This window comes from Acinetobacter sp. NIPH 1852 (genome assembly GCF_022549455.1).
Taxonomy (GTDB): Bacteria; Pseudomonadota; Gammaproteobacteria; order Pseudomonadales; family Moraxellaceae; genus Acinetobacter.
The window spans coordinates 1-47933 of record NZ_JAKZGG010000025.1 but is presented as its reverse complement, the minus strand read 5'-3'; the positions used below and the strand labels follow the sequence as shown (position 1 = coordinate 47933).

General features: G+C 40.1%; 42 protein-coding genes, 1 tRNA gene and 2 pseudogenes. 29 read left to right on the top strand and 16 right to left on the bottom strand.

Annotated elements, in window-relative coordinates; all coding sequences use genetic code 11:
- A pseudogene (locus MMO38_RS15440) lies at window positions 1-75 on the top strand (IS1595 family transposase); the annotation flags it as partial.
- A 27-nt stretch (window positions 76-102) separates the two neighbouring features.
- Here the strand turns inward: MMO38_RS15440 and MMO38_RS15435 are convergent.
- Window positions 103-897: a hypothetical protein gene (locus tag MMO38_RS15435; RefSeq protein WP_241324085.1), complete on the bottom strand. Its 795-nt coding sequence runs from the start codon at window positions 895-897 to the stop codon at window positions 103-105.
- 203 nt (window positions 898-1100) lie between these two features.
- Here MMO38_RS15435 and uvrB point away from each other — a divergent pair, with 203 nt between their 5' ends.
- The 8 genes from uvrB (at window position 1101) to proB (ending at window position 10651) form a co-directional block, all read left to right on the top strand.
- Window positions 1101-3125, top strand: coding sequence for an excinuclease ABC subunit UvrB (gene uvrB / locus MMO38_RS15430; RefSeq protein ID WP_121928424.1), 2025 nt, complete (start codon window positions 1101-1103; stop codon window positions 3123-3125).
- Between the two features lie 120 nt (window positions 3126-3245).
- Complete coding sequence (locus MMO38_RS15425; RefSeq protein WP_004668835.1) at window positions 3246-3830, top strand: lipocalin family protein; 585 nt, start codon at window positions 3246-3248, stop codon at window positions 3828-3830.
- Window positions 3831-3937: 107 nt separating this feature from the next.
- A complete protein-coding gene (gene rarD, locus MMO38_RS15420; RefSeq protein ID WP_241324084.1) occupies window positions 3938-4876 on the top strand; it encodes an EamA family transporter RarD in 939 nt (312 codons plus the stop codon).
- Window positions 4877-5099: 223 nt separating this feature from the next.
- Complete coding sequence (locus tag MMO38_RS15415; protein ID WP_004668833.1) at window positions 5100-6557, top strand: glyceraldehyde-3-phosphate dehydrogenase; 1458 nt, start codon at window positions 5100-5102, stop codon at window positions 6555-6557.
- A 133-nt stretch (window positions 6558-6690) separates the two neighbouring features.
- On the top strand, window positions 6691-7434 hold the full coding sequence (locus MMO38_RS15410) for an MFS transporter (RefSeq protein WP_121928422.1): 744 nt from the start codon (window positions 6691-6693) through the stop codon (window positions 7432-7434).
- Window positions 7434-8114 (top strand): hypothetical protein, encoded by a 681-nt coding sequence (locus tag MMO38_RS15405; protein ID WP_004668830.1) that lies wholly within the window; start codon window positions 7434-7436, stop codon window positions 8112-8114. Before MMO38_RS15410 ends, MMO38_RS15405 begins: the two co-directional genes overlap by 1 nt.
- A gap of 116 nt (window positions 8115-8230) precedes the next feature.
- Window positions 8231-9451 carry an Obg family GTPase CgtA gene (cgtA, locus tag MMO38_RS15400; protein WP_004668828.1) on the top strand — a complete coding sequence of 407 codons (1221 nt, stop codon included), beginning with the start codon at window positions 8231-8233 and terminating at the stop codon, window positions 9449-9451.
- Between the two features lie 66 nt (window positions 9452-9517).
- Window positions 9518-10651 (top strand): glutamate 5-kinase, encoded by a 1134-nt coding sequence (proB, locus tag MMO38_RS15395; protein ID WP_004668826.1) that lies wholly within the window; start codon window positions 9518-9520, stop codon window positions 10649-10651.
- Between the two features lie 74 nt (window positions 10652-10725).
- Here proB and MMO38_RS15390 read toward each other — a convergent pair whose 3' ends face one another.
- The 5 genes from MMO38_RS15390 to MMO38_RS15370 all read right to left on the bottom strand — a co-directional run bounded on the left by MMO38_RS15390 (window position 10726) and on the right by MMO38_RS15370 (window position 16533).
- Entirely contained in the window at window positions 10726-12360 is a 1635-nt protein-coding gene (locus MMO38_RS15390) for an iron ABC transporter permease (protein WP_241324083.1), read from the bottom strand.
- 93 nt (window positions 12361-12453) lie between these two features.
- Entirely contained in the window at window positions 12454-13470 is a 1017-nt protein-coding gene (locus MMO38_RS15385; RefSeq protein ID WP_005195889.1) for an extracellular solute-binding protein, read from the bottom strand.
- A gap of 25 nt (window positions 13471-13495) precedes the next feature.
- Window positions 13496-14617: an ABC transporter ATP-binding protein gene (locus tag MMO38_RS15380; protein ID WP_241324082.1), complete on the bottom strand. Its 1122-nt coding sequence runs from the start codon at window positions 14615-14617 to the stop codon at window positions 13496-13498.
- Window positions 14618-14668: 51 nt separating this feature from the next.
- Window positions 14669-15361 carry an HAD-IB family hydrolase gene (locus MMO38_RS15375; protein WP_241324081.1) on the bottom strand — a complete coding sequence of 231 codons (693 nt, stop codon included), beginning with the start codon at window positions 15359-15361 and terminating at the stop codon, window positions 14669-14671.
- Entirely contained in the window at window positions 15328-16533 is a 1206-nt protein-coding gene (locus tag MMO38_RS15370) for a DUF1615 family protein (protein ID WP_241324080.1), read from the bottom strand. The genes MMO38_RS15375 and MMO38_RS15370 overlap by 34 nt, the downstream gene beginning before the upstream one ends.
- 82 nt (window positions 16534-16615) lie before the next feature.
- On the opposite strand from MMO38_RS15370, the gene dusB reads away from it, so the two are divergent.
- Window positions 16616-17641 (top strand): tRNA dihydrouridine synthase DusB, encoded by a 1026-nt coding sequence (dusB, locus tag MMO38_RS15365; protein WP_241324079.1) that lies wholly within the window; start codon window positions 16616-16618, stop codon window positions 17639-17641.
- Between the two features lie 435 nt (window positions 17642-18076).
- Here dusB and oxyR read toward each other — a convergent pair whose 3' ends face one another.
- The 4 genes from oxyR to rubA all read right to left on the bottom strand — a co-directional run bounded on the left by oxyR (window position 18077) and on the right by rubA (window position 21440).
- Window positions 18077-18982 (bottom strand): LysR family transcriptional regulator OxyR, encoded by a 906-nt coding sequence (gene oxyR / locus MMO38_RS15360; RefSeq protein ID WP_004668812.1) that lies wholly within the window; start codon window positions 18980-18982, stop codon window positions 18077-18079.
- Between the two features lie 6 nt (window positions 18983-18988).
- Window positions 18989-19933 carry an alpha/beta hydrolase gene (locus MMO38_RS15355; RefSeq protein WP_004668810.1) on the bottom strand — a complete coding sequence of 315 codons (945 nt, stop codon included), beginning with the start codon at window positions 19931-19933 and terminating at the stop codon, window positions 18989-18991.
- Between the two features lie 83 nt (window positions 19934-20016).
- On the bottom strand, window positions 20017-21198 hold the full coding sequence (gene rubB, locus MMO38_RS15350; protein ID WP_004668808.1) for a rubredoxin reductase RubB: 1182 nt from the start codon (window positions 21196-21198) through the stop codon (window positions 20017-20019).
- Between the two features lie 77 nt (window positions 21199-21275).
- Window positions 21276-21440: a rubredoxin RubA gene (gene rubA / locus MMO38_RS15345; protein ID WP_004663059.1), complete on the bottom strand. Its 165-nt coding sequence runs from the start codon at window positions 21438-21440 to the stop codon at window positions 21276-21278.
- A gap of 347 nt (window positions 21441-21787) precedes the next feature.
- On the opposite strand from rubA, the gene MMO38_RS15340 reads away from it, so the two are divergent.
- Both MMO38_RS15340 and lysS read left to right on the top strand, forming a co-directional pair.
- Window positions 21788-22225, top strand: coding sequence for an SRPBCC domain-containing protein (locus MMO38_RS15340; RefSeq protein ID WP_004668806.1), 438 nt, complete (start codon window positions 21788-21790; stop codon window positions 22223-22225).
- A 162-nt stretch (window positions 22226-22387) separates the two neighbouring features.
- Window positions 22388-23914, top strand: coding sequence for a lysine--tRNA ligase (gene lysS, locus MMO38_RS15335; RefSeq protein ID WP_004668804.1), 1527 nt, complete (start codon window positions 22388-22390; stop codon window positions 23912-23914).
- Between the two features lie 65 nt (window positions 23915-23979).
- On the opposite strand, the gene MMO38_RS15330 is transcribed toward lysS, so the two are convergent.
- Window positions 23980-24477: a DUF2059 domain-containing protein gene (locus MMO38_RS15330; RefSeq protein WP_241324078.1), complete on the bottom strand. Its 498-nt coding sequence runs from the start codon at window positions 24475-24477 to the stop codon at window positions 23980-23982.
- 167 nt (window positions 24478-24644) lie between these two features.
- Between MMO38_RS15330 and MMO38_RS15325 the strand changes: the two genes are divergently transcribed.
- The 5 genes from MMO38_RS15325 (at window position 24645) to MMO38_RS15305 (ending at window position 30035) form a co-directional block, all read left to right on the top strand.
- On the top strand, window positions 24645-26096 hold the full coding sequence (locus MMO38_RS15325; protein ID WP_241324077.1) for a capsule assembly Wzi family protein: 1452 nt from the start codon (window positions 24645-24647) through the stop codon (window positions 26094-26096).
- A 347-nt stretch (window positions 26097-26443) separates the two neighbouring features.
- Window positions 26444-27352: a sulfate adenylyltransferase subunit CysD gene (cysD, locus tag MMO38_RS15320; RefSeq protein ID WP_004668796.1), complete on the top strand. Its 909-nt coding sequence runs from the start codon at window positions 26444-26446 to the stop codon at window positions 27350-27352.
- Between the two features lie 83 nt (window positions 27353-27435).
- Entirely contained in the window at window positions 27436-29049 is a 1614-nt protein-coding gene (gene cysN / locus MMO38_RS15315) for a sulfate adenylyltransferase subunit CysN (protein ID WP_241324076.1), read from the top strand.
- Window positions 29050-29191: 142 nt separating this feature from the next.
- Complete coding sequence (locus MMO38_RS15310; RefSeq protein ID WP_004668792.1) at window positions 29192-29707, top strand: hypothetical protein; 516 nt, start codon at window positions 29192-29194, stop codon at window positions 29705-29707.
- Window positions 29708-29771: 64 nt separating this feature from the next.
- Window positions 29772-30035: a ribosomal protein L7/L12 gene (locus MMO38_RS15305; RefSeq protein ID WP_241324075.1), complete on the top strand. Its 264-nt coding sequence runs from the start codon at window positions 29772-29774 to the stop codon at window positions 30033-30035.
- Between the two features lie 39 nt (window positions 30036-30074).
- Here the strand turns inward: MMO38_RS15305 and MMO38_RS15300 are convergent, their stop codons facing one another.
- Complete coding sequence (locus MMO38_RS15300) at window positions 30075-31403, bottom strand: hemolysin family protein (RefSeq protein ID WP_004668788.1); 1329 nt, start codon at window positions 31401-31403, stop codon at window positions 30075-30077.
- Window positions 31404-31535: 132 nt separating this feature from the next.
- Window positions 31536-32525, bottom strand: coding sequence for a LysR family transcriptional regulator (locus MMO38_RS15295; RefSeq protein ID WP_004668785.1), 990 nt, complete (start codon window positions 32523-32525; stop codon window positions 31536-31538).
- A gap of 533 nt (window positions 32526-33058) precedes the next feature.
- Here MMO38_RS15295 and MMO38_RS15290 point away from each other — a divergent pair.
- Window positions 33059-34660 carry an isocitrate lyase gene (locus MMO38_RS15290; protein WP_004668784.1) on the top strand — a complete coding sequence of 534 codons (1602 nt, stop codon included), beginning with the start codon at window positions 33059-33061 and terminating at the stop codon, window positions 34658-34660.
- 113 nt (window positions 34661-34773) lie between these two features.
- Here MMO38_RS15290 and MMO38_RS15285 read toward each other — a convergent pair whose 3' ends face one another.
- The 3 genes from MMO38_RS15285 to cysS form a co-directional block, all read right to left on the bottom strand.
- Window positions 34774-35250, bottom strand: coding sequence for a copper resistance protein NlpE (locus MMO38_RS15285; protein ID WP_241324074.1), 477 nt, complete (start codon window positions 35248-35250; stop codon window positions 34774-34776).
- A 183-nt stretch (window positions 35251-35433) separates the two neighbouring features.
- Window positions 35434-35509, bottom strand: a tRNA-Gly gene (locus tag MMO38_RS15280).
- 75 nt (window positions 35510-35584) lie between these two features.
- Complete coding sequence (gene cysS, locus MMO38_RS15275) at window positions 35585-37006, bottom strand: cysteine--tRNA ligase (protein ID WP_241324073.1); 1422 nt, start codon at window positions 37004-37006, stop codon at window positions 35585-35587.
- 266 nt (window positions 37007-37272) lie between these two features.
- On the opposite strand from cysS, the gene MMO38_RS15270 reads away from it, so the two are divergent.
- The 11 genes and pseudogenes from MMO38_RS15270 to MMO38_RS15220 all read left to right on the top strand — a co-directional run.
- On the top strand, window positions 37273-38250 hold the full coding sequence (locus MMO38_RS15270) for a KpsF/GutQ family sugar-phosphate isomerase (protein WP_004668778.1): 978 nt from the start codon (window positions 37273-37275) through the stop codon (window positions 38248-38250).
- A gap of 3 nt (window positions 38251-38253) precedes the next feature.
- Window positions 38254-38793 carry an HAD-IIIA family hydrolase gene (locus tag MMO38_RS15265; RefSeq protein WP_004668776.1) on the top strand — a complete coding sequence of 180 codons (540 nt, stop codon included), beginning with the start codon at window positions 38254-38256 and terminating at the stop codon, window positions 38791-38793.
- A gap of 46 nt (window positions 38794-38839) precedes the next feature.
- Complete coding sequence (gene lptC, locus MMO38_RS15260) at window positions 38840-39388, top strand: LPS export ABC transporter periplasmic protein LptC (RefSeq protein ID WP_005196062.1); 549 nt, start codon at window positions 38840-38842, stop codon at window positions 39386-39388.
- On the top strand, window positions 39372-39920 hold the full coding sequence (gene lptA, locus MMO38_RS15255; protein WP_004668773.1) for a lipopolysaccharide transport periplasmic protein LptA: 549 nt from the start codon (window positions 39372-39374) through the stop codon (window positions 39918-39920). The genes lptC and lptA overlap by 17 nt, the downstream gene beginning before the upstream one ends.
- The gene (lptB, locus tag MMO38_RS15250) at window positions 39920-40666 is read left to right on the top strand and encodes an LPS export ABC transporter ATP-binding protein (RefSeq protein ID WP_004668771.1); all 747 of its coding nucleotides are present in this window, start codon (window positions 39920-39922) and stop codon (window positions 40664-40666) included. Before lptA ends, lptB begins: the two co-directional genes overlap by 1 nt.
- Before the next feature lie 305 nt (window positions 40667-40971).
- Complete coding sequence (locus tag MMO38_RS15245; protein WP_241324072.1) at window positions 40972-42507, top strand: TolC family protein; 1536 nt, start codon at window positions 40972-40974, stop codon at window positions 42505-42507.
- Window positions 42504-44627 (top strand): type I secretion system permease/ATPase, encoded by a 2124-nt coding sequence (locus tag MMO38_RS15240; RefSeq protein WP_005196067.1) that lies wholly within the window; start codon window positions 42504-42506, stop codon window positions 44625-44627. Before MMO38_RS15245 ends, MMO38_RS15240 begins: the two co-directional genes overlap by 4 nt.
- A gap of 20 nt (window positions 44628-44647) precedes the next feature.
- A complete protein-coding gene (locus tag MMO38_RS15235) occupies window positions 44648-45838 on the top strand; it encodes an HlyD family efflux transporter periplasmic adaptor subunit (RefSeq protein WP_005196074.1) in 1191 nt (396 codons plus the stop codon).
- A 154-nt stretch (window positions 45839-45992) separates the two neighbouring features.
- Complete coding sequence (locus MMO38_RS15230) at window positions 45993-46577, top strand: YigZ family protein (protein WP_241324071.1); 585 nt, start codon at window positions 45993-45995, stop codon at window positions 46575-46577.
- 91 nt (window positions 46578-46668) lie between these two features.
- On the top strand, window positions 46669-47283 hold the full coding sequence (locus MMO38_RS15225) for an acyltransferase (protein WP_241324070.1): 615 nt from the start codon (window positions 46669-46671) through the stop codon (window positions 47281-47283).
- A 116-nt stretch (window positions 47284-47399) separates the two neighbouring features.
- Window positions 47400-47840, top strand: a pseudogene (locus MMO38_RS15220) (universal stress protein); the annotation flags it as partial.
- Window positions 47841-47933 lie beyond the last annotated feature (93 nt).

Sequence of the window (47933 nt, the reverse complement as noted above, 5' to 3'; positions counted from 1 at the left end):
GAATGTGAGTTTAGATTTAACTATGGTAGTCCTCGACAACAACTAAAAACTTTGAGGTTTTGGACTAAAATTTAAACCTTATCTAGTACAGCCCCTTTTATTTTAAGTACGATTAATTGGGTGCTGAATCTCAAGTTCGCCACGCCAAAGTTTGATGAAGTCTTGTTCATCTATGTCATAAAGTTCCATCAGCGCAATAATCACACTGACAAAGATCATCGCGCCTTCGGTGTTATTTTGAAAATGGAAAATTTTTCCATTTAATTTACCTAAAATATCCTTGATTTCATGTTCACGTCCTCGTCCATAACGATCACGTGGGTATAGTTCTTCATTCAGAACAATTAAGGCAATAGCTTTTTCAGCAGGGGATAATTGGGTTTTATCTAAAGCTTCAGTAAAGGATTCATAGCCGTGATTGAAATAGAAGATGACGTCATCGGTGATAAAGGCATGGACCATATCTGCCGTTAAGTTTGGAAATTGTGAAACGGCATCTTCTTCAATGTAGGGACGGAATGATTCTGGGAAAATAACATTGGAATGAATCCCTTTAAATAAAGGTGCAATTTCTGACACTTTATAGCCCGCAATTCCACAACCGAGAGCAGTCAAAAAGTATTTTGTTTTGGGATGATTTTCGGCATAGATTTTAAAATCATTCACATAATGCTCAATTTGTGAAAGTGGCATTTGCTGAATATGTTCATTCAGCGTTGGAATGGCAAAACTTTGACCTGCCCAACCACGTCCAACACCTTTGACTGCTGCAAAATGTTGTGCGGCAACCCGAGCTGCGCCACTGTCATGTTGACCTGCTAGATTACTGCCAAAAACAAAGACAGTATCTTCTGGGAGTTCGGTGACTATACTTTCATCGTGGTATTGGTAAGACATATTTTTATCATTAAAATTGTGTATAAGTTTCATGTTGCAACTGATTGCGTAGTTGGTCAAGTAGAAAAATGAATACGTGAGGGTATTCTATGATTATGATCATTTTGTGCGGTTGCTACATAATAGTGAATATTTCAGCATTGAGTAATCCTCAATCATCCCCATAAAATGAATGAACTAAAATTTAGTATGACAGTATCTTTATGAGCGAAAACCAACCATTCGAATTAGTCACCAATTATCAACCTGCAGGCGATCAACCACAGGCGATTGAAAAATTGGTCAGTGGCATTGAACAAGGTTTTCGTAATCAACTGCTACTGGGTGTTACAGGTTCAGGTAAAACCTACACCATGGCAAATGTGATTGCCCAAACCCAACGTCCAACCATTGTCATGGCACATAATAAAACCCTTGCAGCTCAGCTTTATGGGGAGTTCAAATCTTTTTTCCCCAACAACGCGGTTGAGTATTTCGTTAGTTATTATGATTACTATCAACCCGAAGCCTATGTGCCGTCATCAGATACTTTTATTGAAAAAGATTCAGCCATTAATGATCACATTGATCAAATGCGTCTCTCGGCAACACGTGCGTTATTAGAGCGTCGAGATGCGATTATTGTGGCATCGGTTTCTGCGATTTATGGTTTGGGTGATCCGAATGCGTATATGCAGATGTTGCTACATATTGTGCAAGGTGATCGAATCGGTCGTGATGACATTATCCGTCGTCTGGTTGAGATGCAATATACCCGTAATGAACTAGAGTTTTTGCGTGGTACATACCGTATCCGCGGTGAGATCATTGATATTTTCCCTGCGGAATCCGATCAGGATGCAATTCGTGTTGAGTTGTTTGATGATGAAGTTGATTCGATCCGTTGGTTTGATCCTTTAACTGGAAAATTGGTACGGAAAGTTCCGCGAGTTACCATCTATCCAAAAAGCCATTACGTTACGCCAAAAGATCATTTAACCCGTGCGATTGATACCATCAGAGATGAGTTGCAAGATCAACTTAAGTTTTTCCGTGAACACGACAAACTGCTTGAAGCTCAACGTATCGAGCAACGTACGCGCTATGACTTGGAAATGATGCAGCAATTGGGCTATACCAATGGCATTGAAAACTATTCACGTCATCTTTCAGGACGTCCATCGGGTGAAGCACCGCCGACACTCTTTGATTATATTCCTGAAGATGCTTTGCTGATTATTGATGAATCACATGTCACAGTTCCTCAAATCGGCGCGATGTATAAAGGCGATCGCTCACGTAAAGAAAACTTGGTGAATTATGGTTTCCGTTTGCCGAGCGCACTGGATAATCGTCCGATGAAGTTTGAAGAGTGGGAGCGAATTGTACCGACGACTGTTTACGTCAGTGCAACCCCTGCACGCTATGAAATGGAAAAATCTGAACAGATCGTAGAGCAAGTGGTGCGTCCCACGGGTTTGATTGATCCTGAAATTGAAGTGCGTCCTGTACTAACTCAAGTTGATGATGTTTTATCTGAAATTAATCTGCGTAAGCATTTGAATGAACGCGTGCTGGTGACGACATTGACCAAACGGATGGCCGAAGATTTAACGTCATATTTGAAAGAGTACGGCGTCAAAGTCGCATATTTACATTCGGACATCGATACGGTTGAACGCGTTAAAATTATCCATGATCTAAGAACAGGGGTACACGATGTTCTGATCGGGATCAATTTATTGCGTGAAGGTTTGGATATGCCAGAAGTTTCTTTGGTGGCGATTTTGGACGCAGATAAAGAGGGTTTCTTACGCTCAGAACGATCATTGATTCAGACCATTGGGCGTGCGGCACGTAACGTCAAAGGCAAAGCAATTTTATACGCGGATCGTATTACTGATTCGATGCGCAAAGCCATAGATGAAACAGATCGACGCCGTGCGAAACAAGTTGAATTTAATCTATTGCATGGTATTACCCCACGCAGTACCGTGCGCCAAACAACCAAAGAAATTGATTCAGGTGAAGTGTTAACTGATGATGAAATCGATGACAAAGTGTTGGATCAAGCTCAAGCAATGAGTGCTGATGAACAACACCTTTTATCTGATCCAAAATTGTTTGCGAAGCAGATTGGTAAACTTGAGAAGGAGATGCTCAAAGCCTCTAAAGAGTTACAGTTTGAACAGGCAGCAAGGTTACGTGATGAAATCGTGCGCTTAAAAGCATATATGCTGCAATCGTAATATAGGAGAGAAATTCTCAAGAGTGATACATTTCTCAACAGTTTTTGTTTATAAAATAGGCTAGCTTAATAAGCTAACTATATGACTATTTATAACAAATTTCTGTTTTGAGGATTTATCATGCCATTGATTACAAATTTCCCAAAATCGAGTTGGCGTTTAGCAAAAATTGCAATTGGTGGCGTAGTCCTGACTGGGTTGGCTATCGGGACATACGCTTATGCTCAATCAAAGCCTTTGCCTACCGTTGAAAAAGTAGAATTAGATAAGTATTTGGGTATTTGGTATGAGGTTGCACGTAAACCGATGTTTTTTGAGCGTAAGTGCGCTTATAACATCTCTGCCACATATACAGTGAACGAAAATGGCAATATCGTGGTAGATAACAAATGCTACGATATCGATGGAAATTTACAGCAAAGTTTAGGCGAAGCCTTTGTCGCAAACGCGCCATTTAACAGCAAATTGCGGGTTAGTTTTTTACCTGAAGGTGTACGTTGGATTCCAGTTGGGCGTGGCGATTATTGGATTCTAAAACTGGATGAAGAGTATCAAACTGTATTGGTCGGTGAACCACGCCGCAAATATTTATGGGTACTTTCGCGGACTCCAACACCGAATAAAGAAATTATTCATGAATATCTGAATTATGCCAAAACGGTTGGTTATGATATTGGTGATGTGATTTATCCTGAATACCGTTAAATACGCTATATTCTCTAAAAACCATGCTTGCATGGTTTTTTTATTTGCATATAGTGGATAAATCATGCATTCGCTAGCGATTTTTTCTAGCCTAGATAGAGGTCAAAATGCTCAAAGGTATTATTTACTCAGTTTTGGCCTCTGTAACTTTTGGTGTTTTATTTTTTTACACCAAAGTATTAGGCGCATTTGATAGCGAGCAAACTTTTGGTTGGCGTATCATTGCGACTTTGCCATTTTTAACCTTGTTCATGTGGTTAAGTGGTGACTTGATTCATATCAAAACTATATTTAAACGAATTCTGGCAAAGCCAAGTTTGTTATTGTTTCTAATGACGACCTCATTACTCACTTCAGTGCAATTGTGGTTATTCCTATGGGGACCAATGCATGGTCGTGGTTTGCAAGTTTCATTGGGCTATTTCTTATTGCCGCTGATCTTGGTTTTGGTCGGAAGTGTGCTGTATGGCGAGAAGCTGTCAAAGTTTCAATGTGTCGCAGTTGCTTTGGCGATGTTTGGAGTAGGACATGAGTTTTGGCGCTTAGGCAGCATTGCATGGGAAACTGCGCTCGTCGCGATTGGTTATACCGCGTATTTCGTGATTCGTAAAAAAATTCAAACGGATAATTTAGGTGGTTTTTGGTGGGATTTATTGCTGATTCTTCCTATCGCAATTTTCCTTACTCAAACAGGGGATACGCCGTATCTCAAGTTTTTTGATGCGCCAGTTCTCATTGCGATCATCATCGGGCTTGGATGCTTAAGTGCAATTGGTTTGGGAAGCTTTATTTTAGCAAGTCGTTATCTGCCACTGATTATTTTTGGTTTATTGGGGTATTTAGAACCGGTGCTTTTAGCGCTTGTTTCCTTGTTGCTCGGAGAGAAGATCGGCGCAGAGGAGTGGTTCACTTATATTCCAATTTGGTTGGCTGTACTGGTTTTAGTGATCGAAGGTGCTGTACATTTATTGCAACAGAGAAAACGAAAGCAACATTTGGAACTTAATTTAAAACAGTACCCAAAACGCTTAGATGACGACCAATGAACAATGATTGCTTTAAAATGGATCACGGCTATTGCGATGATTGAAAAAGATTTTTACCTAAAATCACAAAAATAATTATAGGTATTTTATGAATTTATGGCTGATTGCGACAAAATCTCAACAACTTGAGCAGCTTTTGATTCAATCTTGATGATAATTCTATTACAATTAGGCGTTTTTAAAATTCACGCCCAGTATAGATATTAAATTAGAGGACGTAACTGTGAGCAAAGACACTATCGTTGCCCTACACGCAGAACATCAAGGCCGTTGGAAAAACCGTGAAGAAATCGCGGAACACATGATTGCGTTGATTGGTCAATTATACCGTGAGAAGAATATTGTTGTTTCTGTTTACGGTCGTTCTTTAATAAACCGTTCAGTAATCCAGATCTTAAAATCACATCGTCGTACGCGTATGCTTGATGTTGAGCTTTCAGTTGTCAATACCTTCCCAATCTTGGAAGCGTTAATGAAAGTTCAAAACATTGGTTCTGCTGAAGTTGATATCGGTAAACTTGCTGTTGAATATAAAAATGAAGGTGGTGATGTAGACGCTTTTGTTGCAAAAGCAGTGTCATCAATCGAAGGTAAGGCAACTTCTGAACAACCTAAAGATGTGGTGCTATACGGTTTCGGTCGTATTGGTCGTATCTTGGCTCGTTTAATCATCAGCCAATCAGGTTTAGGTCGTGGTTTGAGCCTTAAAGCAATCGTTGTACGTAAATCATCTGATGGTGACTTGGCAAAACGTGCTTCATTGTTACGTCGTGATTCTATCCACGGTACTTTTGCTGGAACGATCTCTGTCGATGAAGAAAATGAAGCAATCATTGCCAATGGTAACTTCATTAAAGTGATTTATGCATCAAGCCCAAGCGAAGTAGACTACACCGCTTATGGCATCAATAATGCACTTTTAATCGACAATACAGGTAAATGGCGTGATGCTGAAGGCCTGAGCCAACACTTGAAATGTGCAGGCGTTGCACGTGTTGTATTGACTGCGCCAAGTAAAGGCGAAATGAAAAACGTGGTCTTTGGTGTAAACAACACTGATATTTTAGATGAAGACAAAATCATCTCTGCTGCAAGCTGTACCACTAACGCAATTACTCCTGTATTAAAAGTTTTAGATGACAAGTACAAAGTATTAAATGGTCATGTTGAAACAGTTCACTCATTCACAAATGACCAGAACTTGATTGATAACTACCATAAAGCTGATCGTCGTGGTCGTGCTGCAACTTTGAACATGGTCATCACTGAAACAGGTGCTGCGAAAGCCGTTGCTAAAGCTCTACCTGCATTGAAAGGTAAGTTAACAGGTAACTCTGTTCGTGTTCCTACACCAAACGTTTCTCTTGCGATCTTGAACTTGAACTTAGAGAAAGAAGTTGATCGTGAAGAAGTGAACGAATATATTCGTCAAATCTCGATTAACTCTAGTTTACAAGGTCAAATTGGCTATACCAACTCAAGTGAAGTGGTATCAAGTGACTTTATTGGTTCACGTACTGCGGGTGTGTTTGATGCGCAAGCAACAATTACCTCTGGTACTCGTTTAACTGCTTATGTTTGGTACGATAACGAAGTTGGCTACAGCTGCCAAGTGTTACGTATCGCAGAACAAATGTGTGGCGTAAACTATACAAAAATTCCTGCTGAAACAAATGCATAATTTGTTTTTAGGTTAAAAATTAAAACCCAGTTTCGACTGGGTTTTTTATTGACTGTACAGAATACAAGCAGATTAAAACACAAAAATCGTTGAGAATAATGAGAAAGGGAATTGATTAGTTAGGAATACTTCATTGTTGCAGTTTAAGCGTTTGTTTGCAGTTTTTGCTTTGATTATTATTGCCAACTTGTGTGGTGTCTATATCGCGATGTGGGTGTTTAAACACTTTAATATCAATATTCCATTGAAAGATCAAAAAGTCGCGATTGATTTACAAGAACCTTTACAAGTTCGGGTTAAAGTGAAAGATGCTTTAGATGTCGAAGTGAATGGACGTGTCGATGCGCAAATTCCAATTAATGAACAGTTGAATGTTGCTTTAACTCAGACACTCACGCCACGTGTTTATTTCGATAGTTCAGTTCCGATTAGCACCATGATTCCAGTTCAAGAAGTGATTAAGGTCAATCAAAACTTACCGATAGATACAAAAGTACAGGTCAAAATTCTGGGTAAAGATGTGACTTTACCTTTAAAAGGAACGATTCCTTTGCAACTGGATGTGCCGATCAATATCCAAGTGCCGTTACAGCAAAATGTACATTTAAAGTTTGATGCGCCCGTAAAAACAGTTTTAAAAGAGAATTTAAATATTCCATTAAAAACACAACTCAATGCCAATATTCCAATTCAAGGAAAATTGAATGTACCGATTACTTCAGAACTCAATGCCTCAGTTGATGTAAAAAATACGTTGCCTGTCAAAATTGCACAGGGTGAACTCAAGATTCCGTTATCGAGTATGTATTTGGATCGCGTGCAATCTCAGTCTGTTGATGCGAGTCTAAATAAAAAAGATGCGAAAGCAGGTGAGTGATGCTGATGCTTAAATCATTTAAAAGTGTGTTGATCAGTTTTGTCATCTTAACCACCTTGGTTGCGATCTTGTTTTGGTTCTATCTCAATATTCAGGCATCAGTCATGGTGTCCGCGCAGCAAGCAGATATTCGGTTGCCTGAGTCACTTTCGACCAAGATTCAGGTCGGTGATCACCTACGAGTCAGGTCTGAGGGGGAGTTAAAGAGCACCTTAGTGATGGATCGTACTTTACAGTTACCTTTGCAGGGAAAATACTTAGCAGATCTGCGTTTTGAAGTGGAAACGCCGATTACAGTGAATATTGATTATGAAACCACACTCAAAGTCGATCAGGTGATGCCAATCGAGACGACAACTGATCTAATTTACCAAAAGAAGCTTCTGCCCAAATTTCCTTTAAAACTAGATATCCCCGTAAAGTTGGATATTCCATTTCAGTTGAAGCGTGCTTATACCATTCCTGTGAAAATTGTATTTGACGGACCTGTTTATTTTGCTTTTGATGAATCAATCAATTTACCGATTAAACATCAATTCAACCCAAGTTTTTATATCAACGATACCATCGATATGAATTCGATTTCATCGTTCAATGCAACCATGTTTAACGCTGTCCAAGAGACGAAGGCAAATTTAGAGATGCAAATGGACGTGCCATTGAAGAATGTAAGACCATAAAAGAACGAAATCACGCTTTTTTGCAGCCTATAAGGGCATTTGCTGATTTTAATATTCGAGTAATTTACGAAAATGTGGCAAAATATCCCGTTTTATAGAATTTAGAGGATTGGCGCATGCGCTTTGTTGATGAAGCAGTCATAATCGTAGAGGCTGGCGACGGTGGCAATGGCGTAGCTAGTTTTCGCCGTGAAAAATTTGTCCCTTTTGGTGGTCCAGATGGTGGAGATGGGGGACGTGGTGGAAGTATTTATATCCAAGCCGATGATGATACCAGCACACTTGTAGACTTCCGTTATACACGTCGCTATCGTGCAGAACGTGGCAAAAATGGTTCGGGTGCGAACTGTTCAGGGCGTGGCGGTGAAGACGTTATATTAAAAGTTCCAGTCGGTACCACGATTGTTGATACAGAATCAGGTGACATTATTGGTGACTTAGTGGCTGATGGTCAGCGCGTTAAAGTTGCTCATGGTGGTGATGGCGGTCTAGGTAATACGCACTTTAAATCATCAACCAACCGTGCACCACGTAAATGTACGACAGGTATTAAAGGCGAATATCGCGAAGTTCGCTTAGAGTTAAAAGTACTTGCGGACGTTGGCTTACTGGGTATGCCGAATGCAGGTAAATCAACCTTTATTCGTGCGGTCAGTGCTGCAAAACCAAAAGTTGCAGATTATCCATTTACCACGATGGTACCTAACTTAGGTGTGGTCGATGCTGATCGTCATCGCTCATTTGTAATGGCTGATATTCCAGGATTGATCGAAGGTGCGGCAGAAGGCGCTGGCTTAGGGATTCGCTTCCTTAAACACTTAGCGCGTACTCGTATTCTCTTACATATCGTTGATGTAGAGCCGATTGATGGTTCTGATCCAGCATATAATGCCAAAGCGATTTCGGCTGAGTTAGTGAAGTTCTCACCAACCTTGGCTAAGCTTCCAGTTGTTCTTGTATTGAACAAGCTTGATCAAATTGCAGAAGATTCAAGAGAAGAGTGGTGTCAACACATCTTAGATGAATTGCAATGGACAGGACCAGTGTTCAAAACATCTGGCTTACTTGCCGAAGGGACCAAAGAAGTCGTTTATTACCTCATGGATCAAATCGAACAACAACGTGAACGCGAAGTTGAAGATCCTGAGTATGCAGCAGAAGTTAAAGCCTTCCGTGAGCAGCTTGAAGTTGAGACGCGTGAACAAACCATCGCAGCAAAAGAAGCTTATCGTGAGATGCGTAGAGCACAGCGTTTAGCAGGTCTTGAGAGCGATGATGAAGACTTTGATGACGATGAAGACGACAGTGATGTAGAAAGTGTCTACATTCGTGACTAGGCTTTTTTAGTTCCTCTTTTTGCGATGCTTTCGTCGCAATTCGGGGGGAAACAAATTGAGGGAAAAATGATAGAAGTGGTCGATATGCAACGTCAGCTCAATACGTGTAAACGAATCGTTGTTAAAATCGGATCATCTTTACTCACTGCAAATGGGCAAGGTTTAGATTTAAATGCAATTTCGCATTGGGCGAAACAAATTGCAGATCTACACAATGCAGGGCATGAAATTATACTCGTGTCGTCAGGTGCAGTCGCAGAGGGGATGGTACGCATGAAATTTGCGAATCGACCCACTGATCTCCCTAGTTTGCAAGCATGTGCTGCCATTGGTCAAATGGGCTTGATTCATACATGGTCAAACGTATTGGATCAGCATGGAATCAAAACGGCGCAAGTTTTACTCACGCATGATGATCTTGCAGACCGTCGCCGTTATCTCAATTCTTGTGATGCATTGCAAAACTTGATTGATTGGCGTGTGATCCCTGTAATTAATGAAAACGATACGGTATCTACAGACGAAATTCGTTTTGGTGATAATGATACCTTGGCTGCAATGGTAGCAGGTCAGGTTCAGGCTGAATTGTTGATTATTTTGACTGATCAACAAGGTATGTTTGATTCCGATCCTCGTAGTAACCCCAATGCGAAGCTCTTTTCTGCTGTGCGTGCACTGGATGACAGTTTGTTTGAAATGGCAGGCGGTGGTGGTGTTTTTGGTCGTGGTGGTATGGTGACCAAAGTTCGTGCTGCCCGTTTGGCTGCACGTTCAGGTTGTCCAACATTGATTGCCAGTGGCGAAAGTGAACACGTACTTGCGCGTTTGATGGCTGGTGAAATGTTAGGTACTTTGTTCACCACTGATAATGATCGTGTCACTGCAAACAAAAAGTGGTTAGCTGCACATTTGCAAACCGCAGGGCGTTTGGTGATTGATGCTGGTGCGGTTGAAGCAATCAAACTCAAGCATCGCAGTTTATTGCCTGTTGGTGTAAAAGCGATTGAGGGACATTTTGATCGTGGTGACGTGGTTGAGTGTGTTGATCAAAAAGGACAGCGCATCGCGGTTGGGCGTGTTAATTTCAGCTCTCGTTCAGCAGATATGGTTAAAGGGCTGAGTTCTGATAAAGTGCATCAACTCTTAGGTGAGGCACGTTCATTGGAAATGATCCATCGTAACCATATGGCGATTTACTAATCCAGATATTGCTTTACTAGCATAAAAAAAGACCTCTCAATCAGAAGTCTTTTTTTATGCCTAAAGTTTTTGGACTATTTATGTTGTTGAATATTTTTACCCATACGTGCCAGTAAAATCACTGGAATCAGTCCCACCAACACAATCAATAGCGCAGCGATAGCACCATCTTCATAAGTGCCTCTTGAGGCTTCAGCATAGAGTTGGGTGGCGAGCGTTTCCATATTGAGTGGTCTAAGCAATAACGTAGCAGGTAACTCTTTCATACAGTCCACAAAGATCAATAATGCTGCTGAGATGATCGCTGGGCGTAACAGGGGCAGATGAACTCGCCACAAGATACCAAACTTATTTTGTCCTAAGTTCTGTGCGGCATCATCAAAGACACCATGAATACGATTATAGCCAGATTCGATTCCACCAATTGCGATCGCAAGGAAACGAACACAGTAGGCATAGATGAGGGTGAACGTGGTACCTAAAAATAATAAACCTGTGTTAATCCCAAGTTTAAATTCAAGAAAGTCCGCGACCGCATGGTCGATTTGTCCTAAAGATAACATTAATCCAATCGCAAGCACCGTCCCCGGAATCGCATAACCCAAGCTAGAGATCCGACTAAACCATGTGTTTTGGCTAAAGCGAGCAGCACTGACGATCAAGAAACCAATAAAAATCGTGATCAAAGTTGCAAGGCTTGCCAAGCTAAGGGTATTGATTGATGCTTGTAATAAATAATCTGAAAAACCTGCATATTGAAGGCGCTTATAAGATTCGACCAACAAATGACTGATTGGAATCAGAAAGCCGATACAAATCGGAATCAAACCCAGCCCGAAGAATAACAGCGCTTTGCTTCCTGTGACAGCTTGAGCAGGCATCAGTCGGCTACGTTGGGCTGAATTCATATAACGTTGTTTACGTCGTCCCAGTCGTTCTACGACCACCAATAAAGTAATGATCATTAACATGAAGATCGCAATTTGAGCAGCACTGGCCAAATCAGATTGGTTGGTCCATGTTGAATAGATCGATAGGGTCAGTGTTTTTACACCTAAAAACTCAGTCGCGCCGATATCATTAATGGTTTCCATTAAGGCCAAACTCGCACCGACTGCGATCGCGGGGCGTGCAAGGGGAATGGCGACACGTAAAAAAACTTGATTTGGTTTTAATCCTAGACTACGCGCAACTTCAACCAGACTGGCTGATTGCATGAGAAACATGGCACGTGTACTTAAATAGACATAGGGATACAACACAAAACTTAATAAAAAAATACAGCCCCAAACCGAGCGAATATTGGGAAACCATGCAGGTTGTGCTTCCCAGCCAAACCAGCCACCAAGTACGCTTTGTAATGGCCCAATGGGATGCAAGATATCAATATAGCTATAGGCAATAATATACGTGGGTACTGCGAGGGGCAACAATAGTGCCCAGTCTAAAAAGGCTCGCCCCCGAAATTGATAAGCCGTAACTAACCATGCACTGCCTGTTCCGATCAAAATCGTGAGTATACCTACGCCAAGAAGTAATAACGTCGTATCGATTAGTGTCGGTGGGAGGACATAACGAATCAGATGTTCCCAAATATCACTATTGCCTTGTAATGCCGTTACGATCAACGCCAATACAGGTAAACAAGCGAGCAGCGTCAATAGCCCACTGAGTGAAAATAATAAATTAAAGGTATATTTTTTTTTCATCGTCGAGGGTTTGAGTATACGGAAAGGGAGGAAAGTTCAACTGGGTAGCTAAACAGGCGACAAGTCACTTGCCACCTGTTAGTCGGACAAGATTTAGTGATTAAATTGAACTTTATCAACTAAAAGATTGGCTGTTTTACGATGACGTGCAATATCACTGAGTCGAATTTTGTCGACTTCAAGTTTACCGAAGCTGGCAATAATCGGATCAATTTTAACGCCAGCTTTTACTGGGTATTCAAAACCACTTTGCGCATAGATCGCTTGGGCGTGATCAGATGCTAAAAATTCAAGCAGTTGAACCGCTTCTTTGCGGTTCGGCGCATGTTTTGCGACTACTGCACCTGAAACGTTGATATGCGTACCACCATTTTTAAAACGTGGTAATACTACATTAATGGCATTGCCCCAACGTTGTTGTTCGGCATCACCCGTGCGCATCGTACCGACATAATAGGTGTTAGCTACACCGATATCACAAATCTTGCCAAGGATGTCTCGTGCAACATCACGGTCACCACCACTTGCTGGACGCGCCAAATTCGCCTTTACGCCACGCAGCCATTGTTCAGTCGCTTTTTCACCATGGTGGGTGATGTAGGCCGCAATTAAGCTGGTGTTATATGAATGGCTACCTGAACGAATACAAATTTTACCTTTCCACTTTGGATCGGCTAAATCTTCATAGTTGATTGCGGTGAGCGGGGTACGATCTTTAGAGGCATATACGGCACGTGCTCGCATAGATAAAGCATACCAGTGTCCATTTGCAGCACGTAAATTCCCTGGAATAGCACGATCGAGAACTTTTGAGTTGACACGTTGAGTTAAACCACTTTCAACGATATCGACTAAATTACCAAAATCAACTGTAAGCATGACATCGGCAGGAGAGCGACGACCTTCTGCTTTAACACGTTCGAGCAAACCATCTTTGATGAAAACAGTATTCACCTTAACACCCGTTTTCTCGCTAAATTCTTGTAAGAGCGGTTGAATCAAAACAGGTTCTCTTGTGGTATACAGGTTGACTTGAGCAGCATTTACCCAACTACTCGTAAGTGCAACGAGTCCTGTTAAAACAATATGACGCTTAGACAGTTGTTCCATTTTTTCTAATTCCTAATCACAAGGTTTAAACTTGAAGTGTTTGTTCAGTACTAAGGTGATCTGTGTTGAAACTGTCATCCGATGCATAGAAAAAACATGTTGTTAAATCTACAGAAAGATAAACCTGTTCAGTTTCAGCAAAATTTTGTCGATGGTCAACGTGAGCCAGTAATATAATATCTTGCAAATCAAGCTGTAAACGCAGTAATTGAGTATGTCCCATAAAGCTCGATGAAATCACTTTGGCAGCTAAAGCCCCCTCAGTAGGTACACGGAATACATTGAGTTGATGAGGGCGGAAACAACACTGAATCGGCTGCTGAGTTGTAGTTAAGTGCTGAGGTACAGCGATCTTTCCAAAAATACTGGTAATTTGATGATCCGATCGTTGCGTTGGTATTTCATTTAAAGCAGAAAAATAGCGTGCAGCAAATAAGGTTTTCGGTTGTAAATAAAGTTGTTTTGGGGTGCCGATTTGAATGATCTTACCTTGATGCATCAGAATAATCTGATCTGAAATTTGCAGCGCTTCTTCAGGATCATGGGTTACGATAATTGTTGTCGTGGCTGTTTTTTTTAAAATTTCGATAGTGCTTTGTCTGATTTGATCTCGTAAACGGTGATCAAGATTAGAAAAAGGTTCATCCATGAGTAAGACATGAGGTTTTGGTGCAAGGGCACGTGCTAAAGCCACACGCTGTTGCTCACCACCAGATAAGGTATAAGGATAACTGTGTAGATGATGATGCATCGAAACATGCTTTAATGCTTGTTCTGCTATCGTTTGTCGTTGTGGTTTTGGGAATTTTTTTAATCCAAACATGACATTTTCCAACACACTCAAGTGTGGGAAAAGTGCATAGTCTTGAAACACTAAGCCAATATTGCGGTCTTCGGCGGCAACCTGCTGTTGGGCATCCCATAAGGTATTTTGTTCGAGTTGAATTGAACCGCTACTTGGCGTTTCTAAGCCTGCAATCAAACGCAGCATTGTGGTTTTGCCACAACCTGAATGTCCAAGTAAACAGACGATTTGCCCACTGGTCGCAGACCACGTCGCCTGATTTACAGCAAAGCGTGAGCCATATTGTTTGCTCAATTGCTGGATAGTTAAGACATTGGCCTGAGGTGCAGTATGAGCATTCATGGTCAATTCACAAGACGATTTATTTGAACAAATGATAACTAATAATTCTTCTCATGTAGAGTCTTTTTCTAATTTCTTTTGCCTATACATCGCTTCAATCGGATGTGCATCGACTAGCTCAGGTAGCGTATCATCACGACCAACCATAAAGTGTTGATCGGTGAGACTGAACATTTCAAGATCTTCATGGCTATTGCCATAGGCATAGACTTGTTGGTAGTGGTCCAGATTATACTTTTCCAATACTCTGAGCTTCTTTTGTTCGCAGCTACAATCTTTAGAGTTGTAGTTACCAGATAAAATGCCATTGTTAATTTCTGTTTGCGTACAAATCAGTTCAATATTTAGAAATTCGCAAATTGGTGCTAAATATAAGTCAACTGAGGCTGAGACAAGCACCACATGATCACCACGTTGCTGGTGTAAATAAAGCTGTTGAAGTAGATTTTGGTCTAATTCTTTAATGATTTTTTGCGCATAGCGTGGTGCTAAACTTTGAGGTAAGTCTGCTGAAACTCCTCTAAACATGCTTTGAAATAAGCGAGGACGCATTGCATGAGCAGGATATAAGCCTAAATAATAAGCCATAACCCAAGGCAAGATTTTCAAGCCTCGGGTTACAATATGGTGTTTTGGAAAAGTGAAAAAAATAAATCCAGTAAAACTATCTTTCGGATAAAGTGTTCCATCAAAATCAAATAACGCAAGGTTTAAAGTTTTATCTGTTTTGCTCTTTGCATGCATGTCTCATATCGTCCATTTACACGGCTCGCAAACCAATTGGTATTATAATCACGACTCAGCTTAGGACCTGAAATCACAACTTGGGGCATGATCGCATATTTTGCGTCTTTACCTGTTTTGCTTTGATATAAATTTTGTAGCGCAAGATAAGTTTGGGTGTTTTCTAGTTTTTTCGATTTTTCTTTTTTGAGATCGCTACGTACTTGACGCGGTGTAACCAAAACATTATTTGCAGCAAAAACCGAAATCAAGGCTTTTTCAGTTTGACTTTGCGTGGTGCGGATATTGCCTTCTTTATTATAAATAAGCAGATCGCCGTCTAAACCGATTTCAATGTCGGTTAATGCATCCAACATGCTTTGGAATGCAGCATTGCGGCTAGAATACATTCCTGAATTATAATCAGCGAAACGATAAATTGCTTTATCATAATCGGCGGGGTAAACCATTAAACGATGGATGCCATAATATAGACCACCATATTGTGTGTATAGATCATCGCGTAGTTCGGCTGTACTCATCCCGATACGTTTATGTTCTTTGGCATAATTAATATGGACTTGCATCGAACCGAGTGTCGTAATTGGATTCATCTTTTCACTGATGTCCTGACCCACCAACTTGGCTGCACCTGTTAAAGCACTGATATGATAGTGCTTTGCCATATAAGCAAAAATTTCACGATAAAGTAAATCAAGTTCTCGTTCAGTTTTAACGCGTCGCATTTGACGCATATAGTTATCTTCAGGTGAGGGTTGGGTTTTTAAAACCTCTTCAAAGTAACCTGCAATGGTTCCTCCGATATTTTCACCTAATTTGGCTTCAAATTTTTCTTTTAAACGCGTGTTAATTTCTTGGACTGCTTTCTCACCTAAGCCAGCCACTTGTGGATCTGCAATAAAATTTGATTCCTGATCCACCACAGCGACAATACTACAAACATTTTGTTTGGTTTGAGGAATATTTAATTCCTGCATAATGTCATGAATATCTTGCGCCCACGATTGACGGTCATTCACACGTGATGGAATGACTTTTTTAATGTGCTCAGCTTGCATTTCAGGTTCTTTACTATTTGACCACCATGCTTTATCACAAGCGGTTAAACCAACACATGTTGCAAGGATGCTCATCGCTTTTAATAAAGGATGAGTCGGAGAGGTTTTGTTCATAATCAAGACAACACCGCATAAAAAGATGAGCTGAATGGGCGAATGAAGTATACTATGTTGATCAAAAATTGTAAGAAAATATATGTATATTGGTTCCTATCAACTGTCAAATAATCTGATTGTTGCTCCGATGGCGGGTGTAACTGACCGACCGTTTAGAACGCTGTGCAAATACTTTGGTGCAGGGCACGCCGTTAGTGAAATGATGACGGCCGATAAAACCTTACGTATGACCAAAAAAAGCTTATATCGAGCAAATTTCGATGGTGAGCTTGCCCCGATTTCTGCACAGATTGCGGGTTCTGATCCAGAGCAACTCGCTGAAGCCGCGCGTTATCAGGTTGCCAATGGTGCACAAATTGTTGATATCAATATGGGATGTCCAGCAAAAAAAGTCTGCAACAAACTCGCAGGCTCAGCGTTGTTGCAAGATGAAGACCTCGTTGCTCGTATTTTGGATACCGTAGTGGCCGCAGTTGATGTTCCTGTGACTTTAAAAACTCGACTTGGCTTTTTAAATGGCGAAGAAAATATTTTACGTGTTGCTAAACGTGCAGAACAAGCGGGGATTGCTGCTTTAGCTTTGCATGGACGTACGCGCGAAGATATGTATTTAAATAACGCACGTTATGAACTGATCAAACGAGTAAAAGAAATTCTGAGTATTCCTGTGATCGCCAATGGTGATATCGATAGCTCTGAAAAAGCCAAATATGTTTTGGACTATACAGGGGCAGATGCCATTATGATTGGGCGTGCTGCGCAGGGACGTCCTTGGATATTTAGAGAAATTGGTCATTATCTGCAAACAGGTGAACATCTTGCTGCACCAGATATTGCTGAAGTCAAAATGGTTTTATTGGGGCATTTGGCTGAGCTTTACCAGTTTTATGGTGAGTACTCTGGTTGTCGTATTGCACGTAAACATATTGCTTGGTATACCAAAGGTTTACGTTCAAGTAACGAGTTTCGTCAAAATATGTACAAGGTTGAAAGTACGGCCGATCAAGCAAAAGTGGTGGAGTCTTACTTTGATCAACTGCTTGACCAAGGTCAGCGGATGAGTGATGTGCAGATTGAGCAGGTTAATTTGTTAGAAATAAAATAGCCTAAGTAGATTTGATCATTATTCAAATTTTGGTTTTCTAACATGATCGAAATCTTATTTCTCATACGTTGGTTCTGTGTGATGTCATTTATTTTGGCTTTTATATTTTATCTCTATTCATGGTATCGATATTGTACGAAAAATAAACTTGTTATAGATATTTGGAACTTTTTTGCTCAAATTAACCAACTTAACTCTGTGTTAAATGAAGTGATTTTTAAGGGAAAAAATAGTCATCAATATGAAGCAAAAAGAGTAAAAATTATGTTTTGGCTTATGCCGATATTGTTATGTTTAACGATTTGGAGTATCGCTTATTTAGGTACTTTATTAGCTTAATTTATTGAAATATAATTATTTTAAAAATGACGTGAGTGGTAAAATTTTCTGATAGGTAGAGAATTTTACCTGACTCACGATTCATTTCATTTGAGCTTATTCTAAATGTGACGTGATTTTTTTAAGGATGTCTAAGATCACATCAAACTCACTTTGTAGTGGGGTACTTTTACGGGTAATCAATGCCAGTGTGCGGCTTGGTGCATCCTGAATTGATTTAATCGCAATCGCATCATTGCCACTCAGCATACTATTTTTAATTGCAATTTCAGGTAGTAGCGTAAAGCCAAGGTCGGAAGATACCATCTCGACTAAGGTCGGTAAGGAACTTGCTTTTAAGCGGTGATCATTTTTACGCTCACCGACAGGGCAGGCACTTAAAGCATGATCACGTAAACAATGACCTTCTTCGAGTAACATTAAACGCGTCAGATCAAGATCATCTAAACTGTTTGCATGAATCGCATTACTATCGTTTTTGTTGTAAACAAGTGACAAATGCTCTTTCGCAATTTCAGAGACTTTTAGACCACGAGTATCAAAAGGTAGTGCCAGCACAATCATGTCAAGATTGCCATGTTCGAGCTTTTCTACAATTTTTTCACTTTGCGCTTCATGGAGATGCAGTTGGATTTTGGGTAAGTGTTGATGAACTTCATCAAGTAACTGAGTCAAAATAAACGGCGCAATGGTTGGAATGATACCCAGATGCAAATCACCAGTTAGTGGTTCACTCATTTCTCGACTTAAGCGCATGAGGTCCTGTGCATCAGCCAATAACACACGTGCGCGCGCTACAACTTGTTCACCTAAAGGGGTTAAGCGAACGTTTTGACGATCACGTTCAACTAAGACGCCACCTAACAGACGCTCTAATTCCATAATCCCCCCAGACAATGTGGACTGGGTAACAAATGAACGGCGTGCTGCTTCAGTAAAATGTAATGTTTCTGACAACGTAACTAAATATGATAGCTGTCTTAATGAGGGTAATGCAGCCATAGTGTCCTAGTGTGATGATCTAAAATGATGAACAAACAAACCGCTAAGTTGAGGAATGAAATGTGCTGGAATATCATGCCCCATTCCTTGAATTAATTCAAACTTAGCACCAGAAATTGCTTTTGCAACTGCTTTCCCATGACTTGGTGGTAACAAACGATCTTTTGAACCATGTACAACCAAGGTTGGTTGAGTAATATTCTTGTTTAAAGGTAACAAAGAACCCGTACATAATATTGCTAAAAATTGTTGAAGTACACCCGCTGGATAAAAACTACGGCGATATAATTTACGAATGGTTTGAATTGTTTCGAGTTGGTTCACATAACCTGGCGAGCCAATAATTTGAAATACTTTTAAACTGTGATTAACAATTGCTTCTTCGTCATGCGCTTCAGGTCTACCGAGTAAACTAAAAAGTTGCTTTGGATGCGGTAATTTTAGAAAGGGCTGATTATTACTGGTAAATAATAAGCCAACCTTTTCGACTTTCTCAGGATATTTTGCTGCAACGATTTGGGAAATCATGCCACCCATTGATGCACCTAAAATATAGGTTTTCCCGAGACCTAATTGGTCAATCAACATCGCCACATCATCAGCCATATCATACAGCGTATAAGGTGCACCTTCATTGCCTAAGCCCAACATAAAGCGACTCATCAATTTCATGGTATTTAGACGTTGTTTTTTATTACGAATTTTTGAAGATAAACCGATATCACGATTATCAAAACGAATAACCCGAAAACCTTGGTCGATCAGTGACTTGCAGAAGAAATCTGGCCAAAACAGCATCTGAGCACCCAATCCCATGATCAGCAAAATCGTTGGGTGTTCAGGGTTGCCTCCAATTTCAACATGTAACTCAATTCCATTGCCCAAAGTGACTTTGGTTTCTTGCATAAATGAAGTATAAGGCGACGCATTGAATTGAAAGGCACTGTTCATGGGATTTGTTCCGAGTTGAATTCTTTTTATCAATCGTGAGTTTGTTGGTCTTGATTTCACAACAAACTCATTATAGTTAGATTTTAAACTTGTGCAGGAATTAAATCTGGAACAAGTTTGGTTAAAGTTAAACGTTGTTTACTTGCTGTTGCACCGAGCAGGACAAAACCTCTTAATGTACCTTCAGCATCATTGGCTTTTGCAAGCATACCATCATCAAATTCTTCAGTTTCCCAGTTTACTTCGACACCGATTGGTGCAGGTAAAACGGTCAATGGCGCAGCTGGCGTTTTTACAGCAACTGGCATCGCAGGATAATGTACCGCAGTATTTTGACCGCTCAGTGTTTTAGCCAAAGCGCGCGCTTGTTGCATGATTGGCATCACAAATGGAAGCAGTGTGCCATTTACTTCTGCACAGTCACCAACCGCATAGATATCGGCTTGATTCGTTTCCAATAATGTATTGGTAATGATTCCACGGCTGGTTTGAATTCCTGCTGCTTTGGCTAAAGCTGTATTTGGTTGTAAGCCAATTGCGGAAAGTACAATATCAGCGACTAAGGTTTTACCGTTGGCGAGAGTAACTTCGTAGTCTTCACCATTATTAATTTTAGTGACTTTTTCTACCGTAGTAGAAAGGGCGAATTTGATCCCTGCTTGTTCTAGGTTGGTTTTAAATGCATCAGCAACATGATTAGGCAACAAACGACCAAGGGGTTGTGGCGCGAGATCAATCACCGTGATGTCATAGTCACTATGCAGTAAGTCGTTGGCAAATTCACAACCAATTAATCCCGCACCTAGAATAACCACACGCTTGTCTTTACGTTTCGCTAAGTTCTCACGGAATGTGCGATAGTCGATCAGTGAGTTTACAACATGAATATCATCACTACCGTCACCAGAAATGGCTAAACGGATTGGATTTGCACCGACCGCAAGCACCAGTTTTGAATAGGGTTGGGTAATGCTTTCACCATTTTTTTCTAATATGATTTCATGATTTTCGGCATTGATTTCTTTGACCCAAGTTTCTGCTTCAATACGCATGTTCAGTTGGGTTGCCATTTTTGCGGCATCACCCAAAGCGATTTGTTCAGGTGCTTTTTTGCCAGCAAATGCATTGGATAGTGTTGGTTTTGCATAATTTACCGCATCATCTGCACAGATCATAACGAGTTCTTGTTCTGGGCTCAGTTTGCGAAACTCACGAGCAACGGTATAACCTGCCATACCTGATCCGATGATGATGATAGGATGCATTATATTCTCCAACATTTTTTCATTTAAAAATAAATTATAGAAAAAAAGACCATGTGATCATGGCCTTTTTGACAATCTTAGATTTCAATCATTTCAAAATCAGCTTTTGAAACGCCGCAATCTGGGCAAGTCCAATCATCTGGGATGTCTTCCCATTTAGTTCCTGCTGCAATGCCGTCTTGTGGCCAACCATCTGCTTCGTCGTAAATCCACCCACAAACGATACATTGATATTTTTTCATGTGACTCTCCAAACTGATAGGTATGCTCAAATTGCCTTTCAGTAAACTATTCCATAATGTCGCTACGATCGCTGCAATACAACAAACTTGTGTTGATTGGGAGTTAGATTTTTACGCAGATCGACTTTTAAGTAAAGTAAATGCAAGAGTTTAATCATTTATAGAAAAAGTAATATGGCAATTCTAGCTGAAAGTCTTGTTATTTGTGCAATTACTCTAATTTTTGTAGTCGTAAATATGACGATGTAATTTAAAAAGGTGTAAATGTATAAATATGGTTTGATTGAAAAATGAACACTTGGACTTAAGATATCATAATTATCACCACCAAGATGGAGCAACAATACATGGAAACCTTAACTTATACGATAAAAATAAATGCACCTAAACAGAAAGTTTGGGAGGTGTTATGGGCAACCGAAACCTATCAAACATGGACAAAGTTTTTTTCGTGCAGTTCAACGATGCAAACCGACTGGAAAGTCGGTGGCAAAACCTATTTTTGTGATGGGGAAGGAAATGGCATGGTGTCTACCATTGAACATTTAGATGAGTTGAATACGGTTGTCTTTAAACATCTGGGTATAATTATGGATGGGAAAGAAGACTTAGAAAGTAATGATGCAAACTCGTGGGCTGGTGCATTAGAAAAGTATCTGTTGACTGATGTTGAGGAGGGTACCCAGCTTCATGTAGAAGTGGATATTCAGCCAGAATATACCGAAATGATGAATAAAGGCTTTGATCAAGGATTGGCAATGGTGAAATACTTAGCTGAAAAATAAGTTAAACTTTATTGGATATTTATATTGTAATTACCCGATCGAAAAGACTGAAAATCGATAAAGATTCGCTTTTTTCGAGATTATAAAGCTGAAATGATACGAAAATGGGTTGTGATCTGCTATTCTATTCGCCTTTATTTTTTTACTTAAATCGAGGCAGAAATGACGCAACAAAACGCTCAATCGACTTCTGAACAAATACTTTCCGAAAACGATTTAATCGCACAGCGTCATGCCAAATTAAAGCAAATCCAAGAGACTGCAAAACAGACAGGCAAAAGCCCTTGGCCGAATACCTTCAAACGTGAGCATTATACGGCTGACTTGCAACAACAATTCAAAGATCAAGACAAAGCACAAATCGAAGGTGCTGAAAAAGTTTATGTAAAACTCGCTGGTCGAGTCATGCTCAATCGTGGATCATTTATTGTGATTCAGGATATGACAGGTCGTATCCAGTTATATGTTGACCGTAAAGGTTTAGCAGCAGACGTTTTAGAAACGATTAAAAGCTTAGACTTGGGCGATATTATTGCGGCTGAAGGCTACATTGGTCGTTCGGGTAAGGGTGACCTATATGTCCACCTTGAAGCATTTGAATTGCTCACCAAATCTTTGCGTCCACTTCCAGACAAATTCCACGGTTTAACTGACACCGAAGCAAAATATCGTAAGCGTTACTTAGACTTGATCGTAAATGAAGAAACGCGCAGAACTTTCGAGATTCGTGCTCAAGTGATCGCGGGTATGCGTAACTATCTAATCAATGAACGTTTCATGGAAGTAGAAACGCCAATGATGCATGTAATTCCGGGTGGCGCTTCTGCGAAGCCGTTTGTTACGCATCACAATGCTTTAGATATGGAGCTCTATTTGCGTGTTGCGCCAGAGTTATATTTAAAGCGTCTGGTTGTTGGTGGCTTTGAGCGTGTGTTTGAAATTAACCGTAACTTCCGTAACGAAGGTGTTTCAACCCGTCACAACCCAGAATTCACCATGATTGAGTTTTATCAAGCTTATGCTGATTATAAAGACTTGATGACACTGACTGAAAACATGCTTGAAAAGTTGGCCGTTGATATTTTGGGTTCTACTGATGTGCCTTATGGTGAAGAAGTGTATAGCTTCAAAGGTCCATTCAAGAAAATCTCAATGTTTGATGCGATTCTTGAGCATAATCCAGATTTCACACCTGAAAATGTTAATGATCGTGAATTCTTGGCGAAATTTACCAAAGACGTTTTAAAAGAACAGGTTAAACCGGGTTTTGGTTTAGGTAAATTACAAACCATCGTGTTTGAAGAAACAGTAGAGACTAAACTCCGTCAGCCGACGTTCATTACTGAATATCCAGCGGAAACATCACCGCTTGCACGCCGCAATGATGATAATCCACATATCACAGATCGTTTTGAGTTCTTTATTGGTGGTCGTGAATTGGCAAATGGTTTCTCGGAGTTAAATGATCCGATCGATCAAGCTGAACGTTTCCAAGCACAAGTTGCAGAGAAAGATGCTGGTGATGATGAAGCGATGCATTATGATGCAGATTTCATTGAAGCATTGGAATACGGTTTGCCGCCAACCGCAGGTCAAGGGATTGGTATCGATCGTTTGGTGATGTTATTTGCAAATGCAGCGAGTATTCGAGACGTTCTATTGTTCCCGCACATGCGTCGTAAAGACTAATTTGAAGTCAAATAAAAATAGCCACATCTGATTTGTGGCTATTTTTTTATGTGTGCTTTTATTTATTATTTTTCCTGCATCTCTTTTTCTAGTTTTTCACCTGCTTGTATGATTTTCGGCATTAATTCATTCATTTGCTGGTATCCAACTTGCATACTTTTTTTCATGACAATCGGTAATTTATCAATCGTAGATTGACCAACAGGCGTTTTGTAAAACTCAAGCATGCCGTTGATTTCTTGTTGGGTAAATTCCTCAACATAAATTTTAATCATTTCGGGTTCTAATTTTGCCCATGTAAAATCCTGTTTTAGGATGTTTGCAATATTTTGACTATAATTTTCAATGGCTTTCTTTTGTTTGGTATTGATTTCCTGCCCCTGAGTTATTTGTTCAATGCTTGAGGCTGTAAATTTATGGATATATTCGTTGGATTGATCGATGAGTTGTTCTGATTTAGTGATTTTTAATAACTCTTTTACCGACTCTGTTGATGCTTGTTGAGCAAAAGCTGGCATACAAATCGCTGCGCTCAGGATAAGCGTTGGAATAAGTTTTTTCATTATCTGATTTCAATAGTATTAAAGAAAAACAAAGGGTACTCAGTGATATCCTGACCTGTCAATTTTTTATCGCATGTTAAGAAATGTAATTGTTTGGTTTGGTGATTGAAAAGAATCTATAAAAAACCGATGATGTGCTCATAAATAAATTTGAGAACAGCTTAGATATGTTTTTAAAAAAATCGCTTTATGTTGCATTATTTGCTTCTCTTTCTTCTACATCATTTGCACAAGGTATTGTGTTGAATGATGAAAACTTACGCACCGACTTGAATTGGTTGAATCAACAAGGTGTTATTCAAATCAGTACCTCAACATGGCCAATGAGTGGTGATGAGATTAAACGTGCATTATCACAGGCTCAAGTGAACAATAAAGCACAACAGAAAGTTGTGGACTCAGTTGTTCATGCATTAGCTGCTGACAATGCAACGGCTAAAGTTGGCTTGCATGCGGGAACTGATCTCAAAACTGTGCCACAAGCCTTTGGTGATAGCCAAAAATCTCAATACCAAGCAGCTTTAGAGTTTAATGCTGGTGGTGAAAATTGGGATGCAAAAATCAGAGTCAATGGTGAGAAAGACCCGTTGATTGATCATGGACATGATGTCAATGTTGAAGGCTCTTATATTGCTGGAAAGCTTTGGAATCAATGGGTTATCGCAGGTCAAATTCCAACGTATTGGGGGCCAGGTCATGATGGCAGTTTAATTCGTGGTGATGCCAGTCGACCTGTGTATGGTGTAACGGCACAACGCGCGGTACAAAATGCTTTCGAAACAAAATGGTTGTCTTGGATAGGTCCTTGGCAATATCAAGCTTTTGCTGGACAGCTCGATGATTATGAAGCGGTGCCAGATGCTAAATTAATCGGTTTACGCGTAACGGCTCAACCTTTGCCATATTTGGAGTTAGGTGCTTCACGTATGTTGCAGTGGGGCGGTGATGGTCGTCCTGAAAGCTTCAGCTCACTATGGGATGCAATGCTGGGAACAAAAGACAATGGTGGAACAGGTAAAGCAGATCCATCCAATCAAATTGCAGGCTTTGATTTTCGTTTAAACTTACAGCCCTTATTAGATACCCCAGTGGGTGTCTATGGACAATATGTGGGTGAAGATGAAGCGGGTGGTCTACCAGCGAAAAAAATGTATCTAGCTGGTACGGATTTCTCATCAAGTTATAACAACATGCCTTACCAACTTTATGCTGAGTGGGCAGATACACGTACCAATGGTAGTGCAAAAGGTATCTCGTATAGTCACACAGTATATAAAGATGGTTACTATCAACACGGCTTCCCACTCGGTCATGCGATGGGTGGTGATGGGCAAATGTATTCGGTAGGCGGTGATATTCGCTTTGATACCATGAACCGTTTAAGTGGTCGCGTAATGTATGCAAAAGTTAGCCAGACTCAGCGAGTTGAGGATAACAATGCAGCATTTCCTAAAGCTGACACACTTAAAGGTTTGGACCTGACGTGGACACATTATGTGAAACCAACGATTCCATTAAAAATTAATGGTTGGGTTAGTGACTCTGATGTGAATGGAAATGATGGTGGTGTTTCAGTCGGTGTGGAAATTCCGTTAGAGCGAAATATGTTCCGTTTTTAAACGTTATTTGTAGAAAAAGAGGCCTATCTAGGCTTCTTTTTTTTGCATGAATAAAATCATGTGAATCCTAAAATATTTAGCGTACGTTATTCGGGTTTGTTGATACTTCATTGATGTTTGCATATCACAATTTTGCATATTGATATGAAAAAACAAGCTAAAGAAGTCGATCTAAATTATTATAATGAATAAACTTTACTGGCTGGTGAATAAGCCACTAGTAAGCATATTGATATCACGAAAAATTGGAGTTGTTATGGCACTCGTTCCTCCACACGGTCTTCCAAGTGGTGGTGTAATACCACTTATAGATTTTATGGGTAACATGGATAAGGAGGTAAGTGTACATGACTGAAAATAGATTAACGCACCTCAAACAACTTGAGGCTGAAAGTATTCATATCATTCGTGAAGTTGCTGCCGAATTTGAAAACCCTGTCATGCTTTACTCGATTGGTAAAGACTCAGCGGTGATGTTGCATCTGGCTTTAAAAGCATTCTATCCAGCAAAACTTCCATTCCCACTTCTACATGTAGATACGGGTTGGAAATTTAAAGACATGATCACATTTCGTGACAACATGGCAAAAACACATGGCTTTGATTTGATCGTGCATCAAAACAAAGAAGGTCGTGACGCTGGAATTAACCCATTTGATCATGGTAGCTCGAAATATACTGACATCATGAAAACGCAGGGTTTAAAGCAAGCTTTGGATAAATACCAATTTGATGCAGCTTTTGGTGGCGCACGTCGTGATGAAGAAAAATCACGTGCCAAAGAACGTGTTTATTCGTTCCGTGATACCAAACATCGTTGGGATCCTAAAAACCAACGTCCAGAACTTTGGAATCTCTATAACGGTAAAGTCAACAAAGGCGAAAGCATCCGTGTTTTCCCATTGTCGAACTGGACTGAGTTAGATATTTGGCAATACATCTATTTAGAAAATATCCAATTGGTTCCGCTTTATTTCTCTGCTGTTCGCCCAGTGGTTGAACGCAGTGGTACGTTGATCATGGTGGATGATGAGCGTATGCGTTTAAAAGAAGGTGAAGTTCCACAAATGAAATCGGTACGTTTCCGTACACTTGGTTGTTACCCACTGACAGGTGCAGTTGAATCTGAAGCGGATAACTTGCCTGAAATTATCCAAGAAATGCTTTTAGCAACCAGTTCAGAGCGTCAAGGTCGTATGATTGACCATGATGAAGCCGGCTCGATGGAAAAGAAAAAGCAGGAAGGTTATTTCTAATTTCCTTAAGTAAGCCCCTCTTTTAAAAGAGGGATTTAGGGAGATTACAAAATCCGATTTCAAATTTTGTGGAGTTTTGAGCAATGTCTCATCAATCAGATCTTATTAGCCAAGATATCTTGGGTTATTTAAAACAGCATGAACAAAAAGACTTATTGCGCTTCTTAACATGCGGTAATGTCGATGATGGTAAAAGTACCTTAATTGGTCGTTTGCTTTACGATTCAAAATTGATTTATGAAGATCAATTGCAAGCGGTCACGCGTGACAGTAAGAAAGTCGGTACAACGGGTGATGCGCCTGACCTTGCTTTACTTGTGGATGGTTTACAAGCGGAACGTGAACAGGGTATTACCATTGATGTCGCATATCGTTATTTCTCAACGGAAAAGCGTAAGTTCATCATCGCGGATACACCAGGACATGAGCAATATACTCGTAATATGGCGACAGGTGCGTCTACTGCGGATCTTGCGATTATTCTGATTGACGCGCGTTATGGTGTGCAAACACAAACGCGTCGTCATACCTTTATTGCAAGTTTACTCGGTATCAAAAATATCGTGGTTGCAATTAACAAGATGGACTTGGTTGAATTCTCAGCAGTACGTTTCAATGAAATCCAAGTGGAATATGATGCTTTTGTTAGCCAGCTCGGCGATCGTTGTCCTGAGAATATTGTCTTTGTACCGATCTCTGCGTTGAATGGTGATAACGTCGTCAATCCATCTGAAAGTACGCCGTGGTACAAGGGTCAAACCTTGATGAATATTCTTGAGTCAGTGGAAATTAAACGTGAATCAAATAAGCGAGAATTCCGTTTCCCTGTTCAATATGTCAATCGTCCTAATCTCGATTTCCGTGGCTTTGCCGGTACGATCGCATTGGGTAGCATTAATGTTGGTGATGAAATCTTAGCTTTACCATCAGGTAAAAAATCAACGGTTAAAGAGATTGTCACCTATGATGGCAATCTTGAACGTGCCTTTGCAGGCCAAGCCGTAACCTTAACGTTAAATGATGAGATTGATATTTCTCGTGGTAATGTTTTAGTACGTGCGGGCGAACAACCACTGATTTCACGTAGTGTACGTGCATCTGTGGTGTGGATGACAGAACATCCTTTGGTTAAAGGTAAGTTGTATAACCTGAAAGTGGGTACGCAAACTGTTCCTGCGAAAGTAACTACAATTAATTACCGTGTTAATGTAAACACGCTTGAGCATACTCAAGTTGAAGAGCTTGAGTTAAATGCCATTGCAGATGTTGTGGTTGAGTTTGATGCACCAGTGGTATTTGACCAATATCAAGACAGTCGTTATACAGGTTCATTCATTTTCATTGATCGTTTAAGCAATGTAACGGTTGGTGCAGGTATGGTTGAGGCTGCAGTGGAATGGACTGCACATAGCAATCCTGTGACAGCGGAAGATCGTGCTGCTCGTTTAGGTCAAAAACCTGCGGTGATTGGTGTGTCTGCACAGTTGATCGAAAAAGCGCATGCTTTAGAGAGCTTGTTGATTCAACAAGGTGTGGTTGCAATTGCTAAAGCAGATTTAACAGTTGAGCAAATCAAATTGTTGCGTGCAACAGGTGTGGTTGTCATTACAACAACGGTTGATACTACTGATACTGAGGTAGCAGCTGAATCAGTTGAAGATGCAGCTGAAAAGATTGTGACATTAGTCCGTCTATAATTGCTTGGATTGATTGAAAAGAAGCTCGCGCAAGCGGGCTTCTTTTTTTGTGGTTGGTGTCTAAAATCGTATTTAATTTTATCCTACTTTGAGATCGCTTTTATGCGACAATAGCCCTTTATATTTTTGTCCAAGGACTCCCATGACTGAGCACTCTCCTGAATCTTTAAGCGATATCGAAATTTTAGACATTTTACAGTCTATGAGAAAAGATGAGCTTGATGTTGAAGCCAAAGAGATGATCGTGAATGGTGGTAAAGCAGGTCGCCAAGAAGCACATAAACAAGCATTGGTGGCATTGCATACAAGTTTTGAAGATAAATTTGTTGAAGCTGTTACACTGGCATTGGGTTTGAATGCAGGGCAAGCAAAAAAAATCCGTTATAAAAAAGATCGTATTCGTATTTTAAAAGTACGTGGTATTGATTATCTTGCGATTGATGGTGCTGAAACTGCACAAGTACTCTCGCAAGTGGCTCAAGCAATTAGTCGTGAAGATGCAATTGTCACTGAAGGTCTGCACAATATTTTCCCGTTCTGGAAGGAAGGTTGGCCGATGGTTCAGTTTGATAACGCCTACAAGATTTTAGCTGAAGATATTTCGATTCATTATCAAGCAACACTCGATGAGTTAATTTCACTTTATGGTGGCAATTAAAACCTCATAAACGCGATGTCGTGCTTGAATCCTCTCATTGAAAATAACAAGGATTGTTGATTTTATGCGTTTAGCTACGAAGATTCCGCCAGAGGCTTTACAAGTATTACGAGAAGGTAAATTAATTGATGCCATCAAGATTACCCGTGAAAAAACGGGTTTAGGCTTAAAAGAATCGAAAGATTTAGTGGATCAATATTTACAAGATCATCCGCAAGAACAGGCGCGTATCCAAGAACAGTTGGCCCAGCGTAGTCGAGGGGGAATCAAACTTTTTGCTTTGATCTTCTTTATTTTGGCCATCTTAATTTGGTTTGCTACGAAATAAAAAAAGCCCAGTCAATGGGCTTTTTAATTCAGTGTGATTTTAATCTTCTGGAATTGAGAAGGATTCACTTTCTTGGCTAGATAGGATTTGAGTCACCAGCAGCTGATCAATCTTATAGTGATCAATATCGACCACCTCAAATTTGAAACCCGCATATTCTACAGCATCAGCGGGGCGGGGAATCTTGCGTAAACGATACATGATAAAGCCTGCGATCGTCTCGTAGTTTTCGTTTTCAGGGAATTCTTCAATTTCCAAGACATGCTTTACATCTTCTATCGGGGTACTGCCATCAATTAACCATGAATGATTATCACGTTTAATAATTTGTAGATCTTCTTCCAGCGGTGTAACCCAATCGCCCATCACCGTAATCATAATATCGCTCAAGGTAATGACACCAACCACGAATGCATATTCATTGATAACGACTGCAAATTTTTCTTTGGTTGAACGAAACCGATCCAATACCTCTGATAAGGTTAGGGTGTCTGGAAGCATGAGAACCGTACGAATCGTGGACTCATTCAGCTGTAGCAAAGATTGATTATTTAAAATACGGACCAAAATGTCTTTTGTATCGACATAGCCAATAACTTGGTCAATATGTTCATTGCAGACTAAAAACTTTGAGTAAGGGTATTCAGCTAATTTTTGGCGAATACTACTTTCATTTTCTTTCAGGGTAAAATAAACCACATTTTCTCGCGTGGTCATACTTGATGGAACAGTACGTTCTTCTAGTTCAAATACATTTTCAATGAAATGATGTTCTTGTTTTTGTAAAACACCTGCTTGAGCGCCAGCATCCATGACTGCGGAAATATCATCAAAGGTAATATTGTCATCACGCACAGTATTCACTTTAAACAGACGGAATAACAAGTTTGCGATCGCATTGATGCCCCAAGCCAAGGGTTTGCAGACCTTAATAAAGATTTGGATCGGATCGATGACACTGATCGCAATTTTTTCTGGTGCGATCATTGCCAGACGTTTTGGCATCAAATCGGCAAATAGAATAAATAGTGATGTCACAAAAGTAAAGGAAACGGCGAACCCAATGTTTTCTAACCATGGTCCTGTATAAAAGCGACTAATCAGCTCAATAAAATGAGGTCGAAACGCTGCTTCACCTAAAATACCACCTAAAATAGCAACAGCATTTAGCCCGATTTGTGAAGCGGCAAAGAAATCAGCAGACTGTTCTTGTAGGTCGAGCACTTTTTGAGCGCGATGCTCTCCAGATTCCGCGAGAATCTTAAGTTTAACTTTGCGAGCACCTGCTAGCGCGATTTCAGTAAGTGATAAAAAGCCTGCTGCAACAATCAGCATGGCAATGATAATGATATTTTGTACGAGACTCACACGTCACCTAGATTTTCATCATTATTAATTATCATAATGTTTTAACATAAAAAAGACGCTGAGTTAATCTTTAGATCAACTCAGCACTACTCATATTTTAAAGTGAAAAGACTTTAAGGTAATGAGCTAATTTTAGTATTGTGAAAACTGTGAGTTATTTAATAAAAACTCACGGTTTTCTTCTTCAATCATTTGTCGCGCGACAAATAGAATCAGTTGTCTTAACCAACGGTGCGCTGGATGATGATGAAGTAAAGGACACCAAGCCATTTTAAGTTCAAATTCTGGAATATAAAAAGGAGGATCTTTGATGACCAGTCTTTGATTTTGTGTTTGTAGTTGTGCCATCCGTGTTGGGAGCGTTGCGATTAAATCAACATTTTGAGCTAAAAGGGCAGGCATTTGATAGTGCCGGGTAAAGACTGAAATCTTACGACGTTGACCGATACGTTCTAATGCTTGATCAATCCAACCTAAACCCGCTTGTTTGTCTGGATTTACACCGAAGCCAACGCCCATCCCTGTTTTTGATACCCAAATATGTTGAGCATCTAAATAACTTTTGAGGTTGAGGTGGGTAACGGCAGGGTGCTTATCATTCAAAATACAACTAAAGCTATCACGCCAAACTAAGACTTGGTGAAAGCTTTGCGGAATTTCATTGAAACGGTTAATGGCTAAATCGACTTTGCCTTGTTCCATGTCTCGATATGAGACATCGCTTGGGGTCAAAAAGTCGAGTACGACATTGGGTGCTTCTGAGCGTAATGCTTTGACTAAGCGAGGAACTAAAGTTGCCTCAGCATAGTCAGATGTCATAATGCGAAACACGCGAGTACTGGTATATGGTCTGAACTCGGTACGCGGTTCCAGAATCATCGAAAGGTCTGATAGTGCATCACGAATACGAGGTTGTAATTCTAATGCACGTTCAGTCGGGGTCATGCCTTCTGATGAACGGATCAATAAAGGATCATTAAATAAATTACGTAAACGACGTAAAATATTACTCATCGCTGGTTGGGTAACACCGAGCTGTTCCGCGGCGCGTGTGACATTTTTTTCACGAAGAAGTACATCAAGATATATTAATAAATTGAGATCGACCCGTTCCAGATTCATAAAAAAAATACCGAAAATAAAATCTTTAAATTGTGCTGGATTATGACATATTTAAAGCAGTTTGCGTAACTTAATACGATATAAAAACAATTGCACAGTAATGAATGGCGTAAGCTATTGAAAGCATAATTCTGTCTTGTTCAGCAGTCAATTTACGCTGTTTTTTGGGAGGAAAGAATATGGGTATAATAAAAAAGATCAGAATGAAGCGCTATTGAATCAGTTTTTTAGACGCTTTTGCTGATTTAAAGAAAGCAGATATTGCGTGTTACAACAACATCGAGACAGTGTTGATGAACTTTTAATGTAAAAAATATAATTTAAAACAATATCTTAAAATGGTTATATGTTATTGTGAATAGGTCTTTATCCATGTATTTTTTAAAAAAATACTGAAGATTAACCTAGAATATTGGATAAATTCGTTTGCAAAGACTAAGCTGTGAAACATGTTGATGAAGTGCTTGAAATCTAGACTGCGAAAAGCATGATTTTTAGCAATCATTCGATGCCAATCCTCAAAGGAATATATCATGACTACATATCAAACAGCGATTGATGCAATCCGCGAACTAAAAGCAAAATTCGGCGACACTTGGCGCGATATTAGCCCAGAAGATGCTGCGCGTATGCAATTGCAAAACCAATTCAAAACAGGTCTAGATATTGCTAAATATACCGCTGCAATTATGCGTCGTGATATGGCTGAATATGATGCTGACTCTAGCAAATACACTCAATCATTAGGTTGCTGGCACGGTTTTATCGCGCAACAAAAAATGATTGCGAACAAAAAATACTTTGGTACAACTGAACGTCGTTATATCTACCTTTCTGGTTGGATGGTTGCTGCACTTCGTTCAGAATTTGGTCCACTTCCTGACCAATCTATGCATGAAAAAACTTCAGTTGCTGCGTTAATTGGTGAAATCTACACCTTCTTACGTCAAGCTGATGCGAAAGAATTAAACGATTTATTCCGCGCGCTTAAAAAAGCAAAAGAAGCGGGTGATACAGCTAAAGCTGCTGAAATCACTGCTCAAATCGATGGTTTCCAAACTCATGTTGTGCCAATTATTGCTGACATCGATGCTGGTTTCGGTAACGAAGAAGCAACTTACTTACTTGCTAAGAAAATGATCGAAGCAGGTGCTTGTGCACTTCAAATCGAAAACCAAGTATCTGACGCGAAACAATGTGGTCACCAAGCTGGTAAAGTAACAGTTCCACATGAAGACTTCATCGCTAAGATCCATGCATTACGTTATGCATTCTTAGAAATGGGTCTTGATGACGGTATCATCGTTGCACGTACTGACTCTGAAGGCGCTGACTTAACTCAAAAAATCCCAGTGGTTAAAGAGCCAGGTGACATCGCTTCTCAGTACATTAGCTACTTAGAAACTTCTGAAATTGATATTGCTGATGCTCAAGAAGACGAAATCTTGATCAAACGTAATGGTAAATTACACCGTCCTAAGCGTTTAGCTTCTGGTTTATATCAGTTCCGTGCTGACACTCAAATTGACCGTGTTGTACTTGACTGTGTATCTAGCCTTCAAAATGGTGCTGACCTTCTTTGGATCGAAACTGCGACTCCAAACGTTGACGAAATCGCTCACATGGTTAACCGTGTACGTGAAACTGTTCCAAATGCGAAGCTTGTTTATAACAACAGCCCATCATTCAACTGGACTTTAAACTTCCGTCAACAAGCTTACGATCGTTGGGTTGCTGAAGGTAAAGACGTTTCTGCTTACGACCGTGCTAAATTAATGAGCGCTGAGTACGATGAGACTGAATTGGCTGCTGATGCTGATGCTAAAATCCGTACTTTCCAAGCAGATGCTTCTCGTGAAGCGGGTGTGTTCCATCACTTGATCACACTTCCGACTTACCATACTGCTGCGCTTTCTACTCATGAGCTTGCACAAGGTTACTTCGGTTCTGAAGGTATGTTGGCTTATGTTGCTGGCGTACAACGTAAAGAAATCCGCGGTGGTATCGCATGTGTTAAACACCAAGCAATGGCTGGTTCTGACATCGGTGATGACCATAAAGAAATCTTCGCTGGCGACAATGCATTGAAAGCAGGTGATGACTCTAAAAACACAATGAACCAATTCGGTGGCTAAGCCCTGATTTGATTCAAAAAAAACCCTGCTGATAAAGCAGGGTTTTTTTATACTTGGATTGATATTTACCGATAAAGAATGCTCACACATTGTGAGCATTCATCGCAGAAAAATTATTCCGCTTCTTTGTTGAGTTGGTATTTATCTGCGAGTGCACCTGTGATTTCATTACCTTCTAAATCAAGTGCTTTTAAATAGCCTTCGGCAACAAAGTACTTGCGGCTATCACCAGCTTTGTCTAGTTCAATAATTGACGTGTTGTTGCGATCAAACTGGAAGCTACCTTTACTTTCAAAAGATTTCCCATCACCTTTACCGAGATAAATTTCTTCTAATTCAAAAGTTTTATCCGAATTAAGCTCTAGTTTTGTTTCGATACCTTCACAATCGGCGCAAGGTAATACACCTTTATAGCTACCATTCCAATCTAAAGAGTTTTCTGCGGTATGTTCACGATCGATCATCGGTTCAGATGCAGCCTCTGTTGTTACTGCAGGAGGGGTTGAGTGGTCATCTTTTGGTGTTTCTGACTTATTACAAGCCACTAGAAATACAGATGCAAGCGAAACTGCGATTATTGATTTTTTCATCTTAGATACAACCCTGTGAAAATATTGATACCCAAGTTATGAGATTTTAAAAGAAAATAATAGTAGGGGAGTGTAAGTGTTATTTAATTTTTGGTAAAACAGGACGGTTAAGATGAAACTGAGATGTATCAAATATATAAGAAGAAAGGCACCTATCTTTCGATAGGTGCCTTTCTTTGAATCTGGAGCGGGAAAGGAGACTCGAACTCCCGACCCCAACCTTGGCAAGGTTATGCTCTACCAACTGAGCTATTCCCGCAATATGGACGCATTATAGAGTGTTTAATAAAACTGTCAACTCTCCACGTTGTTGATTGGTTGTTTTTTGACTAAATTAGTCAGCGCGACGCCAAATCGTGCCTTGACGGCTATCTTCAAGTACCACACCTTGATCGAGTAAGGATTGACGAATTGCATCTGCCTTCGCAAAGTCTTTGGCTTTTTTTGCATCTACACGTTGTTGTATGAAATCTTCAATTTCTGTATCAGACAGAGAAAGGGCTTCTTGACCAATATCAGACTTTAAAAAATCATCTACATCGTGTTGAACTAAAGCTAAAACATTGGTTAGGTTTCGTAGCGTAGAGTATAGAGCGGTCGCTTGTTCAGCCTGTTCGTCTTTTACAGCACGATTCAATTCTTTATTTAGTTCAAATAATACCGCCATCGCTTCAGCAGTATTAAAGTCATCTCGCATGGCATTGTTAAAACGTTCAACGAAACTGGCTTCTAATGTTTCAACTGTTTTTTGTCCATAAACTTGTTGATAGGCTTTAAAAGAATGATAAAAACGGCTAAGTGCTGTTTTGGCTTCTTTTAATGCAACATCGGAAAAGTTGACTGGACTACGATAATGCGACGACACGATGAAATAGCGAATGACTTCGGGATGGAATTTTTCCATCACATCACGAATGGTAAAGAAGTTGCCTAAAGATTTAGACATTTTCTCGCCATCTACATTGATGAAACCAACGTGCATCCAATAATTTACATATTGTTCGCCAGTAGAAGCTTCACTTTGCGCGATTTCATTCTCATGGTGTGGGAACATCAGATCCGAGCCGCCACCATGAATGTCAAAGTGATTGCCTAAGCAGCAGGTCGACATGGCAGAACATTCAATATGCCAACCGGGACGACCATTGCCCCAAGGAGAAGCCCAAGCAGGTTCATTGGCTTTGGCATGCTTCCAAAGTACAAAATCAAAAGGGTGTTTTTTATCAACTTCGACATCAACACGTTCTGATGCACCTGCTTGCATATCATCTAGTTTGCGACCTGATAAGCGGCCATATTTATTGAATTTAGTCACTTCAAAATAGACATCACCATTTGCAGCAGGATAAGCCGCACCTTTATCTACTAAAGTGCTGATCATGCTTTGCATCTGATCAATATAATCTGTGGCTTTCGGTGCTTCATCAGGTGCAATACAACCTAAGTTTGTCGCATCTTCATTCATTGCCTCAATAAATCGAGCAGTGAGTTGTTGAATGCTTTCACCATTTTCATTGGCACGTGCAATGATTTTGTCGTCTATGTCAGTAATGTTGCGAATGTAGCGAACTTTCCAGCCTTGACTACGCAAGAAGCGGGTAATGAAGTCGAATGCAACCATAACGCGAGCATGTCCAATATGACAGTAATCGTATACGGTCATACCACAGACATAGATATCGATTTGTCCTTCGTTACGTGGGACAAATTCAACTTTTTTACGTTGCTCTGAGTTATATAAAACAAAAGGTTGCATAAGGGTTTTCAAACACTCTACAAAAATCGTGATTCATCATAACGTATGCACCATATTTCATAAAGTTGTCTGGAGAAAAAAGATCAGAGGGAACAAGTATTTTTATTATGGTTGATTTTAGCTTGTTTTATATCTCTTCATCTTCCTTGAAAACTTATACATTTAGAAACGTGTATAATTCACAGTTATGCTAGAATCTGCCGTATTCTTTTGATTAAAATCATCTACTATCAAGTGGATTGAGCATTACTTTGAGTCAAACTCACATGTCACAAGTCATAAATTTCCAAAAAAGCGCATTGGAAACCTTGCGTATTGAACAACAAGCCATAGAAGTGCTTGCCACACAAATTGATGAGCGCTTTGATCGTGCATGTGAAATCTTATTGCAGTGCAAAGGGCGCGTCGTGATCACGGGTATGGGCAAATCAGGTCATATCGGTCGCAAAATGGCAGCGACTTTTGCTTCAACAGGTACGCCATCATTCTTTATGCATCCCGGTGAAGCAGGACATGGTGACTTAGGCATGTTGGTGCGTGGAGATGTTTTGATTGCGATTTCTAACTCTGGAAAGAGTGATGAAATTATGATGTTGATGCCTTTAATCAAGCATCTAGAAGTGCCTTTGATTACCATTAGTCGTGATGATAAAGGTCCAATGCCACAAAATGCGGATATTGCTTTGACGCTGGGTTTAGCAGATGAAGCCTGTCCTTTAGGTTTAGCACCGACATCGAGTACCACTGCAACACTTGTGTTAGGTGATACTTTGGCAGTTGCGTTATTGGAAGCGCGTGGATTTACCGCTGATGATTTTGCGCGTTCACATCCTGCGGGCGCACTTGGTAAACGTCTACTTTTACATGTAAAACACTTGATGCATACCGGTGCAGAGTTGCCAAAAGTTCATCCTGATACACCGATGAATAAGGTGCTGTACGAGATTTCTGATAAACGGTTGGGCCTGACCACTGTTGTGGATGAGCAAGATACCTTATTGGGGATTTTTACTGATGGTGATTTGCGTCGAATGATCGATCGGCAACAGGGTTTTGATGTGAATGCTGCTGTATCCGCTGTGATGACGGAAAATCCGATGACGATTTCTCAAGAAGCTCGAGCAGTAGAAGCATTGGAAAAAATGCATGAGAAAAAAATTAACCAATTCGTTGTTGTTGATGATGCTAAAAAAGTAATTGGTGTTATTAGTATGCACGATCTTATTGAAGCTGGAGTAAATTAAGCCATGGCATCGTATGCTTTACAAGAACAAGCACGTCATTTACAAGCACTGGTGCTTGATGTGGATGGGATTTTAAGCGATGGCTTTGTAACCTTAACCAATTCTGGCGATGAAATTAAATCATTTGATATTCGCGATGGTTTAGGGATGAAATTGGTTCAAAAAGCGGGCATGAAAGTGATTATTATCACGGGTCGTAAAAGTCATATTGTGGAAAAACGTATGTCGGATTTGGGTGTGGATTTGGTTTTCCAAGGGCGTGAAGATAAAGGCGTGGCACTACGTGAAGCTTGTGCGCAGTTCAATATCTTACCTGAAGACTGCTTATATATGGGCGATGATTGGCCTGATTTATCTGCATTTGCCATTGCGGGTATGAGTATTACAGTACCGAATGGCCATGAAGAAGTACGTCGACGTGCCCACTTGGTGACGCAAGCAATGGGTGGCCGTGGGGCTGTAAGAGAGGTCTGTGATATGTTATTGATGGCAAAAGGTGTTTACCAAGAGCTGCTTGAAAAATATCTTGCGGTACCACATTAATATACTTAATAGCGTTGATTTGCTCAAAGGTTAGGTAACCCTGTTTATGGATACCAAAGTTTTATATGTTGTTGCTATTGTGGTCGCTTCTGTAAGTGGCGGCTTTTACTACTTTAGTGGCAAAGCAAAAAAGTTGGATGTAGACTCAGCGAAGAATATGACTTATTCAGCGCACGGGGTTCATTTAACGCAAACAGATGAACAGGGTAATTTGTACATTCGTGCTGAAGTAAAACAACTACAGCAGGATATGCAGCAGAAAACCTCGCAGCTTGACCAACTTAAAGCGGTTATGTACAAACAGGGAAAACCTGATGCCACTTTTTCTGCCCTACGAGCAAATGGTTATGATGAAAACCGTAAAATTGTATTGGCTGGAGATGTTGTCGTCACAAACTTGTCGGATCAGGGCAACATGGAGTTTCATACAGATGAAATTACCGGTTATCCAAAAACAAGAGAACTAGAAACCCAACACCAAGTCATTGTTCAATCCCCAACAACCGAATTTGTGAGTCAGGGTTTAAAAGCAAATTTGAATGATGGTCAATATGAATTTTATAAAGTTCGAGGAAAGTATGCGCCAAGCTCTTAATTCTAAATATCGTTTTACTTTCTTAAAACAGTTTACTTGTATTGCTGTGGCTGCATTATTTTCCAGTTCAAGCTTTGCTTTGCCGTCTGATCGTAATCAACAACTTTCTTTAGTTGCAGATCGTGCCACATACAATGATCGAACAGGTATCACAACTTATACGGGAAATGTTGTGATTGAACAGGGAACGATGAGACTTCAGGCAGATTCAATTATTGCTACCTTAAATAGTAAAAAAGAAATTCAGACCATTACGGCTAAAGGGCAACTGGCGAAATTTCAGCAGCAAATTGATACGAATAAGGGTTTAGCGCGCGGTGAAGCACAACAGATTGTTTATAATGCGGATACGGGTATTCTGACTTTATCTGGAAAGGCCTATCTTTATCAGAATGGCTCAAGTATTCGTGGTGATAGCTTAAAATATAGTATGAATAAAGGCGATGTTGAGGCTCAAGGTTCTTCAACAAATCGTGTGCAAATTATTATTCCACCATCAAGTTCAAAAAGTTTTCCAGGGGCGCGTGATTAATGGAACAATCGGTGCAACAACCACAAACTTTATGTATTAAGCATCTAGCGAAAAACTATAGTAAACGTTGGGTGGTAAAAGATGTGTCTTTTACCATGCAAAGTGGGCAAATTGTCGGATTGCTTGGTCCGAATGGTGCGGGTAAAACGACGAGCTTTTATATGGTCGTTGGTTTGGTTCGAATGGATAAAGGCGAGATTCATTTAGATGATCTTGATTTATCTGATCTTGCCATGCATGAGCGCGCCCGTAAAGGAATTGGCTACTTACCTCAGGAAGCTTCGATCTTTAGAAAGTTGACCATTGCCGAAAACATTATGGCGATTTTGGAAACGCGTAAAGATTTGAATAAGCAGCAACGTCAGCAACGTCTGAATGAATTATTAAATGATTTTAAAATTAATCATATTAAAGATTCATTAGGCATGAGTGTTTCTGGTGGTGAGCGTCGTCGTGCCGAAATTGCACGTGCTTTGGCTGCTGACCCTAAATTTATGCTGCTGGATGAGCCATTTGCAGGTGTAGATCCTATTTCTGTAGGTGATATTAAGGACATTATTCAGACCCTTAAAGACAGAGGAATTGGCGTACTTATTACGGATCATAATGTACGAGAAACGCTGGCAATTTGTGAAAAAGCCTATATCGTTAGTGAGGGGGCAGTGATTGCTGAAGGCACGCCGCAAGAAATCCTTGATAATGAGCAAGTACGTAAAGTTTATTTGGGTGATGATTTTGTTGTTTAGACAATAGATTTGAGCTTTGAAAAAGAACCTTCAGGGTTCTTTTTTTATGCCAGTAGCAATCATCATGTTACGAGAAATTTGAATTTGACTGTGATCTGGTGTTTTTCTCCCTATTTTATTAATAAATATAAGTTTTTTGATTGGGTGGTGCATGTACCATCCCCGTTGCATGATAAGAAAAGTGTGAACTAATTTACAAAAAACAAACACTTATCCGTCGAGAAATTGGCATTTGAAACGTGGTGTTTTCTACAAAAATAAGAGTAGAATGAAGACGCTTTGAACGATAATTACATGACAAGAATATGAGCATTAATAAAGATATAGATATAGATGAAGGATCACGTAAAACATGTATAGATCTAAAGTGGCTATTTTGTATAGCAACTTTATCTGTACCCGTTACACATGCCTCAACGCCAAGCGAACAGTATCATTCTCTCAAGAATAATTTGTCTCAGCTATTTACGCCTAAAAGTAATGATGAATTTAAAACTGCAAGTATGCAGAAGTTGAGCAATTTTTCACTTCATTCATCGCCTACTGAATTACCTGTCGTTGGATCTGGTCGTCCAATGGATGTTGTGCCTACTGCATTATGGGAGAACCAAAACAAAACATTAAAAGATGCGATACAGATTGCAGTTCAGCGCAATCCTGAAATTTCACAAACCCTAGCAACTTTAGCCGCACAGAATGCCAATATAGATGTAGCGAAAGCAGGCTTTTATCCACAAATTTCAGGGGGCGTGAATACAGGTGATTTGACGAGAAAGGGGGAGCGAGGTCGACAAGTATTAGCTTTAAATGCCTCTCAAATGCTGTATGACTTTGGGAAGGTGAAGTCTGGCGTTACCACTGAACAAGCAAAATTAGTAATAGAACAAGCGAATGTTTTAGTCAAAATTGATGATATCTCGCTGGATGTAACACAAACGATTATTAATATTCAGCGTTATCAAAAGCTCATAAGAATTGCCAATCAGCGGATTGCTGGGGTTAAACGTATTCAGGAAATGGCGAACTTAAGAGCAAATGCAGGGATTAGTAGTCAGGCAGATCCTGTCCAAGCACAATCATATTTGCAATCAGCTCAATCAGCGTTGATTGCACAACAATCATTACTCAGTCAGTTTCAACAACATCTTTATACATTATTAGGTTTTGATGCGCGTAATGTTCAATGGGCGATTACAGATGATTTTATTAAACAATCTGATTTATATGTAGAGCCACAATTTAATACCATTCCTCAAATGATTGCAGCGCAGGCTGGAATTGAGGTTGCGCGTAGTCAGAAAATACAAACCAAAGTCAGTAATTATCCAACATTGGCTGTAAAAGGTGAGTTAAGCCAAGCAATACATGGGCGCAATCCAAACAATGATAAAAATGGTGGCTTTGATAGCGCGATTATGTTGGAAGCAAGTAGCCAATTTTATCAAGGCGGTGCGACATCTTCGAGAATTAGAGCCGCTAGTTTTGCTGAAGAAGCGGCAAAAGCACAGGTAAATACAGTTTACTTAAATGTGCTGGATCAGATCAGAACCAGTCGAGAGCAAATTGAAAATAAGCAACGTCAAATGCAAGTGTTAGCAGGACAACAAGCAACCACTGTACGGACACGCGAGCTTTATCAGGAACAATATAAATTGGGAACACGTACACTGGTTGACTTACTTAATGCTGAACAAGCCATTCATAGTGCAAACACAGAAGTCGAAATAGCACGTTATGATATTTACAGTAGTATCGCTCAATATATTGCAGCCACAGGCCGTTCTCGCCAAGCCTATGACCTGAATAATATAAAAATTCAAGGGTTTGAGGTGCAACAATGATGACAAAAATAGATTACCAACCTTGGTTACAGGCAATATTAACCATTGCCAAGCATTATCGGATTGAGCCTTCGGAAGAGCGTGTACGCTTACAGTTGGACTGGAATCAAAATCAGAATCTTGATGAGGTTTTGACGTTGATCAGTCGGCAAATTGGGCTCACTTTACGCAGAGTAAAATTCAGCAATGATGTCATTAACCCGTGGCGCTTACCGATATTAGTTGAACTGGCCGATGGCCAAGTGGGGGTCATTGATAAAGCAGATGGCTCTGGGCATGTCAGTATTCAACTCAGTGGCGATCAAGGTTTATCACAAAAGTTCGCAGTAGGTGCTTTAAAACACATTGTAAAAAGTGTGTATATTTTACGCCCTGAGCAGTCCGTTCCTGATGCACGTATTGATGAGTATATTAAGCCCTATAAGCCAAGCTGGTTTTGGTCAATCGTTTTAAGTGATTGGAAGCGCTATATTGATATTATGTTTGCATCTTTGATTGCAAATGTTTTGGCATTGGCGACCATCGTTTTTTCGATGCAAGTCTATGACCGTGTTGTTCCTTCACAGTCGATACCTACACTTTGGGTGCTTGCTGGTGGTGTACTGATTGCAGCAATCTTTGAGTTTGTTCTGCGTATTTCGCGTGTTTATATCTCTGACATTATTGGGAAGCGTGCAGATCTACGTATTTCTGATCGGGTGTTTGGTCATGCATTAAGAATCAAAAATAGCGAGCGCTCGAAGTCAACGGGAACCTTCATATCTCAGATTCGTGAATTGGAAGGGGTGCGAGAACTTGTCACTTCAACCACGATGGGTGCGATTGCAGATCTTCCTTTCTTCTTTTTATTCTTGTTTATCTTTGCAATTATTGGCGGAAACTTATTTTGGGTGATGTTGTTGATCGTACCGCTAATGATTTTGCCTGCAATCTTGGTACAAAAGAAGCTAGCTAAACTTGCACAAGAAGGTATGCGTGAATCCTCAATTCGTAATGCAATTTTGGTTGAGGCTGTACAAGGGATTGAAGATATTAAGCTATTACGTGCAGAGTCTCGTTTCCAAAATCAGTGGAATCATATGAATGAGATTTCTGCGGATATTAGTATGCAACAACGTAAAATTGTTGGTGTACTGACAGCTTGGACGCAGAAACTACAAGGGCTTACTTATGCCATTGTGGTATTGGTTGGGTGTTTTGCTGTGATGGAAGGTGAAATGACCACAGGTGCGCTGGTTGCTTGTTCGATTTTATCATCACGGATGTTGGCGCCAATATCACAGATCACTGGTATTCTTGGTCGCTTTCAACAAGCAAAAGTGGCAAAGCAAAGTTTAGATGAATTGATGCAGCGCCCAGTTGATCAAGCTGATCATGCACATTTGGTACATAAAGAAGTATTACATGGTGATTATGAGCTGAAAAATGTGGTATTCCAGTATGGTGAAGATGATCCTCGACCAAGCTTAGCGATTCCAAAATTAAAGATTCGGGCGGGTGAGCGAATTGCTATTCTCGGTCGAAATGGCGCTGGTAAATCAACGTTATTGCAAATTCTCTCTGCAATGCAGACTCCAAATTCAGGTTCGGTACACTTAGATGATTTGGATATGAGTTTGATTGACCCTGCTGATGTCCGTCGTGATATGGGGTTACTCAACCAGAACGCCTATCTTTTCTATGGAACTATTCGTGAAAACTTAACTTTAGGTGCGCCGTTGGCACGCGATGAAGATCTTTTAAAAGCTTTAAAAGTGACAGGTGCATTGAGTTTCGTTCAAGAAAAGAAAGAAGGTTTGGATCATCTAGTTTTAGAGGGGGGCGTAGGCTTTTCTGGTGGGCAAAGACAAGCATTGTTGCTCGCAAGATTATTAGTCCGTGAGCCGAATATTTTGCTACTCGATGAACCGACTGCCGCGATTGATGATGTCGCAGAAAAACAATTAATAGATCATTTAAAGGGGTGGCTGGGCTATCGTACTTTAATCGTCGCGACACATCGCCGAGCGGTGTTGGAATTGGTTGATCGTATTATTGTGATGAATGATGGCAAAATTGTCATGGATGGACCTGCTGATAAAGTCTTGCAACAATCATCGGCAAAACAAAAAATAGTTTAATAAAATAAAGAGGATAATTCATGAGTGAGCAAGAACAAACCAGCAGTCGTCCCATGAATGTGAGTTACAAGGAACCGAAGTTACCTGGTTCATCGGTTATTGTATGGTTAATTGGGATTGGTTTAGTGATATTGCTCGTGTGGGCATGGGCATTTAGTTTAGAAGAAGTATCGACAGGTACGGGTAAAGTTGTCCCTTCTTCAAAAGAGCAAACCATTCAATCACTTGAAGGGGGGATTTTAACTAAACTCGCTGTTAGAGAAGGCGATATCGTTGAAAAAGGACAAATACTAGCGCAGTTAGATCCGACACGTCTTGCTTCAAATGTGGGAGAGTCACAATCTTTACTGAGTTCTGCACAAGCGACAGCAGCGCGTTTACGTGCAGAAGTCAGTAATACTGCTTTGGTTTTTCCAGAAGAAGTTTTAAAAGAACCTAAACTCATAAAAGAAGAAACAGCACTTTATTATTCACGTCGCATGAATTTAGAAGAGGCTATTTCTGGTAATCAACAAGCACTTAAGTTGGTGCAACAAGAATTGGCTATGACTGAGCCGTTGGTTGCAAAAGGGGCCGCCAGCGAAGTTGAAGTGTTACGTTTAAAGCGTGAAGCCAATGATTTACAAAATAGAATCAATGATATTCGTAATCAATATTATGTAAAAGCACGTGAGGAATTATCAAAAGCCAATACCGATATTCAAACTCAACTACAAGTGGTCAAAGGAAGAAGTGATAGCTTACAACGTGCTGTATTTAGAGCGCCTGTGCGTGGTGTAGTGAAAGAGATTGATGTGACGACTGAAGGTGGCGTCATTCCTCAAAATGGTAAGTTGATGACGATTGTGCCTTTAGAGGATAAATTGTTAATCGAGGCACGTATTTCCCCACGTGATATTGCCTTTATTCATCCAAATCAAGAAGCTTTGGTCAAAATCACGGCTTATGATTATGCAGTGTATGGTGGGCTAGAAGGTAAAGTCACCACGATTTCACCAGATACCATTCGTGATGAAGTGAAGCAAGATCAGTTTTATTATCGTGTTTATATTCGGACAGATTCAGATCGACTTTATAACAAAGCGGGTACAGCATTCGATATTACCCCTGGTATGGTGGCTACTGTAGATATTCGGACTGGACAAAAAACCATTATGGATTATTTGCTTAAACCATTTAATAAAGCCAAAGAAGCATTACGTGAACGATAGTTTCTGCTGATTTGAAACCTTTATCGTCGGGTGTGGTGATAATCAGTCATCACACCCATTTTTTATAATGGAATGTCAACAGACCCTATCATCGCGCCCTACATCGCGCCAGAAAATTGCTATAATCATTTTTTAAAGTTTGTATTTATGTTTTATGCCATTCACCATTGCCAATTCGGTAACTTTTGAAGAAGAAATTAAAAAAAGTCGTTTCCAAGCGATTGCTGCGATTGTTGAAAATGAACAGCAGGTCAAAAACTTTTTAGAAGAAGTGAAAGATCCATCGACGACACATCAATGTTGGGCATGGAAGATTGGACATCATGTTCGATTTAATGATGATGGTGAACCTTCTGGCACCGCAGGACGTCCGATTTTAGCAACCATCGAAGGGAATGATCTGACCAATGTGATTGTATTGGTCAATCGTTGGTATGGTGGTATTAAGCTTGGTACGGGTGGTTTGGTTCGTGCTTATGGTGGTTGTGCTGGGCAATGTTTGCTATTGGCTGAAAAAATTGAGCTGATTGAGAAAAAACAGATTCAATTGAGTTGTCTATTTAATGAATGGGCAATTATTCAATATGAGCTTGTGCAGCAACACATCGAATATCAAGAAAGTTATAGCGAAAATGGTGTTTTTATTGAGGCACGGCTACAAGTTCATCAAATTGAACCTTTAAGACAAAAACTTCAAGATGTTACTAGAGGGCGTGAGCATCTACATGTTGAAGATTAGAATTTGCATGCCCTCTCTTGCGAGCTTGCGGAACGGTGTTCCTCGCTCTCAGGGCGTGAGCAATTGAAAGGGGTAGAGAGGCAACAACTTGATGAATGATCCTTTATTAAAATATAGAGAGCAGCATAAACATCGTCTCAATTATATGCCGTGGTTGTATTGGTCGCTCAAGCCGAAACAACGTGAATGGGCTGAAGCATGGCAAGCTGAATATCAAGCGTATTTGATGGAAATGGAAACAGTTGAGATTGGTCAGAATTGTTTTATTTCACCATTAGCTCATATTTTTGCTGAGCCTGGACGCAAAATTACCATTGGTGATAATACTTTCATTGCCGCTGATTGTACCTTGCATGGTCCTTTAGTTATTGGCAATGAGGTTGCAATAAACCATCATAGTATTTTGGATGGTGGGCGAGCAGGGATTCAGCTCCACGATCAAGTCAGAATAGCAGCCTATAGCCATTTATATGCTTTTGATCATGGGATAGAACTGGACCGTCCCATCTATCAGCAACCCGTGACATCAAAGGGTATTGAGATCGGCAAAGATGTTTGGTTAGGAGCGCATGTTGGGATCAAAGATGGGGTCAAAATCGGAAACCATGCTGTGATTGGGATGAATAGTATGGTGACCAAAGATATTGAAGATTATGCCGTTGTGGCAGGGAATCCAGCAAAATTGATTCGTTATAGAACTGAATAAAAAGCATTAAAAAGCGTATGAGATTCTATACATAAATTTAACCTATCCTGCTTTTATCTGTGTTAAGTTAAAAATAAGTAGAAGACCTAAGGTGTCAAACCTAAAGAGAGGCCAACATGAATCGCGTAATTGCATGTATTGATTCTTCACCTTGTATTGATGCTGTGGCTGAGGCTGCAGTTTGGGTTGCGAAACAAACGCAAAGAGAATTAGTACTGTTGCAAATCTTGGACTATTATCCTGCAAGCTATCATTTAGGTGAAATTAGCGGTGTGATTGGCTTTGAGAGTAATGCCATGTTGCTCAAAGAGCTTGCTGAGTTAGAGCAAAAGCAAAGTGAGTTAGCACTCGATTATAGTAATAACCTGCTCAATCATATTTCGGAGTTAATCGAGAAACAATACGGTTTAACCAGCAGCAAAATTCAAGAAAAAGGCGATTTTCTTGAACAAAGTTTTAATCTTCTGCATGAAAATGATGTGGTGATTATTGGTCGTGTTGGCGAGCGTGCTGCAGAGAAAAATAAACCAATTGGTAGTAATGTTGAGAACTTCATAAGTTGACAAAAATAACTAATCATGCGAAAAAGTTTTTTTAGTTAACAGATGTTCACACATGCCTCGAATTGTTTCTGTACCACTTAGTTTAGA

Coding starts and splice junctions, on each gene's coding strand:
- MMO38_RS15435 (WP_241324085.1), bottom strand. CDS start 897: ATGTCTTACCAATACCACGATGAAAGTATAGTCACCGAACTCCCAGAA.
- uvrB (WP_121928424.1), top strand. CDS start 1,101: ATGAGCGAAAACCAACCATTCGAATTAGTCACCAATTATCAACCTGCA.
- MMO38_RS15425 (WP_004668835.1), top strand. CDS start 3,246: ATGCCATTGATTACAAATTTCCCAAAATCGAGTTGGCGTTTAGCAAAA.
- rarD (WP_241324084.1), top strand. CDS start 3,938: ATGCTCAAAGGTATTATTTACTCAGTTTTGGCCTCTGTAACTTTTGGT.
- MMO38_RS15405 (WP_004668830.1), top strand. CDS start 7,434: ATGCTGATGCTTAAATCATTTAAAAGTGTGTTGATCAGTTTTGTCATC.
- cgtA (WP_004668828.1), top strand. CDS start 8,231: ATGCGCTTTGTTGATGAAGCAGTCATAATCGTAGAGGCTGGCGACGGT.
- proB (WP_004668826.1), top strand. CDS start 9,518: ATGATAGAAGTGGTCGATATGCAACGTCAGCTCAATACGTGTAAACGA.
- MMO38_RS15390 (WP_241324083.1), bottom strand. CDS start 12,360: ATGAAAAAAAAATATACCTTTAATTTATTATTTTCACTCAGTGGGCTA.
- MMO38_RS15385 (WP_005195889.1), bottom strand. CDS start 13,470: ATGGAACAACTGTCTAAGCGTCATATTGTTTTAACAGGACTCGTTGCA.
- MMO38_RS15380 (WP_241324082.1), bottom strand. CDS start 14,617: ATGAATGCTCATACTGCACCTCAGGCCAATGTCTTAACTATCCAGCAA.
- MMO38_RS15375 (WP_241324081.1), bottom strand. CDS start 15,361: ATGCATGCAAAGAGCAAAACAGATAAAACTTTAAACCTTGCGTTATTT.
- MMO38_RS15370 (WP_241324080.1), bottom strand. CDS start 16,533: ATGAACAAAACCTCTCCGACTCATCCTTTATTAAAAGCGATGAGCATC.
- dusB (WP_241324079.1), top strand. CDS start 16,616: ATGTATATTGGTTCCTATCAACTGTCAAATAATCTGATTGTTGCTCCG.
- oxyR (WP_004668812.1), bottom strand. CDS start 18,982: ATGGCTGCATTACCCTCATTAAGACAGCTATCATATTTAGTTACGTTG.
- MMO38_RS15355 (WP_004668810.1), bottom strand. CDS start 19,933: ATGAACAGTGCCTTTCAATTCAATGCGTCGCCTTATACTTCATTTATG.
- rubB (WP_004668808.1), bottom strand. CDS start 21,198: ATGCATCCTATCATCATCATCGGATCAGGTATGGCAGGTTATACCGTT.
- rubA (WP_004663059.1), bottom strand. CDS start 21,440: ATGAAAAAATATCAATGTATCGTTTGTGGGTGGATTTACGACGAAGCA.
- MMO38_RS15340 (WP_004668806.1), top strand. CDS start 21,788: ATGGAAACCTTAACTTATACGATAAAAATAAATGCACCTAAACAGAAA.
- lysS (WP_004668804.1), top strand. CDS start 22,388: ATGACGCAACAAAACGCTCAATCGACTTCTGAACAAATACTTTCCGAA.
- MMO38_RS15330 (WP_241324078.1), bottom strand. CDS start 24,477: ATGAAAAAACTTATTCCAACGCTTATCCTGAGCGCAGCGATTTGTATG.
- MMO38_RS15325 (WP_241324077.1), top strand. CDS start 24,645: ATGTTTTTAAAAAAATCGCTTTATGTTGCATTATTTGCTTCTCTTTCT.
- cysD (WP_004668796.1), top strand. CDS start 26,444: ATGACTGAAAATAGATTAACGCACCTCAAACAACTTGAGGCTGAAAGT.
- cysN (WP_241324076.1), top strand. CDS start 27,436: ATGTCTCATCAATCAGATCTTATTAGCCAAGATATCTTGGGTTATTTA.
- MMO38_RS15310 (WP_004668792.1), top strand. CDS start 29,192: ATGACTGAGCACTCTCCTGAATCTTTAAGCGATATCGAAATTTTAGAC.
- MMO38_RS15305 (WP_241324075.1), top strand. CDS start 29,772: ATGCGTTTAGCTACGAAGATTCCGCCAGAGGCTTTACAAGTATTACGA.
- MMO38_RS15295 (WP_004668785.1), bottom strand. CDS start 32,525: ATGAATCTGGAACGGGTCGATCTCAATTTATTAATATATCTTGATGTA.
- MMO38_RS15290 (WP_004668784.1), top strand. CDS start 33,059: ATGACTACATATCAAACAGCGATTGATGCAATCCGCGAACTAAAAGCA.
- MMO38_RS15285 (WP_241324074.1), bottom strand. CDS start 35,250: ATGAAAAAATCAATAATCGCAGTTTCGCTTGCATCTGTATTTCTAGTG.
- cysS (WP_241324073.1), bottom strand. CDS start 37,006: ATGCAACCTTTTGTTTTATATAACTCAGAGCAACGTAAAAAAGTTGAA.
- MMO38_RS15270 (WP_004668778.1), top strand. CDS start 37,273: ATGTCACAAGTCATAAATTTCCAAAAAAGCGCATTGGAAACCTTGCGT.
- MMO38_RS15265 (WP_004668776.1), top strand. CDS start 38,254: ATGGCATCGTATGCTTTACAAGAACAAGCACGTCATTTACAAGCACTG.
- lptC (WP_005196062.1), top strand. CDS start 38,840: ATGGATACCAAAGTTTTATATGTTGTTGCTATTGTGGTCGCTTCTGTA.
- lptA (WP_004668773.1), top strand. CDS start 39,372: ATGCGCCAAGCTCTTAATTCTAAATATCGTTTTACTTTCTTAAAACAG.
- lptB (WP_004668771.1), top strand. CDS start 39,920: ATGGAACAATCGGTGCAACAACCACAAACTTTATGTATTAAGCATCTA.
- MMO38_RS15245 (WP_241324072.1), top strand. CDS start 40,972: ATGAGCATTAATAAAGATATAGATATAGATGAAGGATCACGTAAAACA.
- MMO38_RS15240 (WP_005196067.1), top strand. CDS start 42,504: ATGATGACAAAAATAGATTACCAACCTTGGTTACAGGCAATATTAACC.
- MMO38_RS15235 (WP_005196074.1), top strand. CDS start 44,648: ATGAGTGAGCAAGAACAAACCAGCAGTCGTCCCATGAATGTGAGTTAC.
- MMO38_RS15230 (WP_241324071.1), top strand. CDS start 45,993: ATGCCATTCACCATTGCCAATTCGGTAACTTTTGAAGAAGAAATTAAA.
- MMO38_RS15225 (WP_241324070.1), top strand. CDS start 46,669: ATGAATGATCCTTTATTAAAATATAGAGAGCAGCATAAACATCGTCTC.